General features: G+C 73.0%; 56 protein-coding genes, 1 tRNA gene, 1 pseudogene and 2 riboswitches (1 of these 60 only partly in view). Of the genes and pseudogenes, 35 read left to right on the top strand and 23 right to left on the bottom strand.

Annotated elements, in window-relative coordinates; all coding sequences use genetic code 11:
- The 4 genes in view from HLB15_RS00290 to HLB15_RS00275 are tightly spaced (at most 10 nt apart) and all read right to left on the bottom strand, a layout consistent with a single transcriptional unit that may run on beyond the window.
- Positions 1 to 168, bottom strand: the beginning of a protein-coding gene (locus HLB15_RS00290; protein WP_171102537.1) for an FtsW/RodA/SpoVE family cell cycle protein. The gene continues 1,320 nt to the left of window position 1, outside the view; 168 of the gene's 1,488 nt are visible here — the first part of the coding sequence; the start codon lies at positions 166 to 168; the stop codon falls past the left edge of the window.
- Complete coding sequence (locus HLB15_RS00285; protein WP_171102535.1) at positions 165 to 1,694, bottom strand: PP2C family protein-serine/threonine phosphatase; 1,530 nt, start codon at positions 1,692 to 1,694, stop codon at positions 165 to 167. The genes HLB15_RS00290 and HLB15_RS00285 overlap by 4 nt, the downstream gene beginning before the upstream one ends.
- A gap of 7 nt (positions 1,695 to 1,701) precedes the next feature.
- Entirely contained in the window at positions 1,702 to 2,193 is a 492-nt protein-coding gene (locus HLB15_RS00280; RefSeq protein WP_171102533.1) for an FHA domain-containing protein FhaB/FipA, read from the bottom strand.
- 10 nt (positions 2,194 to 2,203) lie between these two features.
- Positions 2,204 to 2,920: an FHA domain-containing protein gene (locus tag HLB15_RS00275; protein ID WP_020017306.1), complete on the bottom strand. Its 717-nt coding sequence runs from the start codon at positions 2,918 to 2,920 to the stop codon at positions 2,204 to 2,206.
- 239 nt (positions 2,921 to 3,159) lie between these two features.
- Here HLB15_RS00275 and HLB15_RS00270 point away from each other — a divergent pair.
- Positions 3,160 to 3,243: transfer RNA gene (locus HLB15_RS00270), tRNA-Leu, on the top strand.
- Between the two features lie 91 nt (positions 3,244 to 3,334).
- Here the strand turns inward: HLB15_RS00270 and HLB15_RS00265 are convergent.
- Positions 3,335 to 4,528, bottom strand: a complete 1,194-nt coding sequence (locus tag HLB15_RS00265; protein WP_268240985.1) for an anhydro-N-acetylmuramic acid kinase — start codon at positions 4,526 to 4,528, stop codon at positions 3,335 to 3,337.
- Positions 4,529 to 4,648: 120 nt separating this feature from the next.
- Between HLB15_RS00265 and HLB15_RS00260 the strand changes: the two genes are divergently transcribed.
- Positions 4,649 to 5,497 (top strand): class I SAM-dependent methyltransferase, encoded by an 849-nt coding sequence (locus HLB15_RS00260; protein WP_171102531.1) that lies wholly within the window; start codon positions 4,649 to 4,651, stop codon positions 5,495 to 5,497.
- Here the strand turns inward: HLB15_RS00260 and HLB15_RS00255 are convergent.
- A complete protein-coding gene (locus tag HLB15_RS00255) occupies positions 5,475 to 6,308 on the bottom strand; it encodes an alpha/beta fold hydrolase (RefSeq protein ID WP_171102529.1) in 834 nt (277 codons plus the stop codon). The two genes, HLB15_RS00260 and HLB15_RS00255, sit on opposite strands and share 23 nt — an antisense overlap.
- A 376-nt stretch (positions 6,309 to 6,684) precedes the next feature.
- Here HLB15_RS00255 and HLB15_RS00250 point away from each other — a divergent pair, with 376 nt between their 5' ends.
- From HLB15_RS00250 to HLB15_RS00235, 4 genes are all read left to right on the top strand, one after another.
- Complete coding sequence (locus tag HLB15_RS00250) at positions 6,685 to 7,230, top strand: low molecular weight protein-tyrosine-phosphatase (RefSeq protein ID WP_171102526.1); 546 nt, start codon at positions 6,685 to 6,687, stop codon at positions 7,228 to 7,230.
- Entirely contained in the window at positions 7,227 to 8,183 is a 957-nt protein-coding gene (locus tag HLB15_RS00245; protein ID WP_171102524.1) for an NmrA family NAD(P)-binding protein, read from the top strand. Before HLB15_RS00250 ends, HLB15_RS00245 begins: the two co-directional genes overlap by 4 nt.
- Positions 8,180 to 9,322, top strand: a complete 1,143-nt coding sequence (locus HLB15_RS00240; protein WP_171102522.1) for an alpha/beta hydrolase — start codon at positions 8,180 to 8,182, stop codon at positions 9,320 to 9,322. The genes HLB15_RS00245 and HLB15_RS00240 overlap by 4 nt, the downstream gene beginning before the upstream one ends.
- Before the next feature lie 97 nt (positions 9,323 to 9,419).
- Entirely contained in the window at positions 9,420 to 9,713 is a 294-nt protein-coding gene (locus HLB15_RS00235) for a hypothetical protein (protein WP_171102521.1), read from the top strand.
- A gap of 6 nt (positions 9,714 to 9,719) precedes the next feature.
- On the opposite strand, the gene HLB15_RS00230 is transcribed toward HLB15_RS00235, so the two are convergent.
- The 3 genes from HLB15_RS00230 to HLB15_RS00220 form a co-directional block, all read right to left on the bottom strand.
- The gene (locus HLB15_RS00230; protein ID WP_171102519.1) at positions 9,720 to 10,358 is read right to left on the bottom strand and encodes a DnaJ family domain-containing protein; all 639 of its coding nucleotides are present in this window, start codon (positions 10,356 to 10,358) and stop codon (positions 9,720 to 9,722) included.
- 60 nt (positions 10,359 to 10,418) lie between these two features.
- Positions 10,419 to 10,742, bottom strand: coding sequence for a hypothetical protein (locus tag HLB15_RS00225; RefSeq protein ID WP_171102516.1), 324 nt, complete (start codon positions 10,740 to 10,742; stop codon positions 10,419 to 10,421).
- Between the two features lie 86 nt (positions 10,743 to 10,828).
- Positions 10,829 to 11,371 (bottom strand): nucleotidyltransferase domain-containing protein, encoded by a 543-nt coding sequence (locus tag HLB15_RS00220; protein WP_171102514.1) that lies wholly within the window; start codon positions 11,369 to 11,371, stop codon positions 10,829 to 10,831.
- A gap of 189 nt (positions 11,372 to 11,560) precedes the next feature.
- Between HLB15_RS00220 and HLB15_RS00215 the strand changes: the two genes are divergently transcribed.
- Entirely contained in the window at positions 11,561 to 12,730 is a 1,170-nt protein-coding gene (locus tag HLB15_RS00215) for a pyridoxal phosphate-dependent aminotransferase (RefSeq protein ID WP_171102512.1), read from the top strand.
- On the opposite strand, the gene HLB15_RS00210 is transcribed toward HLB15_RS00215, so the two are convergent.
- Entirely contained in the window at positions 12,731 to 13,195 is a 465-nt protein-coding gene (locus HLB15_RS00210) for a DUF6328 family protein (RefSeq protein ID WP_171102510.1), read from the bottom strand.
- A 153-nt stretch (positions 13,196 to 13,348) separates the two neighbouring features.
- On the opposite strand from HLB15_RS00210, the gene HLB15_RS00205 reads away from it, so the two are divergent.
- On the top strand, positions 13,349 to 14,929 hold the full coding sequence (locus HLB15_RS00205) for a hypothetical protein (RefSeq protein ID WP_171102508.1): 1,581 nt from the start codon (positions 13,349 to 13,351) through the stop codon (positions 14,927 to 14,929).
- Positions 14,930 to 15,029: 100 nt separating this feature from the next.
- Here HLB15_RS00205 and HLB15_RS00200 read toward each other — a convergent pair whose 3' ends face one another.
- Positions 15,030 to 15,890 (bottom strand): SDR family oxidoreductase, encoded by an 861-nt coding sequence (locus tag HLB15_RS00200; protein ID WP_171102506.1) that lies wholly within the window; start codon positions 15,888 to 15,890, stop codon positions 15,030 to 15,032.
- Between the two features lie 134 nt (positions 15,891 to 16,024).
- Between HLB15_RS00200 and HLB15_RS00195 the strand changes: the two genes are divergently transcribed.
- From HLB15_RS00195 to HLB15_RS00185, 3 genes are all read left to right on the top strand, one after another.
- A complete protein-coding gene (locus tag HLB15_RS00195; protein ID WP_171102503.1) occupies positions 16,025 to 16,711 on the top strand; it encodes a PAS and ANTAR domain-containing protein in 687 nt (228 codons plus the stop codon).
- A gap of 99 nt (positions 16,712 to 16,810) precedes the next feature.
- Positions 16,811 to 17,212, top strand: coding sequence for a DUF6766 family protein (locus HLB15_RS00190; RefSeq protein ID WP_171102501.1), 402 nt, complete (start codon positions 16,811 to 16,813; stop codon positions 17,210 to 17,212).
- Positions 17,209 to 18,060: an endonuclease/exonuclease/phosphatase family protein gene (locus tag HLB15_RS00185; protein ID WP_229784918.1), complete on the top strand. Its 852-nt coding sequence runs from the start codon at positions 17,209 to 17,211 to the stop codon at positions 18,058 to 18,060. Before HLB15_RS00190 ends, HLB15_RS00185 begins: the two co-directional genes overlap by 4 nt.
- Positions 18,061 to 18,077: 17 nt before the next feature.
- On the opposite strand, the gene HLB15_RS00180 is transcribed toward HLB15_RS00185, so the two are convergent.
- Together HLB15_RS00180 and HLB15_RS00175 are read right to left on the bottom strand one after the other, a co-directional pair.
- Positions 18,078 to 18,380, bottom strand: coding sequence for a VOC family protein (locus tag HLB15_RS00180; RefSeq protein WP_171102499.1), 303 nt, complete (start codon positions 18,378 to 18,380; stop codon positions 18,078 to 18,080).
- 42 nt (positions 18,381 to 18,422) lie between these two features.
- Complete coding sequence (locus HLB15_RS00175) at positions 18,423 to 18,788, bottom strand: CBU_0592 family membrane protein (protein WP_189086872.1); 366 nt, start codon at positions 18,786 to 18,788, stop codon at positions 18,423 to 18,425.
- Between the two features lie 192 nt (positions 18,789 to 18,980).
- On the opposite strand from HLB15_RS00175, the gene HLB15_RS00170 reads away from it, so the two are divergent.
- The 6 genes from HLB15_RS00170 (at position 18,981) to HLB15_RS00145 (ending at position 25,803) form a co-directional block, all read left to right on the top strand.
- Positions 18,981 to 19,886: a LysR family transcriptional regulator gene (locus HLB15_RS00170; RefSeq protein WP_171102496.1), complete on the top strand. Its 906-nt coding sequence runs from the start codon at positions 18,981 to 18,983 to the stop codon at positions 19,884 to 19,886.
- Positions 19,887 to 19,991: 105 nt separating this feature from the next.
- A riboswitch (glycine riboswitch) is annotated at positions 19,992 to 20,109 on the top strand.
- A gap of 123 nt (positions 20,110 to 20,232) precedes the next feature.
- Positions 20,233 to 23,202: an aminomethyl-transferring glycine dehydrogenase gene (gcvP, locus tag HLB15_RS00165; RefSeq protein ID WP_212759319.1), complete on the top strand. Its 2,970-nt coding sequence runs from the start codon at positions 20,233 to 20,235 to the stop codon at positions 23,200 to 23,202.
- On the top strand, positions 23,202 to 24,380 hold the full coding sequence (gene gcvT / locus HLB15_RS00160; protein ID WP_171102628.1) for a glycine cleavage system aminomethyltransferase GcvT: 1,179 nt from the start codon (positions 23,202 to 23,204) through the stop codon (positions 24,378 to 24,380). Before gcvP ends, gcvT begins: the two co-directional genes overlap by 1 nt.
- Before the next feature lie 48 nt (positions 24,381 to 24,428).
- The gene (gcvH, locus tag HLB15_RS00155; protein ID WP_171102492.1) at positions 24,429 to 24,800 is read left to right on the top strand and encodes a glycine cleavage system protein GcvH; all 372 of its coding nucleotides are present in this window, start codon (positions 24,429 to 24,431) and stop codon (positions 24,798 to 24,800) included.
- A 226-nt stretch (positions 24,801 to 25,026) separates the two neighbouring features.
- Entirely contained in the window at positions 25,027 to 25,251 is a 225-nt protein-coding gene (locus HLB15_RS00150) for a helix-turn-helix domain-containing protein (protein ID WP_171102489.1), read from the top strand.
- 111 nt (positions 25,252 to 25,362) lie between these two features.
- On the top strand, positions 25,363 to 25,803 hold the full coding sequence (locus HLB15_RS00145) for a (deoxy)nucleoside triphosphate pyrophosphohydrolase (protein ID WP_171102487.1): 441 nt from the start codon (positions 25,363 to 25,365) through the stop codon (positions 25,801 to 25,803).
- Here HLB15_RS00145 and HLB15_RS00140 read toward each other — a convergent pair.
- The gene (locus HLB15_RS00140) at positions 25,800 to 26,615 is read right to left on the bottom strand and encodes a 2-phosphosulfolactate phosphatase (RefSeq protein ID WP_171102485.1); all 816 of its coding nucleotides are present in this window, start codon (positions 26,613 to 26,615) and stop codon (positions 25,800 to 25,802) included. The two genes, HLB15_RS00145 and HLB15_RS00140, sit on opposite strands and share 4 nt — an antisense overlap.
- Before the next feature lie 204 nt (positions 26,616 to 26,819).
- Here HLB15_RS00140 and HLB15_RS00135 point away from each other — a divergent pair, with 204 nt between their 5' ends.
- From HLB15_RS00135 to HLB15_RS00110, 6 genes are all read left to right on the top strand, one after another.
- The gene (locus tag HLB15_RS00135; RefSeq protein WP_171102483.1) at positions 26,820 to 27,038 is read left to right on the top strand and encodes a hypothetical protein; all 219 of its coding nucleotides are present in this window, start codon (positions 26,820 to 26,822) and stop codon (positions 27,036 to 27,038) included.
- 155 nt (positions 27,039 to 27,193) lie between these two features.
- Positions 27,194 to 28,039: a hypothetical protein gene (locus tag HLB15_RS00130; protein WP_171102482.1), complete on the top strand. Its 846-nt coding sequence runs from the start codon at positions 27,194 to 27,196 to the stop codon at positions 28,037 to 28,039.
- A gap of 189 nt (positions 28,040 to 28,228) precedes the next feature.
- On the top strand, positions 28,229 to 29,473 hold the full coding sequence (locus HLB15_RS00125) for an extracellular solute-binding protein (protein WP_171102479.1): 1,245 nt from the start codon (positions 28,229 to 28,231) through the stop codon (positions 29,471 to 29,473).
- Positions 29,474 to 29,486: 13 nt separating this feature from the next.
- Entirely contained in the window at positions 29,487 to 30,362 is an 876-nt protein-coding gene (locus HLB15_RS00120) for a carbohydrate ABC transporter permease (RefSeq protein WP_171102477.1), read from the top strand.
- Positions 30,362 to 31,285 carry a carbohydrate ABC transporter permease gene (locus HLB15_RS00115; RefSeq protein ID WP_229784917.1) on the top strand — a complete coding sequence of 308 codons (924 nt, stop codon included), beginning with the start codon at positions 30,362 to 30,364 and terminating at the stop codon, positions 31,283 to 31,285. The genes HLB15_RS00120 and HLB15_RS00115 overlap by 1 nt, the downstream gene beginning before the upstream one ends.
- Positions 31,286 to 31,427: 142 nt before the next feature.
- A riboswitch (SAM riboswitch) is annotated at positions 31,428 to 31,526 on the top strand.
- A gap of 4 nt (positions 31,527 to 31,530) precedes the next feature.
- Entirely contained in the window at positions 31,531 to 32,475 is a 945-nt protein-coding gene (locus tag HLB15_RS00110; RefSeq protein WP_171102475.1) for a methylenetetrahydrofolate reductase, read from the top strand.
- A 16-nt stretch (positions 32,476 to 32,491) separates the two neighbouring features.
- Here the strand turns inward: HLB15_RS00110 and HLB15_RS00105 are convergent, their stop codons facing one another.
- The 4 genes from HLB15_RS00105 to HLB15_RS00090 form a co-directional block, all read right to left on the bottom strand.
- Entirely contained in the window at positions 32,492 to 33,694 is a 1,203-nt protein-coding gene (locus HLB15_RS00105; RefSeq protein ID WP_171102473.1) for a golvesin C-terminal-like domain-containing protein, read from the bottom strand.
- Between the two features lie 121 nt (positions 33,695 to 33,815).
- Positions 33,816 to 34,460: a lysophospholipid acyltransferase family protein gene (locus tag HLB15_RS00100; RefSeq protein ID WP_171102471.1), complete on the bottom strand. Its 645-nt coding sequence runs from the start codon at positions 34,458 to 34,460 to the stop codon at positions 33,816 to 33,818.
- Positions 34,461 to 34,597: 137 nt separating this feature from the next.
- Positions 34,598 to 36,463, bottom strand: a complete 1,866-nt coding sequence (locus HLB15_RS00095; protein WP_229784916.1) for a glycoside hydrolase family 2 protein — start codon at positions 36,461 to 36,463, stop codon at positions 34,598 to 34,600.
- A gap of 116 nt (positions 36,464 to 36,579) precedes the next feature.
- Positions 36,580 to 37,617 carry a LacI family DNA-binding transcriptional regulator gene (locus HLB15_RS00090; protein WP_171102467.1) on the bottom strand — a complete coding sequence of 346 codons (1,038 nt, stop codon included), beginning with the start codon at positions 37,615 to 37,617 and terminating at the stop codon, positions 36,580 to 36,582.
- Between the two features lie 191 nt (positions 37,618 to 37,808).
- Here HLB15_RS00090 and HLB15_RS00085 point away from each other — a divergent pair, with 191 nt between their 5' ends.
- Genes HLB15_RS00085 through HLB15_RS00070 form a run of 4 tightly spaced genes read left to right on the top strand, consistent with a single transcriptional unit; the run spans position 37,809 to position 42,087 of the window.
- A complete protein-coding gene (locus HLB15_RS00085) occupies positions 37,809 to 39,122 on the top strand; it encodes an extracellular solute-binding protein (RefSeq protein WP_229784914.1) in 1,314 nt (437 codons plus the stop codon).
- A 14-nt stretch (positions 39,123 to 39,136) separates the two neighbouring features.
- Positions 39,137 to 40,093: a carbohydrate ABC transporter permease gene (locus HLB15_RS00080; RefSeq protein ID WP_171102465.1), complete on the top strand. Its 957-nt coding sequence runs from the start codon at positions 39,137 to 39,139 to the stop codon at positions 40,091 to 40,093.
- Position 40,094: 1 nt separating this feature from the next.
- A complete protein-coding gene (locus HLB15_RS00075) occupies positions 40,095 to 41,006 on the top strand; it encodes a carbohydrate ABC transporter permease (RefSeq protein WP_171102463.1) in 912 nt (303 codons plus the stop codon).
- Between the two features lie 16 nt (positions 41,007 to 41,022).
- Positions 41,023 to 42,087 carry an App1 family protein phosphatidate phosphatase gene (locus HLB15_RS00070; protein WP_171102462.1) on the top strand — a complete coding sequence of 355 codons (1,065 nt, stop codon included), beginning with the start codon at positions 41,023 to 41,025 and terminating at the stop codon, positions 42,085 to 42,087.
- A 42-nt stretch (positions 42,088 to 42,129) separates the two neighbouring features.
- On the opposite strand, the gene HLB15_RS00065 is transcribed toward HLB15_RS00070, so the two are convergent.
- Positions 42,130 to 43,380: a PIN domain-containing protein gene (locus HLB15_RS00065; protein WP_171102460.1), complete on the bottom strand. Its 1,251-nt coding sequence runs from the start codon at positions 43,378 to 43,380 to the stop codon at positions 42,130 to 42,132.
- Positions 43,381 to 43,540: 160 nt separating this feature from the next.
- On the opposite strand from HLB15_RS00065, the gene HLB15_RS00060 reads away from it, so the two are divergent.
- A complete protein-coding gene (locus HLB15_RS00060) occupies positions 43,541 to 44,146 on the top strand; it encodes a TetR/AcrR family transcriptional regulator (RefSeq protein ID WP_171102458.1) in 606 nt (201 codons plus the stop codon).
- Between the two features lie 72 nt (positions 44,147 to 44,218).
- Complete coding sequence (locus tag HLB15_RS00055; RefSeq protein WP_171102456.1) at positions 44,219 to 45,091, top strand: LLM class F420-dependent oxidoreductase; 873 nt, start codon at positions 44,219 to 44,221, stop codon at positions 45,089 to 45,091.
- Positions 45,092 to 45,107: 16 nt separating this feature from the next.
- Here the strand turns inward: HLB15_RS00055 and HLB15_RS00050 are convergent, their stop codons facing one another.
- Together HLB15_RS00050 and HLB15_RS00045 are read right to left on the bottom strand one after the other, a co-directional pair.
- On the bottom strand, positions 45,108 to 45,755 hold the full coding sequence (locus HLB15_RS00050; protein WP_171102454.1) for a DNA-3-methyladenine glycosylase I: 648 nt from the start codon (positions 45,753 to 45,755) through the stop codon (positions 45,108 to 45,110).
- A 125-nt stretch (positions 45,756 to 45,880) separates the two neighbouring features.
- Entirely contained in the window at positions 45,881 to 46,711 is an 831-nt protein-coding gene (locus tag HLB15_RS00045; RefSeq protein ID WP_229784913.1) for a TetR/AcrR family transcriptional regulator, read from the bottom strand.
- A gap of 120 nt (positions 46,712 to 46,831) precedes the next feature.
- Here HLB15_RS00045 and HLB15_RS00040 point away from each other — a divergent pair, with 120 nt between their 5' ends.
- The 6 genes from HLB15_RS00040 (at position 46,832) to rlmC (ending at position 52,527) form a co-directional block, all read left to right on the top strand.
- Positions 46,832 to 47,800 carry an efflux ABC transporter ATPase subunit, DrrA-related gene (locus HLB15_RS00040; protein ID WP_171102450.1) on the top strand — a complete coding sequence of 323 codons (969 nt, stop codon included), beginning with the start codon at positions 46,832 to 46,834 and terminating at the stop codon, positions 47,798 to 47,800.
- Positions 47,797 to 48,552 carry an ABC transporter permease gene (locus tag HLB15_RS00035; protein ID WP_171102448.1) on the top strand — a complete coding sequence of 252 codons (756 nt, stop codon included), beginning with the start codon at positions 47,797 to 47,799 and terminating at the stop codon, positions 48,550 to 48,552. Before HLB15_RS00040 ends, HLB15_RS00035 begins: the two co-directional genes overlap by 4 nt.
- Positions 48,549 to 49,274 (top strand): DUF2306 domain-containing protein, encoded by a 726-nt coding sequence (locus HLB15_RS00030; RefSeq protein WP_171102622.1) that lies wholly within the window; start codon positions 48,549 to 48,551, stop codon positions 49,272 to 49,274. The genes HLB15_RS00035 and HLB15_RS00030 overlap by 4 nt, the downstream gene beginning before the upstream one ends.
- A gap of 63 nt (positions 49,275 to 49,337) precedes the next feature.
- A complete protein-coding gene (locus HLB15_RS00025; RefSeq protein WP_171102446.1) occupies positions 49,338 to 49,958 on the top strand; it encodes a DinB family protein in 621 nt (206 codons plus the stop codon).
- A gap of 45 nt (positions 49,959 to 50,003) precedes the next feature.
- Positions 50,004 to 51,329 carry a M15 family metallopeptidase gene (locus HLB15_RS00020; RefSeq protein ID WP_171102444.1) on the top strand — a complete coding sequence of 442 codons (1,326 nt, stop codon included), beginning with the start codon at positions 50,004 to 50,006 and terminating at the stop codon, positions 51,327 to 51,329.
- Between the two features lie 25 nt (positions 51,330 to 51,354).
- Positions 51,355 to 52,527, top strand: a complete 1,173-nt coding sequence (gene rlmC, locus HLB15_RS00015; RefSeq protein ID WP_171102442.1) for a 23S rRNA (uracil(747)-C(5))-methyltransferase RlmC — start codon at positions 51,355 to 51,357, stop codon at positions 52,525 to 52,527.
- Here rlmC and HLB15_RS00010 read toward each other — a convergent pair.
- Together HLB15_RS00010 and HLB15_RS00005 are read right to left on the bottom strand one after the other, a co-directional pair.
- Entirely contained in the window at positions 52,494 to 54,158 is a 1,665-nt protein-coding gene (locus tag HLB15_RS00010; protein ID WP_171102440.1) for a collagen-like domain-containing protein, read from the bottom strand. The genes rlmC and HLB15_RS00010 overlap by 34 nt on opposite strands.
- Before the next feature lie 181 nt (positions 54,159 to 54,339).
- Positions 54,340 to 54,762, bottom strand: a pseudogene (locus HLB15_RS00005) (hypothetical protein); the annotation flags it as partial.

Raw genomic sequence — 54,762 nt, 5'->3', positions numbered from 1 at the left:
CAGCGCGGCGAGCACGATCGAGTAGGTCCAGAACCCCTCGGGGAGCGCGTCGTCGAGCGAGTAGCCCACCATCCACATGCCGCCCATGCCGAGCGCCAGCGCGACGACGAGCAGGACCGCCTCGGCGACGCGGGCGGGTGCGCCCTCCTCGGGCCGGAGCATGCTCATCCGTTCTTCTCCCCGGCCGAGTCGTCCGAGGCCTTCTTCGACTGCGTGGGCGTCGGGGTCGAGGACGGCGTGGACGTGGGCGTCGAGGACGGCGTGGCGGACGGGGTCGGCGACGGTGTCGCGCCCGCCTCCTCCGCGGCGTCGGCGATGAGGCGGTCGGCGCGCCCGCGCGCGTCCTCGAGCGAGGTGGCGCGGATCGTCTCGTGCACCCGGTCGGCGACGAACGGCGGCAGCTCGTCGACGCGCGTGCCGGTGAGCTCGACCGCCGTCGAGAAGGTCAGCGGGCCCGCCGTCGCGGGGATCCCGCGGAACACGGCGACCTGGCCGTCCGACTCGCCCACGTAGTACTGGGTCTGTGTCCACCGGTAGCCGGCCCAGCCGGCGAGGCCCAGGCCGACGACGAGCAGCAGCGCACCGAGCACGGTGAGCCACGCACGCTTGCCGCGCGCGGGCCGGGCGTCCTCGTCGTTCTCCTCGTCCTCGTCGTCGGGGCGGACGTCGGGCTGGTACTGCTCGTCCTCGGAGCCGCTCGCGATGACGGCCTGCTCGAGGGTGTCGGCGAGACCGTCCTGCGTGACGGTGCCCGCCAGCACGCTGACCGCGGCCGGGGCGGTCCCGCCCTGGTCGTCGGCCGCGGGGCCGCGGACGAAGCCGGTCACGGTGTCGCCGTCGACACCGGGCGACGGCACGGGGAGGTGGGTCGGGGTCTGTGCGTCGTCGCCCGCCGCGGTGACGCCGGCGAGGGCCGCGGAGCCCACGATCTCCGGCACGACCGTGGCCGCCGTACCGGCGGCCGCGCCCTCGTCGAGCACGTCGGCGACGACGACGGTGATGTTGTCGGTGCTGCCCGCGCGCATGGACAGGGAGACCAGGCGCTCGACGGCGTCCTCCGGGTCGGCCACCGAGACGAGCACCTCGGCGATCTGGTCCTCGGGGACGAAGCCGGACAGGCCGTCCGAGCACAGCATCCAGCGGTCGCCCGGGATCGCCTCGCGGATGGAGAGGTCGGGCGTGAGGTCGAGGTCGAAGTCGCCGAGCACCCGCATGACGACGTTCCGCTGCGGGTGGGTCTCGGCCTCGTCGGGCGTGATGCGGCCCGTGTCGACGAGGTGCTGCACGAAGGTGTGGTCGACCGTGACCTGCGCGAGCACGCCGTCGCGCAGCAGGTAGGCACGCGAGTCGCCCAGGTGGGCCATGGCGAGGGTGTTGCCGGACTTGAGCAGCGCCGTGACGGTCGTGCCCATGCCTGCCAGGTCCGGGTCGGCGGCCGTCGCGTCGACGAGGTCTTGCCTGGCCTGGTCGATGGTCCGCTCCAGCGCGGACATCGACTGCTCGGAGCTGTGGTCCGGCCGGTCGAGGCCGACGAGCGCCGCGATGGTCAGCGCGGACGCGACGTCGCCACCGGCGTGCCCGCCCATGCCGTCGGCCACGACGAGGAGGTTGGGCCCCGCGTACGCGGAGTCCTGGTTGTTGGAGCGGACGAGGCCGACGTCGGAACGCGCGGCATACCGCAAGGTCACGGTCACGTGATGGTCATCCCTGGAGCTCGACGACGGACTGTCCGATCTGCACGCCGACACCGGGGGCGAGCGGGACGATGCCCTGCACCCGCTCCTCGCCGATGTACGTGCCGTTCGTGGAGCCCAGATCCTCCACGAACCACTGACCGCCCTGGGGGAAGATCCGCGCGTGACGCGACGACGAGTAGTCGTCGTCCAGCACGAGGGTGCAGCTGGGTGCGCGCCCGATGAGCACACCGGACGAGGTGAGGGGGATGGTGGTCCCCGTGAGCGGGCCTGCCACCACGACGAGCCGCGACGGGCCACCCCGCTGGGGCGCGCGCGGCGCGCCGCCGCCCGGGGCCGGCGTCGCGGCGGGCCCCGGGAGCTCCGACCGGCGCCGGCGGCCGCTCGTGGTGCGCGGCCCGGCGAGGTCGCGCCGGAGCACGGCCACGGCGGAGAGCACGAACACCCACAGCAGCACGAGGTAGCCCAGCCGGAGCAGGGTGAACGTCAGCTCGCTCATGTCGGGTCAGTCACCAGTCCTCGTTGTCCGCACCGGACGCGCTCCCGGTCCAGAACATGATCCGGGTGCGGCCGATGGTCATCGTGTTGCCGTCGAGCAGCGTCGCGGCAGGGACCTGGTGGCCCTCCACGTAGAGACCGTTCGTCGAGCCCATGTCGGTCGCGACGACGCCGTCCGGCGTGACGCGGATCTCGAGGTGGCGCCGGGACACGCCCGGGTCGTCCACGACGATGTCCGCCTCGGCGTCCCGCCCGATGACGGTGACGGGGCCGGTCAGCAGGTACCGCTGGCCGTCGATGTCGATCAGCGGGTGCCGGCCGGTCGGCGCGCCGGACGTCGCGGGCGCGACGCTCCCCTGCACGCTGCGCGACCGGACCGTGAAGCGGCCGGGCACCAGCTCGTACTGCTCGTCGAACGTGACGCTCACCGGGCCGACGAACGCGTAGTGCTGGGTCGCGGCGTACGCCGTGATGTTGGACGCGAGCTCGTCGGCGAGGGTCTGCGCGCCCCACGCCTCGATCTGGGCGAAGTCGTCGGGGGCGAGCTCGATGGTGAACTCGTTCGGCGCGACGGTACGGTCGCGCCCGACGACCGCGGCACGGTCGTCCAGCTCGCGCCGCAGCCTGCTCGCCAGTTCGACAGGCTTCACCTCGCCACGTCCCACCTTGGCGAACGCGTTGTTCATCATGCGCTCCACGCTCTTCTCGAAGCGGTCCAGGGCGCCCATGCCACCTCCTTCCAGGGTCTGCGCCGGGCAGACTACCTAGATCGTATAGACCGGTAGGTGCCCGCAGACTCCAATACTGTGGATGTCCTGCGGATCTTCTCCGATCTTCCCTCAGGTGGCGCGATGAGGAGAGGCGTGGGCGGATCCGCACGCTACTAGACCTGCGGCAGCACGTGAACCACCTCACCGGATTTGGATTCGGAGCAGGGGTCAGGGACGTGCTAGCCTCATCCAGCAGCGCGCGAGTGGCGGAATAGGCAGACGCGCACGGTTCAGGTCCGTGTGCCCGAAAGGGCGTGGGGGTTCAACTCCCCCCTCGCGCACGTTGACAAGAAGGCCCCGGCTCCCCGAGTCGGGGCCTTCGTCGTGCTCCGGGGGCTGCGATCCGACGGGTACCTCTCCCCTCCGGCCGCGTCACGCCCGCGGCGACACCACGAGGCGCACGGGCGGCGCGACGCCCGCGGCCCGCCCCGGCGGGAACGTCCCGTCCGCGCCGGGCGTCACCGACCCGAGGACGACCGGGTGCCGCGCACCCGTCGCCCCGGGAAGCACCCCGGGCAGGCCGAACCAGGTGTGCCAGCCCAGCACCGCGAACGCCAGCGCCTCCTTGGCCTGGCCCGGCACGCCCAGCTCGTCGGAGGTCCGCACGGGCACGCCGGGCAGCTCCGCCCGCAGCGCCGCCACGAGGGTGGGGTTGCGCGTCCCTCCGCCCGAGGCGACGACCTCCGTCGCGGTGCCGCGGACGGCGTCGGCCACCGTGCGGGCGGTGAGGGCGACGAGCGTGGCGAGCAGGTCCTCCGCCGGGATCTCCACGGGGCCGACACGGTCCAGCAGGTAGGAGAGGTGGAACAGCTCCTTGCCGGTCGTCTTGGGCGCGGGGCGCGCGTAGTACGGCTCGTCGAGCAGCCGGGCCAGCAGGTCGGGGCGCACCCGGCCGCGGGCGGCGAGCGCGCCCTCGGCGTCGTAGGCGAGGCGGCCGCCGGTGACGTGCCGCGTCGCGGCGTCGAGCAGCGCGCAGGCGGGGCCCGTGTCGAAGGCGAGCGGGGCGCCGTCGTGCCGCGGGACGGTGACGTTCGCGATGCCGCCCAGGTTGAGCGCGACCACCGTGCCGGGGCGGCCGGCGAGCCAGAGCGCGTCGAACAGCCCGACCAGCGGCGCGCCCTGCCCGCCGGCGGCGACGTCGCGCGTGCGCAGGCCCGAGACCACCGGCGAACCCGTCGCCTCGGCGATCCAGGCGGGCTCGCCGACCTGCAGCGTGCCCCGGGCGGCGCCGTCGGCCACCCAGTGGAAGAGCGTCTGGCCGTGCGACACGACCAGGTCGGCCCGGCCGCCGCACAGCTCGCCGACCGCGCGGGCGGCCACGGCGGCGAACGCCTGCCCGACGCCGGTGTCGAGCCGGCAGAGGGTCTCGGCCGTCGTGGTGGACGGCGGCAGCGCGTGCACCAGCTCGTCCCGCAGGGCCGCCGGGTACGGCACCGACAGGTGGCCGAGCGGCGTCAGCTCCAGGGCGTCGTCGTCGAGCCGGAGGTCGCACGCCGCGGCGTCGACCGCGTCGTGCGAGGTGCCGGACATGAGCCCCACGACCCGCAGCGAACCGTGCCCGGTCACAGGTTCCGTCGCAGGTGAGGCGCCCTCTCCGGGCAACGGTTGCCCCATCGTTCCCACTCCTCCGGTCGAGTTTGCGTCAGTGTTACCCCGTTCGTCCGAGTGTGCGCCACAATCTCCCCCATGCTTGACGTCTCGATCGCCCCAGCCCCGGCGCCGGACGCGCCGTTCGAGGACCACGTCGAATGGGCTCGCGCCGTTCCGGCGGCGCCGTCGTCCCCCGCGGCGCTGTTCACCGGAGGCCTCGACGACACCCCCGTCGACGACCGTCTCACGGTCGACACCCCCGAGTGGGACTACCCCGCCCGTGCCCAGGAGGTCGTGCAGCGGTCGCGCGGCGCCGTGCTCGACATCGGTACCGGTGACGGCGACTTCTTCGCGGGCCTCGGCCCCCTGCCCAAGGGCTCCGCCGCCACGGAGACCGGACCGGCGTTCCTCACGGCGCGCCGCCGCCTCGAGCCGCTCGGCGTCGACGTGCGCCGCGCCGAGCCGTCCTGGACCGGCGACGTGCTGCTGCCCTTCTTCGACGGGCAGTTCAGCACCGTGCTCAGCCGGTTCGGCCCGGTCGACCCCGCGGAGGTCGGCCGCGTGCTCGAACCGGGCGGCACCTTCCTCACCGAGCAGGTCGACACGCGCGACGGGATCGCCCTCAACAGGGCCCTCGGCGTGCCGCTCGGCTGGGACCCGGACGCCGTCACGGTCGACGTCATCGCGGACGGGCTCGTCGCGGCGGGCCTGGAGATCGTCGAGGCGACGGAGCACGTCGGCACCCGCACGTTCCGGGACCTGTCGTCGGTGCTCTGGTACCTGCGCAGGGCGGCATGGCAGGTGCCGGAGCTCGCCGAGCTCGGTCCGGGCGCCGTCGCCCGGCACGAGGCGGGCCTGCGCGCGCTGCACATGTACTTCGCCACGGGCAACGAGCTCGTCGACGAGGCGCCGCGCATCCTCGTCACGGCACGCCGGCCCTTCTGAGCAGGCCGGCCACCGCGTCGGCCATCGCGGCGGGCGGCACGTCGGCACCGTGGCCCGGCAGGGTCGTGCGGCGTGCCGCCGGGAGCACGGCGGCCAGCGAGTCGGCCGCCGTCCGGACGGTCGCCGCGCTCGCCGTGCCGTCGGCGACGAGGGCGGGCTGCACGATCTGGTCCCAGCGGCACATGAGCGCCCGGCGGCCGAGCGCGACCGCGGCGAGCACCCGGCCGTCGTAGGCGATGGTCGGGGCGATCGCCTCGAGGTCCGCCCACGACGCCGACGCCCGCATGCGCGGTACCAGACCGCAGGGCATACCCACGACGTCGAGGAAGAGCTCGACGGCGCTGCCGGGGTCGCCCGCCGCGACGCACGCCTCGACACCCGCGATCATGCGGGGGTCGGCGGGTGCCTCGCCGCTCGCGACGTCGTACGTGGGCTCCCAGCACAGGACGGCCGTGACGCCGGGGCCGAGGTCGGCCGCCGCGCGCAGGGCGAGGAAGCCGCCCGTCGAGATGCCGACGAGCGCCGCGGGGCCCGTGACGTCCAGCAGGGCCGCGATGTCGTCCACCTCCCTGTCCACGCTGTACGGGGCCGTGTCACCGCTCGCGCCCCTGCCCCTGCGGTCGTAGCGCAGCGTCGTGACCTCCTGGCCCAGCTCCGTCGCCACCGCGTGCGTCACGGGCAGGCGGTGCGCCAGCACGCCGTCGACCACCACGACCGCGGGCGCCAGGCCGGGGGTGGGGCCGGTCAGGTCGTAGGCGATCCGGGTGCCGTCGGACGACGTCGTGTAGGCGTCGGCGGTGAGGGTCGTCATACAGGGACAGACGGGTCGGGGACCGGAAAGTCGTCGCACCGGTTTCGCCGCGAGAAAAAACCCTGGGCGCACCGCCGCGCGCGGCGTAGGTTCGTGGGCACATGAGAAGGGAGGTGATCCGAGCAGTGAATTCACATCGGACCCATGAGGTGGTCGCGCGCTAGTCGCGTGACGCGCAAGCGTTCTGCGCCGACACCGGTCCGGGGGCTCAGCACGGGGCCTTCCTGATCCGGTCGAGGCGGCACGGGACAAGGTGGCGACTCCAACGCGACCACCGGAGCCCGCGGGTGCCGTGCCCTCGTCCAGCACGGCCGGCCGACATCGGCCACCCCGCGGGCTTTCCCGTGCCCGCGCACGGGTCGGGGAGAATGCCAGCATGACCCCCTACCGCGTGATGACCGTCTGCACGGGAAACATCTGCCGGTCCCCCATGGCCGAGATCGTGCTCCGCGACCGCCTCGAGGCCGCGGGCCTCGGTCAGGCCGTCGTGGTCGACTCGTCCGGCGTGAGCGACGAGGAGCACGGCAACCCCGTCGACCCCCGTGCCCGCGCGGTCCTCGCCGAGCACGGCTACCCCACGGGCGACGGGCACAGGGCACGCCAGGTCACCTCTGCCGACGTCCGCGGTCACGACCTCGTGCTCGCCATGACCGCTCGGCACGCCCGCGCGCTGCGCGCCCTCGCACCCGCCGACGGGGACGGCGCCGTCGTGCGCATGTACCGCTCGTTCGACCCCGCGGCGGACGGCCTGCCCGAGCAGCGGCTCGACATCGCCGACCCCTGGTACGGCGGGCCCGAGGACTTCGAGGTGTGCCTCGCCGAGATCGAGGCGGCGGCGGACGGTGTGGTCGCGTTCGTCCGGGGCCGGCTCGGCCTGGCCGACCGGCCCGGCGGGCGCGGGCCGACTACCGTGGAGAGATGACGCGCGCGTCGTCCGACCGGCTCGTCGTCCTCATGGGCGCCGACGGCCGCCTCGGGTCCAGGCTCGCCTTCCGCGTGGCAGCGGCAGGCGGTCGCCAGCGCCTGCTCGTCACCGGCCGCGGCGCCACTCCCCGTCTGCCCGACGGCGCGCCCCTGCCGGAGACGGAGGTCGTCACCGTCCCGGCCGAGCTGACCGACGGCTCGCCCGAGACCACCTCGCGCGTCCTGGCCGGGGCGTTCGCCGGCGCGCACGCGGTCTTCCTCGTGCCGAGCGCGGTGCGGGCGAGCCGGCTCCCCCTCCAGCGCGCCGCCGTCGACGCCGCCGTGCTCGCCGGGGTGCGGCACGTGGTGCACGTGTCGTCCGTCGGTGCGGGACCGGACGCCGTCTCGGCCGTCGCGCGCGACGACTGGCTCACCGAGCAGTACCTGCGCGGCACCGACCTGTCCTGGACCGTGCTGCGCGCCTCGGTGTTCCACCGCACGCTGACCTTCGCCGTCCACACGGAGGCGTCCGGCGCCGACGGCGCGGGCGTGCTGCAGGCGCCGGCGGGCGACGGCCGGGTCGCGTCCGTGTCGCACGACGACGTCGCCGACGTCGCCACCGCCGTGCTCCTCGACGAGGACCAGGGCAGGCACACCCGCCGCACCTACCACCTCACGGGGCCGGAGGCTCTCGCGTTCGACGAGGTCGCCGCGGCGCTCGCCGAGGCGACGGGGCGCCCCATCCGGTACGTGCCGCAGACCGTCGAGCAGGCCCGCGCCCTGTTCTACCGCTCCACGTCCGCCGAGGTGGAGGACTGGATCACGCTGTGCCAGGCCATCGAGCGGGGCGACCTCGCCCGGGTCAGCCCCGACGTCGGGCACCTGGCGGGCCGCCGCGCCCGCTCGCTCGCCGACTGGCTCGACGACTACCCGGCGGAGTGGGCCCACCTGCGGTTACCGTCGGTCAGATGACGAGCCACTCCCCCGGACCCGAGCCGGCCTGGGAGCCCGACGTGCTGCCCGGCTTCGAGCGCCGCACCCTTCCGCTGGCGCCGGACGAGGACGAGCCGGAGGTGGTGGCGACCCTGGTGCGACGCGCCCGGCCGGAGCCGCCCCGGGAACCCGGCCCGGCCCACGGCGTCCACCCGGTCGGTGCGGGCAACCCGCAGGTCGCCCGGCTGTGGGAGGAGCTGTCCGAGCTCGGGCGGCGTCTGCGCCTGGGCGGCCGGCGCGACCTGCCCGGCGGCGAGCCGCCCGCCGAGGTGCCCGACGCCGGCGTGGACCTGCTCTACGTGCACGGCTGGCTCGACTACTTCTTCCAGGTCCACCTCGCCGACTTCTGGGAGGCGCAGGGCGTCCGGTTCCACGCCCTCGACCTGCGGCGGTACGGCCGCAGCCTGCGCGAGGGCCAGACGCCGGGCTACGTGCGCAGCCTCCGCACCTACGCCGAGGACATCGAGGCGGCGCTCGCCGTCATGGGGCACGGGCCCGACGACCGGCCGGAGCGTCGGCTCGTCCTCATGGGCCACTCGACGGGCGGCCTGACCGCGAGCCTGTGGACCGCGCGGAACCAGGACCGGGTGGCCGGTCTGGTGCTCAACTCGCCGTGGCTCGAGTTCCAGCCGCGCGAGGCGGTCCGCAAGCTCATGGAGCCGGGTATCCGCGTGCAGTCGGCCATCGCGCCGCGCCGTCCGCTCGTCAACCTGGACCGGGGTCTCTACGCGCGGTCGATCTCGGCGCGCTTCGACGGTGAGTGGGACTACGACGTCGCGTGGCGTCCCGACGCCGGGTGGCGTGCCCTGCCCGGGTGGCTCGCCGCGATCTTCCGGGGGCAGGAGACGGTGGCGCGCGGCCTCGGCATCCACGTGCCCGTGCTGGTGCTGCTCAGTGCGCGGAGCACCATCCCGACGCGATGGAGCGAGGACATGCGCAGCACCGACTCGGTGCTCGACGTGATCGGCATCGCCCGCCGGGTGCCGGACGTCGGGTCGCTCGTCACGCTGGTCCGGGTCGACGGCGCGCTGCACGACGTCACGCTCTCGGCCGCACCGGTGCGCGAGGAGGTCTGGCGGCAGACACGGCGCTGGTTCGACGGGTACGTACGCGGCTGACGCGCGGCCGTCCTGCGCGCCTGGCGACCCGCGCGCCCCGGTGCGATCCTGGAGGAGAGGTGCCCGCACCGACGCAGGGCACGAGGGGCGATGTGCCATGACGACGCACCAGCAGACCCACCACCGGGCTCGCCGCGGCGGCCCGTTCCTCGCACGGCGCGAGGTGGTCGTGGGGCTGGCGGCCGCCGTGTTCGGGATGCTCGTCTCGCCGGGTGCCGCGGAGGGCGTGACGATCACGGGCTGCCTCGCCATGGTAGTCGGCGCGACGGCCGCCCGGTTCGGGGCGTCGTGGGCCCGCATGGTGGTGGCGGCCGGGCTGGGCCTCGCCGCGGGATCGGTGCCCTACTGGCTGGCCACGGCCGTCGTCATCGTGACGACGTACGGGTTCTGAGCGCCCTCACCAGAACCGCCACCACGGGCGGGATCCGGAGCGGCGCTCCTCGCGGGGCGGTGTCTGCTCCGCCGCGCGAGCGGCGCGCCGGGCGTCGCGGCGCTCCCGCCACCTCCTGACCTCGTCGTCGACGTCGCGCGTCGGCGTCACGACCGGCGGGCCACCCTGCAGCTGACGCCGCGCGTCGACGACGCGGGCGTTGAAGTCGGTGAGGATCTCCCGGACCCGCTCCTCCGACAGCTCGAGGTCGAGCCGGCCCTCGAGCTCGGCGGACTCCTTGCGGAGCTGCGCCGACGGCAGCACGCCGGTGATGTTCTCCCGCTCGATGAGGCCCTTGATCCACCAGTCGGGGTCGTACGTGCCGGTCAGGCCGGGGATCGGCTTGCCCTGCAGCGGCAGGTCGTCGAACTCGCCGCGCCGCATCGCCTGGTCGACGACGACGTCGACGTACCGCGCGCGCTCCTCGGGGGTCATGCTGCCGGGGCGCTGGGCCTCCGCGCGGTCGCCGTCGTCCTGCGCACCGTCTGCTTCGGGCTCGGGCGCACCGTTCCCGTCCCGCTCCCTGGCCGTCTCGCGGTCCACGCGGTACTGCGCGGCGCGGCGGAGCGGGTCGTTCTCGGTGTCCTCGTGGGGTACCGGCGCCATCGGTTCATGTTACGACTTTCACAAGCGGCCTGGGAAGGGGGTTTGGCGGCTGGGCCACCTTCAGTCGACGTGGGCCTCGATGGCGTCGACGAGCGCACGGGAGCACCGGACCATGGTCAAGGTCTCCGACGTGGTCAGGTAGGTCGTGCCGTAGTGGGCGCTGGACTTCGCCGAGAGGACCCTTGCGAACTTCCGCGCAAGATCTTTCCCTCCCGGGTTCACCGTGGCGAGGAGGTCTTCGGCCTGCCCGTGGTCCTGACCGGTCGCACAGCGACCGAGCCGGGCACCGCAGATGGCGTCGGCCGCAGCGATGGCTGCGAGTGCGGCCAGGCCGCCCGCGACCTGACGCTCCTCCGGGTCCTCGCCGAGCACCATCTCGCCCACCTCCTGATACTTGCGCGCCGTCGCCGCGCGGACACGGACGTCACCTCGGGTCATGGCTCGGGTCCGGGGCATACGGCGTGGAGTCATCAGTGTTCCTGGAGGTACGTGCGGAGGTCCGGCCCGGAGACGGCCCGGGCGTCGGAGCGGAAGGACTCGACGATGGGGTCCTCCAGGCGCACGGCGTCGCGCAACCGGGCCGGCGTGGTCAGGTAGACCTGGATCTCCTGACCGGTTGCCGCGCCGAGGGTGCGGCGTAGGTCGTCGACCAAATGCTGTGCCCGCTCGTCCGCGTCGCGCACGACCACTGCCAGGTCGATGTCGGAGTCGAGTCGGGACTCTGCACGCGCGACGGACCCGAACAGCGCCACCGAGACAGATAGAGGATCGTCAGGAACATGGTGCATCACAACCCTGCGCGCGCGCGAGCGGAAGTCGTCCCACGGGTTGAGGGCGGAGAACGCCGCGTCGATCGCGGCGTACGCGAGGTGGTCGCGGTTGAGCTCGTGCGTCACGGATGAACCGACGGTGGCGGGCACGACCACGCCCTGGCGCGCGAGCCGTGACAGTCCCAACCGGATGCCGTTCGCGGAGCCCGTGCCCGCGACCCGGTGCACCTCGCTGCCGGTCATCGGCACCCCGGCCCGCCAGAGGACGCGGAGGATCACAGGTTCAAGGCCCGATCCAAAGGCGCGCTCGGGGTGGTTCCAGTCCATCGTCTGTTGCCTTTCGACGGGGCGGCACGCACTATTATGCGCACGTACACACTATTGTGGGCACGGTGGCAGCCACCGGGCGCACGGGTGGACCATCATGGCCCCATGAAGGTCTCGCGCCGGTCCCACGTGCCACCGTTCGCCGTCATGGAGGTGCTCGCCGCGGCGAACGCGCGCCGCGCCACGGGGGCCGACGTGCTCAACCTGTGCGCGGGGGAGCCGTCGACCGGCGCGTCCGACGTCGTGCGCGAGCGGGCGGTCGCCCTGCTGCGCGACGGCAACCTCGGCTACACGGAGGCGATGGGCGTTCCCGCGCTGCGCGAGCAGATCGCCGGGCACTACCGGCGGTGGTACGACGTCGACGTCGACCCGGCGCGCATCGCCGTGACCACGGGGTCGAGCGGCGGGTTCGTGCTCGCGTTCCTCGCGGCGTTCGACGTCGGGGACCGCGTCGCGCTCGCCCGGCCCGGCTACCCGGCCTACAAGAACATCCTCGCCGCGCTGGGCTGCGAGGTGGTCGAGCTCGACTGCGGCCCGGAGACGCGCTACCAGCCGACGGTGTCACAGCTCGAGGAGGCGTACTACGGCGGCGGGCTCGACGGCGTCATGGTCGCCTCGCCCGCGAACCCGACGGGCACGATGATCACGCCCGCGGAGCTCGCGGCGATCGCGGCCTGGTGCGAGGACCACGACGTGCGGCTGATCAGCGACGAGATCTACCACGGCATCGCCTACTCGGACGAGGTCGCGCAGGCGACGGCGGCGACGTACACCGAGCAGGGCGCCGTCGTGGTCAACTCCTTCTCCAAGTACTGGGCCATGACTGGCTGGCGGCTCGGCTGGCTCGTGCTGCCCGACGAGCTCGTCGCGCCGGTCGACGCGCTGGCGGGCAACGTCGCGCTCTCCCCGCCCGCGCTGGCGCAGCACGCGGGCATCGCGGCGTTCACTCCCGAGGGGTACGCGGCGGCCGCCGAGAACGTGGCGCGGTACGCGGCGTCGCGCACGTTGCTGCTGAACCGGCTCGACGAGCTGGGCTGGCGGCCCGTCGCACCCGCCGACGGCGCGTTCTACCTGTACGGGAACGTCTCGGCCTTCGGGCTGGACTCCGTCACCTACTGCGCGCGGCTGCTCGCGGAGGCCGACGTGGCGATCACGCCGGGCACCGACTTCGACGGCGTGCACGGCACGGACTGGGTGCGGTTGTCGTTCGCGTCGTCGCTGGACACCGTGACGCGCGCGGCCGACCGGATCGTCGCCTGGCAGAAGACGCTCTGATCAGCCGCGACGGCGCAGCAGCTCCGGCAGGAGCACCCATACGACCGCCAGGCCGACGAGCACGCCGGAGCCCGCGACGATGCCGGCCGTGCGCCCGACCACGACGTCGAACACGAGCAGCGCCGCGCCGGCCATGACCACGGCGAGCACGGCGAGCGCGATGCGGGTCAGGCGGTCGGCGAGCGTGACGATGGCGCGCTTCATCTGCTGCCGGAACAGCGACCGGTGCACGCTGACGGGCGCGACGATGAGGGCGGTGGCGAGCACGGAGGTCACCACGAGGGCCAGGTACACGGTGCGCTGGTAGTCGTCCAGGTCGGCGAAGCGTGACTGGAACGGCAGCGTCAGCAGGAAGCCGGTGAGGATCTGCACACCCGTCTGCATGACGCGCAGCTCCTGGAGCAGCTCGTTCCAGTTCCGGTCCGCGCGCTGGGCCGGTGACTCGCCTCGATCGTCGGTGTGCACCGTCTCATTGTCTCAACTTGTCTGGAAGGTCCGGGAGCCCCGCGAAATTCACCCGCGCTTATCACCCGCTCCCGTGGCCGTGCCCCGTGCCCCGGGTGACCATGCGCAGGGCGGGGACAGGTCAGAGGTCCCCGAGAACGAGGGGGCTGCAACGTGACGAGAGCAAGGATGCGGGTGTCGCTGGGCGTGGCGCTCGGGGCAGCACTGATGGTGGCGGGCGCCGCGGCGCCCGGGATGTCCGCGACGCCGCCGACGGCGGCGTCGCCCGACGTGGCGGTGGCACCCGCCCCGCCCGCGGGGTCGACGACGGCGAGCGTGAGCGCGCGCACGGCGGCCGCGGCGGTGACGGCGAAGATCTCGCTGCCGCCGGGCTCGTCCGTGAACGGCTCCATCACCGGGACCCTGACCATCACGCACGACGGCACGTCGTCGGAGATGAGGTCGGGCCGGATCACGATGGTCGACCCGGACGGTCGCGAGCTGCTGGGCGAGCAGTTCGTGGCGACCGGCACGCCCGACACCTGGACCTCGACGGTGCCCCTCCCGGAGGACGCCGCGCCGGGCCTCTACGACGTGAGCCTGAACGCGACCGTCGCCGTCACGACCGACGACGGCGTGACCGAGGTGCCGATCCGCACCCAGACGCCGATCACGGTGCCGTTCCGGGCGCAGCGGAACATCCCGCTGATCTGGACGTCGCCGTCGAGCGCCCCCGCAGGTGCGGACCTCCAGGTGCACGGTGCGGCCAACCAGCGCAGCCTCGGCACCGGGGAGTACGAGCCGGCGACGGGCCAGCAGGTCAAGCTGTACTTCGACCCGGACGGGTCGGCGCCGGAGGCGCTGCGCGCCACGCTCACCACCGACGCGCGCGGGTACTTCACGAGCCGCCAGAAGCCGGGCGCCTCGGGCAAGTGGCGTGCGGAGATGCCGCAGACGGACACGGGCGCGAAGACGGTGTGGACCATCACGTCGGCCGAGCGCGAGCGCACCACGACGCTGCGCCAGGGCCAGGTGCAGGCGTCGCAGGGCGGCTACACCGCGGGGGACCGGCTGGTCACGCACGACGTCGTCGTCGGGCTCGCGCCGGTGCACCGCCGGGTCGACGTCGGGAGCCTGAACTTCTCGATCGGTGGCCGGTCCGGCTGGGTCAGCGCCGAGAGCCGGCGCGCCGAGGGCAACTACCCGAACGGGTACCGCATGCAGCGCGAGCTCGTGCACGCGGGCATCGGTACGAGCCACGTGACGCTCACCTTCAACGCGACCCTGCCCGCCGGCGTCTACGACATCGGTGTCCGGGACGCGATGAAGGCGTGCGGAGCGCCCGTCTGGGACGGCCTCGAGGGCGGCACCAGCAGCTGCACGCACGACGTGCTGGTCGAGGACCCGACCGTGACGACGGTCGTGGTCAAGCGGGCGAGCAGCACGACCCTCACCGCGTCGAAGACGTCGCTGCCCGCTCCCGGCACGGTCAAGCTGTCCGGCGAGGTGCGCAAGGTGCAGCTCGTCAGCGGCGGCGGGGCGCAGGAGCGGCCCGCGCCGAACACGACGGTCGAGATCTGGTTCGACCCGGCGGGCTCCGCCGAGCCGGTCCTCAAGAAGACGATCAAGACGGGCTCGACCGGCACCTACTCGACCAACGTCACGGCGAGCGGGTCCGGGGCGTGGTCGGCGAAGTACCCGGGCACCAACCTCCAGGCGTCGTCGCAGGCGAAGGTGAACATCTCGGTGGGCTGACGCCCGTCCCCACCCACGAGGTCCGCCCCGACCAGGCGATCGGGCATGCTGCCGGCTGACGGAGCATGCCGGACCGCCCGGCCGGGGCGGACCTCTGTCGTCAGAACACCGGTTTGCCGCCCGTCACGCCCAGCACGGTGCCCGACACGTAGGACGCCGTGACCGGCGAGGCCAGGTAGACGAAGGCCGGGGCCACCTCGGCCGGCTGGCCCGCCCGGCCCAGCGGCGTGTCGGAGCCGAAGGACGGGATCTTCTCCTCCGGCTGCGTCGCGGGCTGCAGCGGCGTCCAGATCGGGCCCGGTGCGACGGCGTTCACGCGGATGCCGCGCGGGCCGAGCTCCGCCGCGAGGTTCACGGTGAGGTTGTTGATCGCCGCCTTGGTCGCCGCGTAGTCGAGCAGCGCGTTCGACGGCTGGTACGCCTGGATCGACGAGACGTTGATGACCGAGGCTCCCTCGCCGAGATGGCCGAGGGCCGACTGCGTCACCCAGAACAGCGCGTACAGGTTGGTCTTGAGCACCCGGTCGAGCTCGTCCGTCGTCAGGTCCTCGACGGAGTCCCGCCGTGCCATCTGGTAGCCCGCGTTGTTCACCAGGATGTCGAGACCCCCGAGCTCGCCCGCCGCACGGTGCGCGACGCCGCGCGCCGTCGCCTCGTCCCGGAGGTCACCGGGCAGCAGCGCGCAGCGCCGGCCGGCCCGCTCGACCCACTCCGCCGTCGTCCGCGCGTCCTGCTCCTCCTCGGGGAGGTAGGAGAGGGCGACGTCGGCCCCCTCGCGGGCGAACGCGATGGCGACCGCTCGCCCGATGCCCGAGTCGCCTCCTGTGATCAACGCCCTGTGGCCGACCAGCTTCTCGCTGCCGACGTAGCTCGCCTCACCGTGGTCGGGACTCGGTATCATGCGATCGGTCGTACCGGGCGCCTCCTGCTGCTGCGGGGGGAAAGGCTGGTCCTGGCTCATGAGGTCCTCCGTGGTGCATGTCGAGGTCCGTGGCCAGTTCTCGACCTGCCGCCCACGCTAGCCGTGCCGCTGTTCTGTCGCATGTCCCGTACTGTTCGGAACACCTGTACCGACGTGACCCCTGAAGGAGCCCCGTGAACTCCGGACACACCCCCGCCGAGCGGACGTTCGACGGTGCCCTGGAAGAGGTGTTCGCCGGGGGCATCCGCCCGCCCGTCGGCCGCTACCGGCTCGACCTGGCGACGGGGGAGTGGGCCTGGTCGGACGAGGTCTACGAGATGCACGGCTTCGAGCCGGGCCAGATCGTGCCCACCACCCCGCTCATGCTCTCCCACAAGCACCCGGACGATCGCGCCCGCGTCGGCGGCGTCCTGCGGCGTGCCGCCGAGACCGGCCGCCCGTTCAGCTCCGTGCACCGCATCCGCGACGCGCACGGCGCCACGCGCACCCTCGCCGTCACCGGCCAGGGTCGGCGCGACCCCGCGACCGGCCAGGTCGTCGAGCTCTTCGGGTACTTCATCGACGTGACGGACTCGCACCGCGAGGCGGCTGCACGGGAGGCCACGGCCTCGATCCAGGCGTCGGCCGAGAAGCGCGCGGTGATCGAGCAGGCCAAGGGCGTGCTCATGGTCGTCTACGGCGTGGAGGAGGCAGCAGCGTTCGACCTGCTGCGACAGGCCTCGAACGCGGCCAACATCGCCGTGCGGCACATCGCGCAGACCCTGGTCGAGCTGTTCTCGGGGCCCGGCGTCACCGTGTTCCCGACGCGCGAGGCGATCGACGAGTTCCTGCGCCACCCGAAGCCGCCGGCCGACGACTGAGCGCCCGCGTCGCCCGCCGGGCGACCGGCCGTCCGCCGTCCTAGGTTGGTGGTCAGGCGCCCCGGAGCGGGGGTGCCGGCCGAGTGCCCGGGAGGTGCGATGAGCGACGCGCAGACGGACGAGAAGCGCTCTCGTCCGGTGTTCTGGAAGGCTTACTCGTTCGGGCTCGTGACCGGGGCGTTCTTCCTCGTGTCCTGGGTCGGGCAGTTCGTCTTCCAGGCGATCGGCTTCGCCAACGAGGCGAGCGACCACGGCGGGACGTTCTCGTGGGCGGAGTACTGGCCCGACTTCCTCGCCTCGACCTTCGAGAACTGGCAGTCCGAGTTCCTCCAGCTCATCTGGCAGGCGGCCGGGCTCATGCTGTTCTACTTCTGGGGGTCGTCGCAGTCGCGTGAGGGGGACCAGCGCCTCGAGGCGAAGGTCGACGCGTTGCTGCGCGAGCGTGGCATCGACCCGGTGGGCATCGACCGGCAGACCCGCAAGCTCGCGGAGAGCGAGTGAGCCGGTCGGTGCGGATCGCGACGTTCAACATCCAGCACGGTCTGGGACCCGACGGCCGCGTGGACAACCACCGCCTGGCGGCGGCCGTCGCGGCGCTCGACGCCGACGTGGTCGCGCTGCAGGAGGTCGACCTGCGGCAGGCACGGTCGGGCGGCGCCGACCAGGCAGGCCTCTGCGCCGAGGCGATGGGGGCCGCCGGTCACCGGTTCCTCCACGCGCTGACCGGCCCGTTCGGCTCGCCGGGGGTCCGCCGCCGCGCGCGGAGCGCCGAGCCGCCCGGTACGCCCGGGTACGGTGTCGCCCTGCTCTCGCGGTTCCCGGTGCGCGCGTGGCGCGCGCTGCTCCTGCCCCCGGCGACACCGTGGGTGTGGGGGCGCGTCCAGCTCGGCACCGACGAGCCGCGGGTGGCGCTCGCGGCCCTGGTCGACGCACCGTCGGGGCCGCTCACCGTCGTCGGTACGCACCTGAGCGTGTACCGGTACCCGGCGGCGAGCCGGGTGCGCACGCTCGCCCGCCGGATGGCGGGGTACCGGAGCGGTCCGGCCGGCACGCCGCACGGGGTGCACCAGCTCGACCGCCTGCGGTACTGGGTCTCGACGCTCTCGCGGCCGCTGGTGCTGCTCGGTGACCTCAACCTGCGCGCGCCGCTGCCCGCCGAGGACACGGGGTGGCGCCCGCTCGCGACCGACGACACCTTTCCCCGGCACGCGCCGCGGTTCCAGATCGACCACATCCTGCTGGACGAGGGCGCGGGGCCGGCTCGGTTCGGCGCGGCGACGGGCCGTGCGGTCGACACGGGCGTCTCGGACCACCGCGCCCTGGTCGCGGACCTGCCGGTCGCGGGCTGACGCCCGGCCGCGCCGGCTCAGGCCACGAAGATGCAGAACGGGTGGCCGTCCGGGTCGGCGAGGACGTAGAGAGGCTCCTCCGGGTCGTCGAACCGGTCGTGGAGCTGGGTCGCGCCGAGCTCGAGCGCGCGGTCGCGGGCGGCGGTCAGCGCGGCGGCGTCGGGCACGGAGGTGTCGAGGGCTCGCCGTCGGGCGGCGGGGCGTCGCCCTCGCGGTACCCGAGGCCGAGGAGCCGGCGGTAGAACTCGGCGAGGGCGCGGGCGTCGGTGGTGTCGAGCACGACGGAGCGGAGGCGGGGAGTCATGCCTCCAGCGCAGCACATCCGCCCCGACTCGCAAGGGTCGGGGCGGATGCGGGACCCGTCAGGCGGCCTCGGCGTAGACCCGCTGCGGCACGACGGCGGTCTCGGCCACCGGGGTCGGCTCGGTCTCGGTCTCGGTCTCGACCACGGTGAGCGCGGCTGCCTCGTCCACGGCACGGCGCTTGCCGCGGACCACGGTGAAGAGCGCGTTCGCGCCGATCACGATGGCGGCGACGTTCGACGCGGCGGACGGCCAGATGCCGTTCACCGCGGCCACCGTGAGCAGGGTCCCCGCCGCCACCACGTTGGTGCACTGGAACGCCAGCGAGTCGGCGCTCCAGCGTCCACGGCTGACCATGGCATATGCCACGAGCCCGGCGAGCGCGCCGAACCAGCCGAGGACGGTGACGACCATCATGAGGGACATGGCAGGTACTCCTGAGAACGTAGGATCGAAACGATTCGAGGATGACCCGGAGGTCGAGGGCCGGGATCATCCGTGACAAGGGTGGGGGGCGTCGTGGTTTGGAGCGAGCTCCACCACCGACCCCTCAATGATGAGACAGATCTGCGTTCAGCACAATCGAATGTTCGTGACTCCGGGATGTAGCATCGCTTCATGGCCACCGACCCCCGACGACTCGCTTTTCTCCTTGCCGTCCACCGTGCGGGCGGCGTGCTCGCGGCCGCCGACCTGCTGCGGGTGACGCCCTCGGCGGTGTCGCAGCAGATCGCCCGGCTGGAGGCGGAGGAAGGGGTCGACGTGCTGGACCGCGGGCCGCGCGGCGTGACCCTCACCCCGGCCGGCCGGGTGCTGGCCGAGGCCGCCGAGCGCATCGAGGACGAGCTGGTCCAGGCGCGGCAGGCGGTCGCAGCGCTCGAGGGTGAGCTCACGGGCCGCGTCTCCGTCGGCTCCATCCAGACAGCGATCCGCACCGTCATCGCCCCGGTGCTCGTCTCGCTGGCCGAGCGCCACCCGCACATCGAGGTCGACGTGCAGGAGTACGACCCCGTGGACTCGGTGCGCAAGCTGCGTGCGGGCGACCTCGACGCGGTCGTGCTCGAGCGCGACGTCGAGGTCGACGCCCCGGCCCCGCGCGGCGCCCACGACGTCCCGCTGCTCGACGAGCCGTGGCGCATCGTCGTGCCGACCGGTCTGCCGGAGCCCGAGCGGCTCGACGACCTCGCCAACCTCGCGTGGGTCGGACCGCAGGCCGGCTCCGCGGCCGAGCGCGCGACCAACCGGCTCGCGGCCCAGCTCGGCACGACCTTCGAGATGCGGCACGCGTACAAGGACTTCGACACCGCGATCGCGCTCGTCGCCGCAGGCCAGGGCGTCGCGATGCTGCCGGCGCTCGCGCTCCAGCAGGACGTGCCCGACAGCGTCGCCGTCGTCTCGCTCGCCGGGCTCGGCTCGCGCCGGCTCGTGGTGCGGCACCGGCAGAACCGGCACGAGCCGGGACCCATCGTCCGTGCGGTGGTCGACGAGATGGTGACGGCGGCGCGCGAGATCGACCTGGGCTAGCCGTGCGGCCGCGCAGTCCGATCACGCCCGCCCGGCAGGGCCGCGGCCCGCGTCACAGTAGGCTGGGTCCCAGCACAGCACGACCCACAACCGAACACGCCGCCATCAGCCGCGACGGGAGAGTCCGGCCCGCGCCGCCGTCCGAGGACGACGCAGGGTCCGGCGCCGAAGGAGCAAACCCCTCCCCGGGAATCTCTCAGGCCCCAGGTACCGCCACGGTGAGGCAACTCTGGAAAGCGAGCCGCCCGCCGTCGGGCAGGGGGCTCCACCGACGGTGCAAGCCGGCGCGCCCCGTCCCGCGAGGGAAGGCGGACCGGCAAAACTCTCAGGTCGACGTCCGCGTCCGATGACAGAGCGGGGAGGGACCGCAGTCGTCCCCACGCCCTCGGACAGCCAGGAGCACGCCGTGAGCACGCCCCACAACCCCGACGTCTTCGCCGACCGGCACCTCGGTCCGCGCGGCCGTGAGGTCCGCACCATGCTGGACCAGCTCGGCATCGACACCATGGACACCCTGGTGGACCGCGCGGTCCCCAAGGCGATCCGCACCCAGGCTCCGCTGGACCTGCCGGCCGCCCGCACCGAGCCGGAGGTGCTCGCCCACCTGCGCGAGCTCGCGGCGCGGAACCAGGTCAAGACGCAGATGATCGGCCAGGGCTTCTACGGCACGCACACGCCGGCCGTCATCCGCCGCAACGTGCTGGAGTCGCCCGCCTGGTACACGGCCTACACGCCGTACCAGCCCGAGATCAGCCAGGGCCGGCTCGAGGCGCTCCTCAACTTCCAGACCGCGGTCGAGGACCTCACGGGCCTCGAGATCGCGAACGCGTCGCTGCTCGACGAGGCCAGCGCCGTCGCCGAGGCCGTGGCCCTCATGTGGCGCGCGTCGCGGGCCACGGAGGGTTACGTCGTCCTCGACGCCGACCTGTTCGGCCAGTCGCTCGCCGTCGCGCGCGGGCGCGCCGAGGCCATCGGGCTGCCCGTCGTCGTCGCCGACCTCACCGACGGCCTCCAGGCAGGTCTCGACGCCGCGGTCGACGGCGGCACGGAGCTGCCCGCGGGCCCCCTCGTCGGCGTCGTGATCCAGCAGGCCGGCGCGTCCGGCCGGGTCCTCGACGCGCGCGGCGTGGTCGCGGAGGCCAAGGAGGCCGGGGCGCTCGTCACCGTCGCGACCGATTTGCTCGCGCTCACGCTCCTGGTCAGCCCGGGCGAGCTCGGCGCCGACATCTCCGTGGGCTCGGCCCAGCGTTTCGGCGTCCCGCTGTTCTTCGGTGGCCCGCACGCCGCCTACATGGCGGTGCGCAAGGGACTGGAGCGCCAGCTCCCCGGCCGTCTCGTCGGCGTCTCCATCGACGTCGACGGCGCCGCCGGGTACCGCCTCGCGCTCGCGACCCGTGAGCAGCACATCCGCCGCGAGAAGGCGACCAGCAACATCTGCACCGCCCAGGCGCTGCTGGCGATCGTGGCGAGCATGTACGCCGTCTACCACGGGCCCGAGGGCCTGCGGGCGATCGCCGAGCGCGTGCGCACCCGCGCCGTGACCCTCGCGGCGGCCCTGCGGACCGCGGGCGTCACGGTCGAGCACGACACCTTCTTCGACACCGTGCGGCTCGCCGTGCCCGGCCGGGCGCAGGAGATCGCCCGCGCCGCCGCCGACGCCGGCTACAACCTCTACGTGCCCGACGCCGACCACGTGCAGGTCAGCACCGACGAGACCACCACGCCCGCCGACGTCGAGACGGTCGCGGCCACCGTGCTCCGCGTGCTCGGCCTCGACGCCGCGCCCACCGTCGACGGCGCGGCGGCGGAGCTGCCCGCCGAGCTCGTCCGCACGACCGGGTACCTCACCCACCCGATCTTCCACAGCCACCGCTCCGAGACGAGCATGCTGCGCTACCTGCGCAGGCTCTCCGACAAGGACCTCGCGCTCGACCGCACGATGATCCCCCTCGGCTCGTGCACCATGAAGCTCAACGCGACCGCCGAGATGGAGGCCATCTCCTGGCCCGGCTTCGCGGACATCCACCCCTACGCCCCCGCCGACCAGACGCAGGGTTACGCCGAGCTCGTCTCCGCCCTGGAGGCCCAGCTCGCCGAGATCACCGGCTACGCCGCGGTCTCGCTCCAGCCGAACGCGGGCAGCCAGGGCGAGTTCGCCGGCCTGCTCGCGATCAAGGGCTACCACGCCTCGCGCGGCGAGCAGCACCGCGACATCGTGCTCATCCCCGCCTCGGCGCACGGCACCAACGCGGCGTCGGCGGCGCTCGCGGGCCTGCGCGTCGTCGTGGTGGCGACGGCCGACGACGGCGCGATCCTGCTCGACGACCTGCGCGCCAAGCTGGCCGAGCACGGTGCCCAGGTCGCGGGGATCATGATCACCTACCCCTCGACGCACGGCGTCTACGAGGAGCACGTGCGCGAGGTGTGCGACCTCGTGCACGAGGCGGGCGGCCAGGTGTACATCGACGGTGCGAACCTCAACGCCCTGGTCGGCCTCGCCCGGCCCGGCGAGTTCGGCGGTGACGTCTCGCACCTCAACCTGCACAAGACGTTCTGCATCCCGCACGGCGGCGGCGGTCCCGGCGTCGGGCCGGTCGCGGTGGCCGAGCACCTGGTGCCGTTCCTGCCCGGCGACCCGACGCCCGGCCTCACGGGGGCGGGCGCGGGTGCAGCGGGCGCCCCGGTGTCGGCGACGCGGCACGGCTCGGCCGGCATCCTGCCGATCTCGTACGCCTACGTGGCGCTCATGGGGCCGGACGGGCTGACCGAGGCCACCAAGGCCGCCGTCCTGACCGCCAACTACGTGGCCAGCCGCCTCGACCCGCACTTCCCCGTGCTCTACACCGGGCCGAACGGCCTGGTGGCGCACGAGTGCATCCTCGACCTGCGCCAGATCACCGCCGAGACCGGTGTGACGGCGGAGGACGTCTCCAAGCGGCTCATGGACTACGGCTTCCACGCCCCGACGCTGGCCTTCCCCGTGCCGGGCACGCTCATGGTGGAGCCCACCGAGTCGGAGGACCTGGCGGAGCTCGACCGGTTCATCGACGCGATGATCGCGATCCGTGGCGAGATCGACGCCGTGGGCGCCGGTACGTGGCCGCGGGACGACAACCCGCTGCGCAACGCCCCCCACACGGCGGCGTCGCTGCTGGGCGACGAGTGGGACAAGCCCTACTCGCGCGAGCTGGCCGCGTTCCCCGTGGCGAGCCTGCGCGCCACCAAGTACTGGCCCCCGGTGCGCCGCATCGACGGGGCCAAGGGCGACCGCAACCTGGTGTGCGCCTGCCCGCCGATCGAAGCCTTCGCCGAGTGATGGGACCTGCCGTGACCGACAAGACGACCCCCCTCCACGACGAGCACGTGGCGCTCGGCGCCTCGATGACGCCGTTCGGCGGCTGGCTGATGCCGCTGCGGTACACGTCGGACCTGGCAGAGCACCGCGCCGTGCGCGAGGCCGCCGGTCTGTTCGACCTCTCCCACATGGGCAACATCGAGGTGACGGGGCCGGACGCCGCGGCGTTCCTCGACCACGCCCTCGTCGGCTGGATCTCGAAGGTGCGCCTCAGGGGCGCCCGCTACTCGATGATCTGTGCCGAGGACGGCAGCGTGCTGGACGACCTGATCGTCTACCACAAGGCGCCCGGCGTGTACTCGGTGATCGCCAACGCCGCCAACGCGGCCGTCGTGCTCGCCGCGTTCCAGGAGCGCACCACCGGTTTCGACGTGAAGCTCGAGGACATCCAGCCCGGCCAGGCGCTGATCGCCGTGCAGGGCCCGCGGGCTGCCGAGATCCTCCGTGCGACGCCGGGCCTGGCCGAGGACGCCGAGCTCGCCGGCGGCACCGCGTTCGACGAGCTGAAGTACTACGCGTGCCTGGGCATGCGGTTCGACGGCGACCCGGTACTCGTCGGCCGCACCGGGTACACGGGCGAGGACGGGTTCGAGATCTGGGTGCCCGCCGAGCACGCCGTGTCCCTGTGGCGCGCGCTGCTGGCGGCGGGCGAGCCGTTCGGCCTCGTGCCCGCGGGCCTCTCGGCGCGCGACTCGCTGCGCCTCGAGGCCGGCATGCCGCTGTACGGCCACGAGCTGGACACCACCACGACGCCCTACGAGGCGGGCCTCGGCCGCGTCGTGCGCCTCGACAAGGTCACCGATGACGGCGAGCCCGTCGACTTCGTCGGCCGTGAGGCCCTCGCGGCGCGCAAGGCGTCGCCGCCCGCACGCGTGCTCGTCGCGCTGCGCGGGGAGGGCAGGCGCCCGGCCCGCGCGGGCTACGACGTCGTGCAGCGGACCGCGGACGGCGGGCCCGGCGCGGCCGTCGGCACGGTCACCTCGGGCGCGCCGTCCCCGACGCTCGGTCACCCGATCGCCCTGGCGTACGTGACGCCGGAGGTCTCGGCGGAGGGCACGCAGCTCGCCGTCGACGTGCGCGGGCGGGCCGAACCGTTCGTCGTCGTGCCCGTGCCGTTCTACCGTCGTCCCCAGAGCTGAACCCGTCCTTCCCCCTTCGCACCACCACCTGAACCACGAGGAGCCGAGATGGCCGACTTCCCCGCGAACCTGAAGTACACGACCGAGCACGAGTGGCTGGACGGCTCGACGCCCGCCGTCGTCGGCGTCACCGACGTCGCCGCCGAGGCGCTGGGTGACGTGGTCTACCTGGAGCTGCCCGAGGTCGGCGCGCAGATCGAGGCCGGCTCGGTGGTGGGCGAGATCGAGTCCACCAAGTCGGTGTCCGAGCTCTACTCGCCGGTCAGCGGCACCGTGGCCGAGGTCAACACCGAGGCCGTCGACAACCCCGAGATCGTCAACCAGGACCCGTACGGCAAGGGCTGGCTGTTCAAGGTCGAGGTGACCGGTGCGGGCGAGCTGCTCACGGCCGAGGAGTACGCCGCGCACGCCGGGAGCTGATCCGCCGTGGGCTCCGGCGTTCGTCGCCGGAGCTCGCGGGAACGGCGAAAAGTAACGCCACTCCGCGTCACTCGCTCGCGCTCTCGGGCCTCTTTCGGTCTCGAAACGATAACGGTCACGTTTTCTGTCGAGAACCGCGTCATGAACTCCATGCAGTGCGCTCTACCCCATAGCAGCAACCGTAGGCCGGAACCCCAGAACCGGCCGCTGTGTGGAGGAAACGATCATGACCGCGATGACCCTAGACCACCGTGTGCCGACCCTCACCCGCCGTGAGCGGGTGATCCTGGCGAACCTCAGTGAGGACGCCACCCTCGAGCAGATCGCTCGTCGCCTGTACGTCACTCGCAACACCGTGAAGACCCAGGTCCGCAGTGTCTACCGCAAGCTCGGGGTGTCCTCGCGCGCGGAGGCCATCGCGAAGGCCCAGGAGTACCAGCTCGCCGACTGAGCCCGGTGAGCCCCGCCCCGGCGGGACAGTCCCACGACGACGGCGCCCTCCCCAGAGGTGCCGTCGTCGTGCTGTGTCCGGGGGATCCCGCCGGGTGCGAGACTGCTCGGCATGCAGACGCGCACCGTCGACGTGGTCGCCGCGGCGATCGTCGACCATCTCGACCGGCCCACCCGGCTCCTGGCCGCCCGTCGCTCGGCCCCTGCGGCGCTCGCGGGTCGCTGGGAGCTGCCCGGCGGCAAGGTGGAGCCGGGTGAGGAGCGGCACGCCGCGCTGCACCGCGAGCTCGCGGAGGAGCTGGGGGTGACCGTCGCCCTCGGCGCGGAGCTCATCGCACCCGAGGGGGCGGCGTGGCCGATCACGGCGACGCACCGCATGCGCGTGTGGTTCGCGAGCCTGGTCGACGGGACGCCCGCGCCGCTCGAGGACCACGACGAGCTGCGCTGGCTCGCCGCGGACGAGCTCGACGACGTGCCGTGGCTGGACGGCGACGTGCCGATCGTGGCGGCCCTGGCCCGGCACCTCGCCGGCGGCCGGGCGGTGACCGGTTAGCGGGAGCCCGCCGAGAGCCGGTTGCGGGCCGCCGCGGCCCGCCGGCCGAGCGGCACGAAGGCGCCGTCCATGAGGACGGGCACCACGTCGGTGGCGTCGAGATCGGTGGCGATCGTGACGTCGTCGGCGAACCCGGAGTCCAGCAGCTCACGTCCGCTCGCGGAGCCGCCCACGTGGTCGGCGACGTCCTTCGTGCCCTTCCACAGGGTCGCGGCCGCCGCGGTCTCGGGCGAGATGCTCATGCCCGGCAGCATGGCCATGAGGCGGGCCGCGATGGCGCCGACCGCCAGGTGGTCCTCGAGCGCGGGGCGCAGCGTGTCGTCCGGCCAGTGCTCGCCCACGGGGACCAGCACGACGTCGTGCCGCTCGTTCGCGTCGAGGTGCGCGGCGGCGAGGCCGGCCACGGCCTTGGCGTTGCGCAGGCTGCCCGCGACGATGAGCGCGCCGCGGCTGGCGATGGTGTGGCAGATCTGGGCCGCGCCGGGCGAGGGGAGCACGAGCCGCTCGGCGTCCAGGTCCTGCAACGAGGCGGGGGAGATGCTGATGCCGTCCTCCCACCGCGGGCCGGCGAGGGCCGCGCGCATCGTGCGGGCCAGCCGGGCCGCGCCGGCCGGGTCGTGGTACGGGAACGGGTAGACCCCGGCCCCCTGTTCGCAGGCCACGGTCACCGTGGTCGAGAAGGAGAGCACGTCCACGATGACCACCAGCGACGAGCGTGCGTCGGCGGCAGTGAGGGCGAGCGCGCCGGAGATGCCCCAGTCCGTGCGCACACGGGCAGGACGCTGGTCGAAGGCGGGGGACGTGTTTGCCACGCAGGCATCGTAGTGTCACCCGGACGCGCCCCTGTTTCGCGCTCAGCGAACAAGATTGCGGAACTCGTCAGGTGTGCTCCACCTATCCGCGCGTCTGTGCAGTTCGGGGGTGTCCCGTGCCTGGTCGGGGACTGTCCGGGCCGGTGGGAAGTCACCCGGAGATCGCCCCCCGCCTCGCCGCGGATCGCCCGGTAGATTGGGCTCATGAGCAACTTCGAGGTGGCCCGCAGGCAGAAGCAGGAGCCCACGGCGACTCTGCTGGTTCGCGCGATCCTGTGCCTGGTGCTGTTCCTGGCCGGGATCGTCCTGATCGGTGCAGGGGGGTCCGACGCCGGCGCGGCGTCGCCGTACCTGTTCGTGGGCGGCATCCTCGTGGTCGGCCTGTCGTTCGGCCTGCCGATGATCGGCGCCACGGAGCGCTGACCCGCGGGGACGAGAGGGCCGTGGCACCGAGGTGCCGCGGCCCTCTTTCTTCACCCACAACGATCGCCGGCACCCGTCCGTACTGATGCGTGAAGGCCCACGGCGAGCGACGCGCTCGCGCCGGGCAGGCATCTCACACAGACGGGAACACCGCGATGTCTCAGCACAGCACCACGCGTACCTCCTCCTCCCTCCGTCGCGGGCTGGTGGCGCTGGCCACCTCGGCGGCCCTCCTGGCCGGCGGCCTGGTCGTGGCGCCGTCGGCGCAGGCCACCCCGGTGGTCGACGTCCAAAGGTCCCAGGGCACCACCGTGCGGACGTCGTTGTCCGCGTCGGGCGCGACCATCACCGGCGACGTGAAGCGGCAGAAGCTCGACCCCGCCCGGTTCGGGTACACCGTGATCCTCGAGGCCTCCGGCGGCACGATGCTGGGTTCCGAGGTCCAGGTCACGCTCCAGAAGATCGACCGCACGCCGGTGCGCAAGCGCACGGTGGTGCTCGATCGCACCAGCAGCACGCGGATGGCGCGGCACGGCGCCATCAACTTCACCGGGACCATCGCGCCGGGCACGTACCGGGTCGGCGTCGAGGTGTTCACCGTGATCCGCAAGGCGGACGGCACGCGGGTGCGGCACGTGATCGACGTCGACGAGGCCCAGCGGGTCCAGTTCAAGCGCGCCGTCTCCGTCGACGCCACGATCTCGACGGACGCGAAGGACGGGCGACCCGCGCGGATCACCGCCAGGGCGCGGGTGCTCCGCGTAGCGGACGACGGCTCGATCTCGTGGCTGACCATCCGCTCGGGACGGGCCATCCTCTCCGCCGACCCGGACGGCCCGTGGGGTGACAAGCCCGCGAAGTTCGTCCGGGACCTCACCATCCGGGACGGCCGGATCTCGACCGACGTCACCACGCGCCCGGGGTACTGGAAGGTCACCTACCCGGGCACGGCGCGGTACGCGAGGTCGACGGGCTGGCTGCCCGAGCTCTGCGGCTGCTGACCGGCGCCCGGAAGGGCCGCGGCTGCGTACCGCGGCCCTTCCTGCTACCCCGGAGGCGGCCCAGGAGCGCCCCCGAGGGGCTGGATGACCGGCGTGTCACCCGGAGGTCACAGGTTTGTTAGAACCATTGACAGATTGCGCGGCCCGATGAAAACGTGACCAGCACCACCACGAAGGAGAGGCACGGTCATGGCCCAGTACAAGAGGCTCGGCGGGATCATGGCGATCACGCTGGCGACGGCAACGGGACTCACAGCCTGCGGTTTCGGCGGGTCGTCCGGTGAGGAGAGCGGCGGGGGCACGACCCTCGACCTGCTCGTCCCCAGCTACTCCGACGCCACGCAGGGCCTGTGGAACGACGTGATCGCCGGGTTCGAGGAGGAGAACCCGGACATCGACGTCAACCTCCAGGTCGAGTCCTGGGACAACCTCGAGTCGGTCATCGCGACCAAGATCCAGGGCGGCGACGCACCGGACATCTACAACGGCGGCCCCTTCGCGGGCTTTGCCGAGGACGAGCTCCTGTACCCGGCCGAGGAGGTCGTGTCCGAGGACACCCTCGCGGACTTCCAGCCCACGTTCCTCGAGAACGCCCAGGTCGGCGACACCGTCTACGGCCTGCCGTTCATCGCGTCCGCCCGTGCGCTGTTCGTCAACGACGCGCTGCTCGAGGAGGCCGGCGCCGACGTGCCGACCACGTGGGACGAGCTGCTCGAGTCCGCCAAGAAGGTCTCGGAGCTCGGTGGCGGCGTGGCCGGCTACGGCATGCCGCTCGGCTCGGAGGAGGCCCAGGCCGAGGCGGCCGTCTGGCTGTGGGGCGGTGGCGGCTCCTTCGGCGACGCCGACGCGATCACCGTGGACGCACCGGAAAACCTTCCGGGCGCCGAGTTCATCAAGACCATGATCGACGAGGGCGCGACGCAGGCGGACGCCGGCGCGACGGACCGCAGCCCGCTCATGGACATCTTCGTCCAGGGCAAGATCGGCATGCAGGTCGGCCTCCCGCCGACCGTCGGCCAGATCGAGTCCGACAACCCCGACCTCGAGTACTCCGTCCACCCCATCCCCACCGAGGACGGCTCGCCGTTCACGCTCGGCGTGGCGGACCACCTCATGGCGTTCCAGAACGACGGCGACAAGCAGGAGGCGATCACCGCCTTCCTCGACTACTTCTACTCGCCCGAGGTGTACGTGCCGTGGGTCCAGGCCGAGGGCTTCCTGCCCACCACCCTGTCCGGCTCCGAGGAGCTGGCCGACGAGGAGGCGCTCGCGCCGTTCCTCGAGGTGCTGCCGGACGCGCAGTTCTACCCGACGACCAACCCGGACTGGCAGGCCACGGACTCCGCGTTCAAGGCGCTCTTCGGCCAGCTCGACAGCGACAAGTCGGCTGAGGACGTCCTGGCGGACATCCAGGCGCAGGTCGACGCGGGCTGATCGGACGACAGCCGTGAAGGACCTGCTCAAGGCCCTGCCGTGGATCGGGCCCGCGGTCGCGCTCATCGCGACCGTGGTCCTGTTCCCGGTGGGCCTGATGTTCTGGAACTCGACCCGCGACATCAGCCAGAGCGGTGTGGACAAGGGTGGCGTCGGGCTCGACAACTTCGCGGCGGTCGTGGGGTTCGACGCGTTCTGGCCGATCCTCGGCCGCACCGTCGTCTGGGTGGTCGTCGTCGTCGCGTGCACGCTGGTGATCTCGCTCGCCCTGGCGGCGCTGCTGAACAAGGCGTTCCCCGGCCGCCGCCTGGTGCGCATGGCCGTCATCGTGCCGTGGGCCTCCAGCGTCGTGATGACCACCCTCGTGGTGCACTACGGGCTGGAGCCGTACTTCGGCATCATCAACTCGTTCCTCGTGGACGTCGGCCTCATCGACACGCCGGAGGGCTACGGCTGGACGAGGCACGCAGGCACCGCGTTCGCGTGGGCCATGGTGGTGGCCGTGTTCGTGTCGTTGCCGTTCACCACGTACACGATCCTCGCGGGGCTCCAGACGGTGCCCGGCGAGACGGTCGAGGCGGCGCGCCTCGACGGCGCGAACGGGGTCCGCACCTATCTCAGCGTGGTGCTGCCGCAGCTTCGGGGCGCCGTCTCCGTCGCGGTGCTGATCAACATCATCAACGTGTTCAACTCGCTGCCCATCCTGCGCGTGATGACCGGCTCCATCCCCGGGTACGACGCCGACACCGTGATGACGATGATCTTCAAGTACATGCAGAACCAGCGGCAGATCGACCTGGCGAGCGCGCTGTCCGTCATCGCGTTCCTCGTGGTCGTCGCGATCGTCGCCGTCTACGTGCGGTTCGTCCGCCCGCTGGAGGAGGTCTGATGGCCGTGCTGACGCAAGAGCAGACGACGACGGGCACCGCCGGCTCGCCCCCGCCCGGCGGCGTGCGGCGCCCGCGGCGGTACACGACCGACCAGGTGCCCCTCGGCTCGCTCCTGCTGCGCCTCCTGGGCGGGCTGGTCGTGCTGGTGGTCTTCCTGCTGCCGTACCTGATCATGTTCTTCGGCTCGGTGAAGACGAAGGCCGAGATCCGGTCGGTCGATCCCACGTACTTCCCGCGGGAGTGGCACTGGGACAACTACCTCACCATGTGGTCGACGCCGGAGACGCCGCTGCTGCAGAACCTGGTCTCCACCCTGGTGATCTCGTTGTGCGCCACGCTGCTGGTGCTCGCCGTCGCCCTGCCCGCCGCGTACTACACGGCGCGGTTCCGGTTCCGCGGGCGACTGGTGTTCCTGTTCCTCGTCATCGTGACGCAGATGGTGCAGCCCGCCGTGCTCACCTCGGGCCTGTTCCGCGAGTTCATCGCGGTGGGCATCCTCGACACCTGGCTCGCGATGATCCTGGTGAACGCGGCGTTCAACCTGTCGTTCGCCGTCTGGATCATGCACAGCTTCTTCGCGGGCATCCCCAAGGAGGTCGACGAGGCGGCGCAGCTCGACGGCGCGGGCACGTTCGCCGTGCTGACCAGGATCAACCTGCCGCTGGTGTGGCCGGGCATCGTGACGGCCGTGGTGTTCACGTTCGTCGCGTCCTGGAACGAGTTCGCGGCCTCCCTCGTGCTGCTCACGACGGCGGGCAACCAGCCGCTGTCGGTCGCCCTGACGAAGTTCGTCGGGCAGTACGAGACGTCGTGGCACTACGTGTTCGGGGTGTCGATCGTGGCCATCGTGCCCGTCGTGCTCCTCTTCATGGCCATCGAGAAGCGCCTCGTGGGCGGGCTGGTGGCCGGCTCGGTCAAGTGACCCGTGGCGAGGGGGCCGGCGCGACGTCCCGCGCCGGCCCCCTCGTCGTCCTGCGGCCCGTCCCGCGGCCCGTCTCGGCGCTCGTCTCGGCGCTCGGACAAAATCTGTCCCCGTGCTGGACGGTCGCTTAGCATGGTGGAGAACCCCATCCAGAGCGGTCGAGAGTCCTGGCTCCATGACACCGCAGCAACCTGCCGACCGGCCGAGGGACGCAAGGTGCTCACGCCAGGTTCGATGGAGCTGACATGGTCGCCGAGGTACACCCGCACCGCCCGACGATCTCGTTCGAGCTGATGCCCCCGCGGCGGCCGGAGGTCGCCCCCCGCTTCTGGGAGACGGCCGAGCAGCTCGTGGCGGCCGGCCCGGACTTCGTCTCCGTCACCTACGGCGCGGGCGGCGGTGACCGGGCGACGTCGCGCGACGTCCTCGCGCGACTCCTGCGCGGTACCCCTGTGCTGCCCGTCGCCCACCTGACGTGCGTGGGGGCGTCGCGCGAGGACGTGTCCGAGGTGATCGACGAGTTTCTCGAGGCCGGTGTGCGCTCGTTCCTGGCGCTGCGCGGCGACCCGCCGCGGGACGAGCCGGACTGGGCGCCGCCGGAGGACGGGGTGCGCTCCAGCGTCGACCTCGTGCGGCTGCTGCGCCAGGTCGACGAGCGCCGGTGCGCCGCCGACGCCAGCGCGGCGCTGCGGTCGGCCGCCCACCCGCTCGCGGTCGCCGTCGCGACGTTCCCCGACGGCAACCCGGGCGCGGGCACCACGCGCGAGCAGGAGGTGCACCGGCTGCTCGAGAAGCAGGAGGCCGGCGCGAGCTTCGCGATCACGCAGTTCTTCTACCGCGCGGACTCGTACACGGGGTTCGTCGACGCCGCCCGGGCCGCCGGCGTCACGATCCCGATCCTGGCGGGGATCCTGCCCACCACGGAGGCCCGCCGCCTGCGCCGCGTCGAGGAGCTCACGGGCGTCGCGGCGCCGTCGGGCCTGCTGCGCGACCTCGATCGGCTCACCGGGCCGGACGGCTCCGTCGACGCCGAGGCGCAGCACGCGCACGGCGTCGAGTACTCCGCGGCACTGGCCCGCGAGGTCCTCGACGCCGGTGCGCCCGGACTGCACGTCTACACGTTCAACAAGCACCGCCCGGCCCTCGACCTCCTGGCCCGGACGGGCCTGACGGGCCGGGCGGCCGCCTGAGCCGCCGCTCCGCCGGTCAGAGCCGCGTGATGCGGATCGCGTCCGCGACCACGTACGCCGAACCCTGGGTCCAGCGGCTGACGGCGACGACGGTGCGCGTGCCCGCCGTCATCGCGTAGGTGCCCAGCGAGAGCCAGGCGCCGCCGCCCGTCGACTGGTCGACCCGGACGGTCGACGAGCCGGTGCCGGTGTACACGATGAACGGCGTCGCGGTGTTGTAGCCGGCGACGCCGGGGAACCACGCCTCGACCCGGTAGGAGCCCGTCGACGGGATCGTCGCCGTGTACGTCGCCAGGTCGCTCACCTCGGCAGGCGTCGCGTAGCGGTAGCTCGCGCCGTACCGCTCGCCCGAGTACGACGACGTCTGCCAGGAGGACCCGGCGGAGAAGCCGCCGGACGTGTTGTCGACGACCACCGACCAGCTCGTGCCGGACAGTGCGGCGGCGACCTCCGAGCGGAGCTGCGGCAGCATGGCGTACAGGACGTCGCCGGGGCACGCCGTCGCCGTGTAGTCGCGGTGGCCGTAGATCTGCGTGGGCGCGATGCCGTACCGGTCGCAGATGTAGGCGCACAGCTCGACGAGGCTGCTCCAGAGCTGGGCCGGGGGCGTCGCGCTCGTGTAGGTGCCCTGGTTCTCGATGCCGATCGCCTGGCTGTTCTGTCCCGGCGCGTGCGCCCCCACGACCATGCCGCTGCCGTTCTGCAGGCGGGAGAGCGAGCCGCGCCGCCCCTCCATGACGTACCCGCCGCGGCTCACCGTGAGGTGCTGGCCCGAGTCCACCCAGCCGTTGGCGAAGTGCCACTGCTGGATGTCGCGTGCGATCTGGTACCCGGCCGCGCGCGAGACGTCGCTGACGTTCGCCGAGGCGGTGTGGTGGATGAGGATCTTGTTCGGGTTGGTCGAGACCGAGTCGATGGTCCCGCGCGGCGCCTCGGCGCCCCACGTCGAGCAGCTCGCGATGGTCGGTGCCGCGATCTCGACCCCGGCGAGGGCGCCGGACGGCGCGTCCGCCGGCGCCTCCGGGGAGGGCGCGAGGGACGGTTCGCCGGGCCGAGCGGCGACGCTGCCGCCGGTCGCGGCGGCCGCGGGTGCGGCGGCGACCGTCGCGCCCGCGGCGCCGATGCCGAGGACGACGGCCCCGCGCAGCAGCGCGCGGCGGTCGAGCGAGGTGTGGTCGCAGGAGTCGTGGTCGGTGGAGCTGGGGACGTGTTCGTGCACGGGTGCCTCCACGGTCGGTCGTACGGGGACGTGCCGATTTCACCCGTAGTATCACCGTGCGCGCAGAGCGCCGATACATCACATCCAGCCCATATCCGGATGGGATGTCCCGGCGTGCGCCTCAGGTGTCGACCCGCTCCTGGCCGCTCATCGCCTGGATGGACTGCATGACCTGCTCCGTGAGCTCGCGCCGTGCCTGTGCGGGCTTGGTGCCCGCCGCGATCTGGCGCGAGGGATCGATGGGCGCGCCGAAGTGCACCTCGACGCGGGCCAGCCGCGGCATCTTGCCGATCGGCTTGACCTTGTCCGTGCCGAGCAGCGCCACGGGCACGACCGGCGCCTTGCCGGTCAGCGCCAGCCACGCGACGCCCGTGTGGCCCTTGTGCAGCTTGCCGTCGCGCGAGCGCGTCCCCTCGGGGTAGATACCGAACGCGCCGCCGCGCTGGAGCACCGCCAGCGCGTCCTCCAGCGAACGCTGCCCCGCCCGGGGGTCGTCGCGCTGCACCGGGATGTCGCCCATCTTCGTGAAGAACCAGCGTGACAGCCGGCCCTTGAGCCCCGTGCCCGTCCAGTACTCGGCCTTCGCCAGGAACGCCACGTGCCGCGGCGCCATGATCGGGATGAGCAGCGAGTCGATGAACGACAGGTGGTTGCTCGCCAGGATCACCGCACCCTGCTTCGGGATGTTGTGCAGGCCGGTGACGCGCGGGCGCAGGAGCACGAGCACGAGCAGCGAGAGGATCAGCTTGAGGAACCGGTACGTCACCGGCCTATTGTGCACCCCTCAAGCGGCTGTGCGGACGGGCACTTATGTGGCGAAAGAGACTAAAGAGACCTGCAAGAGAACGTGCCGGACGCACCACCCACCCTCGTGAGCAGCGCGTCCGGCACGGGACGACGGTGTCAGTCCGTCGGCTTCTCGAAGGCCGCGGGGCGCACCTGGACGGCACGCACGCGGTCGACGTCGAGCTTCACGCTCCTGTCGAACCGGTAGATGCCGTTCTCCTCCTGGAACACGTCGGTGAGCTGCGTGTAGCAGTAGCCGAACATGAGGGGGTCGTCCAGCAGCGCGTCCGTGAGGCCCGCGAAGCGCTCGTGGAACTCCTCCTCGTCGCGCACCCGCTGGCCGTAGCCCCACGAGTCGGGTGAGTTCCCGCTCGCGGACGCGGCCGTCTCCGGGTTCCACCAGATGCCGCCGTACTCGCTGACGAAGTAGGGCTGGCCGTTGTACGGCTGCGAGATCGGGCGGCCGTCGTCCCGGCGGTTGCCGTACGGCGCGCCGTCCGCGAGGCCACCCACGAGCTCGGAGAACGTCGCGGGGTCCTGCTCGTAGAGGTGCGAGTCCCAGACGTCGGTCTCCGGCACGCGGTGCGCGTAGCCGCTCGCGTCCAGCACGGGGCGCGTCGGGTCGGCGGCCTTCGTGGCGAGCCACATGCTGCGGGTCACGTCGTCGAGCTGGGTGATCCGGTCGTGCAGGTCCTGGTGGGTCTCGTTGAGCGGGCACCAGCCGATGACCGACGGGTGCGAGTAGTCGCGCTGCAGCGCCTCCAGCCACTCGGCCACGAACGACGTCGTCGGCCGCTGGTGGTCGGCCGGCGTGCCGTAGCCGCCCACGCCCCAGTCGCCGAACTCGCCCCACACGAGGTAGCCGAGGCGGTCGGCGTGGAACAGGTACCGCTCCTCGAACACCTTCTGGTGCAGGCGGGCGCCGTTGAAGCCGGCCGCCAGCCCCAGCTCGATGTCGCGGGCGAGCGCCTCGTCCGACGGCGCCGTCATGAGCGACTCGGGCCAGTAGCCCTGGTCGAGCACCAGGCGCTGGAAGACGTGCTCGCCGTTGATCCGGATCGCCGTGCCGTCGACCGACACCGAGCGCAGCCCGCCGTACGAGCGCACGGAGTCGACGACGGTGCCCGACGCGTCACGCAGCTCGACGTCGATGCCGTACAGGTGCGGGTCCTCGGGACCCCACGTGCGGACCCGGTCGGCCGGGACGACGACGCGCAGCGCCGGCGCCAGGTCGAGGTCGGCCCGCGCGGTGGCGCTCGCGACCTCGCCGTCGGCGTCGGTCACCGTCACCGTCACGGTGTGGCCGCGCCGGTTCGCCGAGAGCGGCACCACGACGTCGAACGCCGAGCTCGACAGGTCGGGCGTGATCCGCGGACGGCGCAGGTGCGTGGCGGGCACCGGCTCCAGCCACACCGTCTGCCAGATGCCGGTGGTGCGGGTGTAGTTGCACTCGTAGTTCGCGTAGCGGGTGCTCTGCTTGCCACGGGCCTGCGGTCCGTGCCGCGTGTCCCGGGCCCGCACGACGACGGTGACCGTGTCGCCGGGCGCCGCGACGCCGTGCAGGTCGGCCGTGAACGGCGTGAAGCCGCCGCGGTGCCGCACGACCTCCGTGCCCTCGACCCACACGGTGGTGTCGTGGTCGACGGCGCCGAAGTGCAGCAGCACGTGCGGGTCGTCACCCACCTCGGCCCAGTCGGCGGGGATCGTCACCTCGCGGCGGTACCAGACCGCCTCGAGGAAGTCGGTGTTCTCGACCCCGGAGAGCTCCGACTCCGGGGCGAACGGCACGGTGATCTCGTCACGGAGAGGCCGCTCGACCAGCCCGCGCTCGAGCCCGGTGTCGCCCGGGTCGATCTCGAACTGCCAGGTGCCGTTGAGGTTGAGCCAGCGGTCGCGGGCCATCTGCGGCCGGGGGTACTCCGGACGCGGGACGGCCGTGGCCGTCGGCGCGCCCGCGGGCGAGAAGCGGTCGAGGAAGGTCATCAGCTGCTCCATTGCGTCTACGACAGGTGCGCGGCGATTCAACACGGCTCCGCGCAGAAATGCAACGTTGTATCACCGTCGGTGCCCGCGAGCGGGCTTCCGGCGGGCGCCAGCAGTCAGGCGCGGCTGCTCTCCCGGACGAGCAAGCGGTGCGGCACGACGGCGTCGACCGGGTCCACCGCCCGGTTCGCGAGCTGCGTGAGCACCCTGTCGACCGCCGTCTCGGCGATCGCCCGCAGGTCGGGCGCCACCGTGGTGAGCGACGGGTTCGCGAACCGGCCGTCCTCCGTGTTGTCCCAGCCCGTGACCGCGAGGTCCTCCGGCACGCGCACGCCGTTGCGCCGCAGGGCGTGCAGCGCGCCGAGGGCGAGCTCGTCGTTCGCGCACATGAGGCCGTCGATCTGGTCGATCCGGGGCAGGGCCGCCTCGACCGACTCGGCTCCGGCCGAGCGGGAGAACTCGGCGGCCCCGAGAATCCAGCGCTCGTCGACCTCGACGCCGGCCGCCGCGTGCGCCTCGCGGAACCCCTGGACGCGCTGCGCGCCGGTGCGGGCGACGCCGCGCGGCTCGTCGCCGAGGAACGCGAGGCGCCGGCGACCGGACTCCAGCAGGTGCTGGGCGACCTCGGTGGCCGCACGCACGTTGTCGATGCTGACGTGGTCCGTCCGGCGCTCCCGCGCCGGGTCCTGGTCCGCGCGCTCACCGAGCAGGACCAGGGGGACCGGGCCGCGGACCTCGTCGATCTCCGCCGGGAACAGCTCCAGCGGCGAGAAGATGATCCCGTCGATCGACTGCACGTCGAACCCGCGCGCGACCTCGAGCTCCGTCTCCCGCGTGGACCGGGTCTCCTCGATGAGGACGCGATAGCCGCGGGAGTTGCCGACGTCGATCATCTCGTGCGCGAGCGCGGAGAAGTACGGGGAGTGCACCCACGGCACAGCGAGAGCGAGCGTGTTGGTGCGCCCGCGGCGCAGCTGCCTGCCCGCGAGGTTCGGGCGGTAGTCCAGCTCCGCGATCACCGCCTCCACGCGCGCCCGCGTCGCGGCGCCGACGCGCCCGGTGTCGTTGACCACGTTGGACACGGTCTTCCAGGAGACACCCGCAGCGGCGGCGACCTCCTTGATGCCTACCCGACGGCTCGCTCGTTCCGACAACCCTTCACTTCCTTCCGCCCCTTCGCCCCTTGACGGGACGCGCAGCCTAGTCCATCGTGATCCAACGTTGGAGCGCAACGTTGCACCATGGGAGGTCGATGATGACCGTGTTTCGAGGACGCGGTATCGCAGGGCAAGGACGCCCCGCGGCCGGGTCAGGAGCCCGCATGCGCGCGGGCGGCAGTCCAGGAGTGAGCAGGCGCGATGTGCTGCGGGCCGCTCTCGTGGGAGCAGGCGGCATCGCGCTCGGCGGCTCGCTCGCCGCGTGCGCGACGCCCAGCGCGGCGGGCGCAGGCCGACCGGCCGTCATGATCTGGGACCTCTTCTCCGGCGGCGACGGCGCGCTGATGCAGGAGATGGTCGCGGCGGTCGCGGCGGAGAACCCTGACATCCGGCTCGACTCCACCACGCTCGCCTGGGGCTCGCCGTACTACACCAAGCTGGCGATGGCCTCGTCCGGCGGGCGGCCGCCCGAGGCCGCCGTCATGCACATGTCGCGCCTGGCGGGGTACGCGCCCGGCGGCCTGCTCGAGCCGTTCGACCTCGACGCGCTCGCCGCGCTCGGCGTCCGGCAGGAGCACTTCGCGCCTGCCGTGTGGGAGAAGGCCCAGTACGACGGGCAGCTCTACGCCCTGCCGCTGGACACCCACCCGTACATCCTGTTCAACAACCCCGAGCTCGTGGGCCAGGCCGGCCTCACCGGGGCGGACGGCAAGCTCGACTACGACGCGATCTCCGGCACCGACGGGTTCCTCGCGGCCGGCCGCGCCGTCGCCGAGGTCACGGGGGAGACAGGCGTCGGCTGGGGCTACCTGCGCGACCCGGCCGGCTGCTGGCGCATGTTCTGGGGCCTCTACACCCAGAACGGTGGCGGCTACGACCTGGTGCCCGGCCGCAAGGCCGAGCTCGACGTCGATGCCGCCGTCGAGGTCTTCGAGTTCCTCCAGGAGATGGTCGACGGCACGGTCGCGGCGCGGAACCAGGACGGCGGTGCGGCGTCGGGCCGCTTCATGTCCGGCCGTGCGGGCATGATGTTCAGCGGCGAGTGGGACCTGCCGATGTTCCGCGACGCGCTGCCCGAGGTCGGGGCCACACCGTTCCCCACCATCTTCGACCAGCCGGCCAACTACGCCGACTCCCACGCGTTCGTGCTGCCGCGGCAGGCGCACGCCGACCCGGCCGCCCGCGAGGCGACCTACCGGGTCCTCGCCGGGCTGCTCAAGCAGAGCATGACGTGGGCCTCGGCCGGCCACATCCCGGCGTACCAGCCCGTCGTCGAGCAGGACGCCTACCAGGAGCTCACGCCGCAGCGCGACTACGCCCGGGCGGCCGAGATCGCCGTGTTCGACCCCGACGTGTGGTTCTCGGGCGGCGGCAGCGACTTCCAGAACCGGATGGGCGACGCGATGACCGACACGCTGTCCGGCGAGGCGCCTCCGCGCACCGCCGTCGACCGCATCCTCCGTGAGATGGACCGGCTCCTCTCCCAGCCCAACCCCGCCTGATCGAGAGGACGACGATGACCGTCTCGAACCCCAGCATCACCGCCCCCGCCGGGAAGGCGCCGGTACGGCAGCCCGCCGGCGCCGGCGCGGCGGGAGGTACCCGCAAGTCCCTGCGCGAGCGTGACAGGTCCGGGTACCTCTTCGTGGCCCCCTTCGCCGTGGCCGTCGGCTTCTTCCTCGTCTGGCCGACGCTCTACGGCCTGTGGATGAGCTTCACCGACCAGAGCCTCACGGGCACCGGCAGCGAGTTCATCGGCTTCGACAACTACGCGGAGGCGTTCAGCGACCCGCAGGTGTGGGAGACGCTCCTGCACACGCTGTGGTTCACCGTGCTGAGCACGGTGCCCCTCGTGCTCGTGGCGCTGATCATGGCGCTGCTCGTGCACACGGGCCTGCCCGGCCAGTGGGTCTGGCGCATGTCCTTCTTCGCGCCCTACCTGCTGACCAGCGCCGTCGTGTCCGCGCTGAGCGCGTGGCTGTTCCAGCCCGACATCGGCCTGCTGGACACGTGGATGACCCAGCTCGGCCTCCAGCCGATCGGGTGGCTCACCGACGAGGACGTCGCGATGTTCTCCATCGCCCTGGTCACCGTGTGGTGGACCGTCGGCTTCAACTTCCTGCTCTACCTGGCGGCTCTGCAGGGCATCCCGCAGCAGCAGTACGAGGCGGCGACCATCGACGGCGCGGGCGGCTGGCGCCGGCTGTTCTCCATCACGCTGCCCCAGCTGCGCACCATCACCGGCGTCATCGTCGTGCTGCAGCTCCTGGCGTCCCTCAAGGTCTTCGACCAGATCTACCTGCTCACCGGTGGTGGGCCGAACGGCAGCACGCGGCCGATCCTCGAGTACATCTACGACACGGGCTTCACCAACTACCGGCTCGGGTACGCCTCGGCGATCTCCTACGTGTTCTTCGCCCTGATCCTCGTGTTCACGCTGGTGCGGCTCATGCCCGCCAGGAAGGAGGCCTGACATGTCCGTCGCCGACCTGGTCGCCGTCCGTCGGGCGAGCGCAGCGCAGCAGCGTGCCGAGAACCGGACCCTCACCAAGCTGACCATCGGACCGTCTCCGTGGGCCCGTGCGGGGGCGCTCGCCGCCCTGATCGTGCTCGCGGCGCTGTGGCTCGTGCCGCTGGCGTGGGGCACCGTGACGAGCTTCAAGCACGAGGCCGAGGCAGCGCTGCCCGCGTCGTGGTGGCCCGCGCAGGGCTGGACGCTCGAGGCCTACCAGCAGGTGCTGAGCAACAGCGACCTGCTGGTCTGGATGTGGAACAGTCTCGTCGTGGCCACGCTCGTCACGTTCCTCACCGTGCTCATCTCCGCGATGGCGGCGTTCGCGTTCTCGCAGACGATCTTCAAGGGGCGCGGCCTGCTGCAGTGGCTGACCATCGCCTCGATCATGATGCCCGGTCAGATCCTCATCGTGCCGCTGTTCCGGCAGATGCAGGCCCTCGGCCTCGTCGACACGTTCTGGGGCATCGTGCTGCCGCAGGTGGTGGCGCCGGTCATGGTGTTCATCCTGAAGCGGTTCTTCGACGCGATCCCGAGCGAGCTGCTCGACGCGGCCCGCATCGACGGCGCCGGGCCGTGGCGGCTGTTCTGGACCATCGTGCTGCCGCTGTCGCGGTCGATCCTCGTGGCCGTCGCGATCTTCGTGTTCATCGGCGCGTGGAACAACTTCCTCTGGCCGTTCATCGTCACGACCGACCCGCAGTTCATGACGCTGCCGGTCGGCCTCTCGACGGTGAAGAACGCCTACGGCGTGCAGTACGCGCAGAACATGGCGTCCGCGATGATCGCGGCGCTCCCGCTGCTCGTCGTGTTCATGCTGTTCCAGCGGCGCATCGTGCAGGGCGTCGCGACGACGGGCATGGGAGGGCAGTAGTCCGTCAGAATGAGGGATGGCGACCCCGACCCCGCATCCCTCGCAGCGTCCGCACCTCGCCGCGGTGGTGGAGGACCACCTCTACGCCGCGGCGGGGTGGACGCTGTCCCGCCTCGGCTGGCGCCCTCGCCTGGAGGCGTACACCGGCTACGGCACGCCCGAGCGCGTCCGCGTGCTCGCCCGGGTGCTGCTCGCCCCGCGCGGGCACACGGGCCCCGACCGGGACCTGCTGCGTGCCGGGCGGCGCGGCTTCCGGCACTACCTCACCGTCCCGGCGCCGCACCAGCGCGTGCGGGTCCAGGTCGGCGCCACGACGTCGGACGTCGCCAGCGACCGGGCGGGGTACGTCGACGTCGAGGTGCCGACGGACGAGCCGTTGGCCGCCGGCGCGCACCGGGTGACGCTCACCTGCCCCGACGTCGCCGAGCCCGTGGTCGGTGAGGCGACGGTCGTGGTGCTCGACGAGAGCACCCGGTTCGGCGTCATCAGCGACATGGACGACACGACCATGGTGACGGCGGTGCCGAGGCCCCTGCTCGCGGCGTGGAACACCTTCGTGCGTCACTCCAGCTCGCGGCGTGCCGTGCCCGGGATGGCCGAGCTCTACCGCACGCTGGGCGAGGCCCACCCGGACGCCGCCTTCTTCTATCTGTCCACCGGTGCGTGGAACACCGCGGGCACGCTGCGCGCGTTCCTCGAGCGCAACGGCTACCCGGCCGGGCCGCTGCTGCTCACCGACTGGGGGCCGACCCTGACCGGCTGGTTCCGCAGCGGCCCCGCGCACAAGGATGCGAGCCTCGAGCTGCTCATGTCGTGGTTCCCGCACGTGCGGTGGCTGCTCGTGGGCGACGACGGCCAGCACGACCCGGAGATCTACGACCGGGCCGCGCGCCGTCGCCCGGGGCGGGTGCGGGCCGTGGCGATCCGCGAGCTCACCGGCGGGCAGCAGGTGCTCGCGGGCAACGCGCCGACCGGCGGCGGCGACCCGGAGCGGGACGCCGACGCGCCGGTGCCGACGGTCACCGGTCGCGACGGTGCCGAGCTCGCCCGCCGCCTCGCCGAGGTACCGGGCCTGCTGTGACGCGAGGGGCCGGGAGCCCAGGTCGCGGGGGCCGCGGCCGGCTCAGGCGGTGACGAGGTAGTCGTCGGCGTCGTCGTCCCAGGCGAGGGCGACCGAGCCCGCTGCCTCCGCCGCCTTGGCGAACTGGAGGAACCCGCGGAAGCCGAGGGCCTTCTCGGAGAAGTCGGGACGCTTCTTGCGGATCGCGTTCTTCAGTCCCGACAGGGCGGCCGAGCCGTTCTGCTCCTGCACCACTGCGCGCAGCAGCGTGAACGCGGCGTCGGTGTCGCCCTGCTCGGGCAGCGAGACCTCGGGGTCTCCGGCCGACGGGCCCGTGGCGAGCTCGACGAAGCCGCGGTCCGCGAGGAACCGCAGGAACTCGCCGAACGTGCGGAAGCCGTAGTCGGACTCGCTGAACGTCGGGTCCTTGCGCAGCAGCGTGCGCTTGAGCGCGGAGGCCGTAACGGCGCCGCTGGTGGACGACTGCAGGTCGGCCAGGGTCTGCGCCACGCGCACCTCCATGGGCACGTCGTCGTCGGCCTCGTCCGGCGTCTCGTCCGCGCCGGTCCCGACGACGTCGGCCTCGGCCTCGGGCACCAGGTCGACGGGCGCCGGAGCGGGCTCGGCCTTCTTCCGGCGGCGGCCGCCCGACCGGGCGGGTGCGGTCTCGGTCGTCTCGGCAGGCTCCGCGGTCTCGGTGGGTTCCGTGGCAGCGGGCGTCTCGGGCTCCGCGGTCGTCTCGGGCTCCGCGGGCTTCCGCCGCGCCGGGGTCCTCGCCGGGGTGCTCTTGCGCGTCCGGGACGTGCGCTTCGGGGCGCCCTGGTCCTCCTCGGGCACCTCGACGCCCTCGAGGCGGTCGTAGAACAGGAACTCGTCGCACGCGGCGGGCAGCAGGCGGGACGTCGACTTCTCGACGCCGACGCCGATCACGCGCTTGTTGAGCTCGCGCAGCTTGTGGACGAGGGGGGAGAAGTCGCTGTCGCCCGTGCACATGACGAACGTCGAGATGTAGTCGCGCTCGAAGGCCATCTCGATGGCGTCGACCACCATCTTGATGTCGGCGGCGTTCTTACGGGAGGCGCCCATGCGCTGCGTCATCTCGATGAGCTCGACCTGGTGCCGGGTGAGCATGCGCCGGTCCTCGTCGAAGTACGACCAGTCCGCGTAGGCGCGGCGCGCCACGACGCGGCCGCGGACGGCGAGCGCGTCGGCGATCGGACCGAAGTCGAACTGCATCCCGCCCAGGTGCTCCCTGGCGCCCAGCGCCAGGTTCTCGTAGTCGATGAAGACTGCCAGGCGTTCCTCGAGGTCCATGCCAGCCACTCTAGGGGGTCTCGTCCCGTGGCATCGGACGAACAGGACGGGCCGGCAGCGCACGAGCGCTCCGCATGCAGAAAACGGCGAGCGGGTGAAACGGTGTCGGCAGGGGCCGTTTCGCCCGGACTTCTGACGGCTCGTTCCTTACTATCAGGGCATGGCCGAGGTCAACGGGGGGCCTGAGGACCCGATCTCCAGCCGCAGCCGGATCATCGCGGCCGCGGTGCGCCTGACGTGCGCGCACGGCTGGTCGAAGGTCACGATGGGCCGCCTCGCGGCCGAGGCAGGGGTGAGCAGGCAGACGGTCTACAACGCCGTCGGCAGCCGCGAGGACCTCGCGGAGGCGATGGTGCTCACGGAGTCGGCCGGGTTCGTGTTCTCGATCGTCGAGGGCTTCGACGCGCACCCCGACGATCTGCTGGCCGGGATCCGCGCGGCCCTCGAGCGCACGCTCGAGATCGCGCAGGACAACGCCCTGCTGCGGGCGATCGTCTCGGCGACGCACGGGGCGGACACCGAGCTGCTGCCGCTGCTCACGACGCACGCGGAGTCGCTGCTCGGCACGGTCAAGGTGGTCATCGCGGACCGGGTGGACCGGTACGGGCTCGACCTGGAGCCGGACCGGGTGGCTGCCGTGATCGACGTCGTGGTGCGGACCGCCCTGAGCCACGTCATGCAGCCGTCGGCGACGCCGCGCGAGACCGCCGACGAGATCACGTGGATCGTGTCCCGGGTGCTAGGGCGTACTCTCACGAGCTCCTGATCTCGTCCGCCGCACCGTCCACCGGCGCGCCGCTGCGGTTGACGCCGGGCCAGGGCGGAGGAGGATCGAGTCATGCGGATCGGTACCCACCTCATGCGTTTCGACTCGATGGACCCCGCCGACATGCGCACCGGGCTGGCCGACGCCGCGCGGTACGCCGACGAGGGCGGCGTCGCCTGGATCTCCGTGATGGACCACTACTTCCAGATGGTGCACCAGGGGTTCCCTGCCTCCGACCCGATGCTCGAGGCCTACACCACGCTCGGCTACCTCGCGGGTGTGACCGAGAAGGTGCAGCTCGGCGCGCTGGTCACGGGCGTGACCTACCGGTACCCGGGGCTGCTCGCGAAGATCGTCGCGTCCCTCGACGTGCTCTCCGGCGGCCGCGCCACCTACGGCATCGGCGCCGCCTGGTACGACAGGGAGCACGCTGCGCTCGGCGTCCCCTTCCCGCCGCTCAAGGAACGCTTCGAGATGCTCGAGGAGAGCGTCCTCATCGCGCGGCAGATGTACGACCCGGAGAACGACGGCCCCTTCGAGGGCACGCACTTCCGGCTCGCCGAGACGCTCTGCTCGCCGCTGCCGCTGTCCAGGCCGGAGATCATGATCGGTGGCTCGGGCGAGAAGCGGACCCTGCGCCTCGTGGCGCAGTACGCCGACGCGTGCAACCTGTTCGCCGAGAACCCTGACCACCTGCGCCACCTCCTGGACGTGCTGCGCCGGCACTGTGACGACGTCGGCAGGGACTTCTCCGAGATCCGCGTGACGATGCTGCACCGGGGCACCCCGATCGGCCCCGGCGACACCGCCGCCTTCGTCGACGAGATGCGCGGCTTCTCGGGTCAGGGCGTCGACACCGTGATCCTGCGGCCGCCCGCCACCTCGCCGGCCGCGTGGGTGCGTGACGCCGTGCTGCCGGTCGTGGAGCCGTGCGCGGAACTGTGACGACCCGCCCCGCCGCCTACCCTGCCGACCGACCCGCCGACCGACCCGTGGGCTCGCCCGCCACGGCGCGGCCCAGCACGACGGGGCAGCCGGCCAGGTGGTCGTCCACCAGCCCGCAGGCCTGCATCGCCGCGTACGCCGTGGTGGGGCCGACGAACCGGAACCCCTCCTTCTTGAGGGCCTTGCTCAGCGCCGTCGACTCGATGGTGGTGGCGGGCACCTCGGTGAACGTGGTGGCCCGTGCGCGTCCCGCCGGGTCGGGCGCGAACGACCAGAACAGCTCGTCGAGCGTGCGTCCCGCGTCGTGCAGCGCCACGACGGCACGCGCGTTGGCGATCGTCGCCTCGATCTTCATGCGGTTGCGGATGATGCGGCTGTCGGTGAGCAGCCGCTCGACGTCGTCGGGCCCGAACGCGGCGACCCTCTCGGGCTCGAACCCAGCGAAGACCTCACGGAACGCGGGCCGTTTGCGCAGCACGGTGATCCAGGACAGGCCCGACTGGAAGCCCTCGAGCGCGATCCGCTCGAGCAGGGCGGACTCGCCGTGCACGGGCACGCCCCACTCGGTGTCGTGGTACGTCTCGTAGAGCGGGTCGCCGTCGCCGAAGCAGCGCGCGGCCGCGGCAGGCCGCGGCGAAGGAACGGTGTGTGGTTCGTTGGTCACGGGACCACTCTGACGCACGCCACCGACACCCCGGCGCGTGCCGGTCGGCGGGCTGTGTACGACGTCCGGAATCCGCGACCTGTGGTCACGGTCCCGGGCACCCGGGACGCGACCCGGGGGCCGCGTCAGCCCTCGTCCGGCAGCGCCCCGCGTCGCCGGAGGTAGGCCTCGACGCCGTCGAGGAGGATCTCGATGCCGAAGCCGACCTCGTCGTCGGGGGCGGTCGGGGCCGCGGCGTCCCAGGTCGAGAAAGCGGCGAACAGGTGCGGGTAGCCGCCCGGGCCCGCGTACCGCACGAGCAGCGCCTCGAGGGCGGCCCAGGGGTTGGCGGCCTCGACGGCCGCCGGGTCGAGCTCCGCCTCCGGTGTGGAGGCGGGCAGGCCGGAGTCACGCAGCACCTGCTGCACCGCCGCGCGCCGGGACTCGACCTGCACGCGCGCCTCCCCGAGCACGTGCTGCGCGAGCAGGCCGATCACGGCCAGCTTCTCGTCGGCCGGCAGGTCGAGCGTGCGCATGGCCTTGAACGCCTGCTCCATCCAGCGCACCCGGTGCGGACCGGGCGGCGCCGACGACAGCGGCAGCTCCAGCATCCAGGGCCGCCGGATCCCCATGTCGATCTGGGCCCGCGTCCACAGCTGGAGCCCCTCGCGCCAGCCGGCCCCGTCGGGGATCTCGGGTGCGTCGGCGGCGACGGCGTCGACCATGAGGAGCAGCAGCTCCTCCTTGTTGGCCACGTGGCGGTACAGGGCCATGGGGGTGTAGCCCAGGGTCTCGGCGACCCGGGCCATCGAGACGGCGGGCAGGCCCTCGGCATCGGCCAGCTCCATCGCCGCGCGCACGATCTGCGTCGTCGACAGCGCAGGCTTCGGCCCACGGCGCCGGGGCGTGTCGATGCCCCACAGGCGCCGCACGGCGGGGGGCAGCTCCGGCTGCTCTGGCGTCGTGTCGGTGCTCATCGGTCCCATCCTGCCCGAGTCGAGGCCGGCCGCACGGCCGAAACTCTCTTGACCATAAACTGTTTACGCTCCACACTAATGCGTGTACGCCATAAACTAAGACCTGCGAAGGGATCTCCGATGACCGCGATCGTCACGGCGGAAGGGCTGCGCAAGTCCTTCGCCCGGCGGGGCGCACCGCCCACGCCCGTGCTGGACGGGCTCGACCTGGAGGTCGACGAGGGCACCGTCCTCGCGCTGCTCGGGCCCAACGGCGCGGGCAAGACCACCACCGTCCGCATCCTGTCCACGCTCCTGCGGCCCGACGCCGGCCGGGCGACCGTCGCGGGTCTCGACGTCGTCGCCGACGCCCGCCGCGTCCGCGAGCTGATCAGCCTCACCGGACAGCAGGTCGCCGTCGACGACAAGCTCACCGGTGCCGAGAACCTCGCGATGATGGGCCACCTCGCGCACCTGCCGCGGCGCGCGATCCGTGACCGCGTGGAGGAGCTGCTCGCCGCCTTCGACCTCACCGCCGCCGCGGGCCGCCGCGTCGGCACCTGGTCGGGAGGCATGCGACGGCGCCTCGACCTCGCGGCGGGCCTGCTCACGCGCCCGCGCGTCATGTACCTCGACGAGCCGACCACCGGTCTCGACCCCCGCTCACGGCAGGCGCTCTGGGACGTCGTCCGCGACGTCGTCGCGGGCGGCACGAGCGTCCTGCTCACCACCCAGTACCTCGAGGAGGCCGACCGGCTCGCCCAGCGCGTCGCGCTCGTCGACGGCGGGCGCGTGGTCGCAGAGGGCGCACCCGCGCGGCTCAAGCGCGAGGTGGGCGAGGCGGGCGTCGAGCTCGACCTCGCCTCGGCCGCCGACGCCGCGCGCGTCGCCCGTGCGCTCGGACCGGTCTCCGTCGACGGCACCCGCGTCCGCGTGCCGACCGACGGGTCCGTCGCGCACGTGCGGTCCGTGCTCACCACGGTCGAGGACACCGGCGTCGTGCCGGAGCACTGGGCCGTGCGGGCGCCCACGCTCGACGACGTGTTCCTCGCGCTCACGGGTGAGTCCGGCGCCGCGGAGCGGCCGGCGAGGGCGGAGGTGGCGGCATGACCGCGGTGCTCCGGGACGTGACCACCCTGTCCGTGCGCGGCCTGCGCCTCGTCCGGCGCGACCTCGACGCGATGATCACGGCGGTCGTGCTGCCCGTCGTCATCCTGCTCCTGTTCGTGCTCGTGTTCGGCGGTGCCCTCGACACCGGCACGGGGTACATCACCTACGTGACGCCGGGCGTCATCCTGCTGGCCGCGGGGTTCGGCGCCGCCAACACGGCGCTCGCGGTCGAGCGCGACATGTCCGGCGGCATGGTGGAGCGGCTCCGGTCGATGCCCGTCGCCGCCTGGACGGTGCTCACCGGGCACGTGGTCGCGAGCCTGGTGAAGAACCTCGTCTCGACCGCGATCGTGTTCGGTGTGTCGATCCTCATGGGCTTCCGTCCCGAGGCGACCGCGCTCGAGTGGCTCGCCGCGGTCGGGGTGATCCTCCTGTTCGTCGGCTGGATCACCTGGCTCGCGGCGCTGGTGGGCGTGCTCGTCCGGTCGCCCGACGCCGCAGGCGGGTTCACGTTCGGCGTGATGTTCCTGCCGTACGTGTCCAGCGCGTTCGTCCCGGTGGAGACGCTGCCGACCTGGTTGCGCGGGTTCGCGGAGCACCAGCCCGTGACCCCCGTGATCGAGACCGTGCGGGCGCTGCTCGCGGGCGGGACCGTGCCGGGCGACGTCGTCGCCCTCGCGCTCGCGTGGTGTCTCGGGCTCGGTGTCGCGTCCGCCGTGGCGGCGGGCCTGGCCTTCCGGGCGTGCCGATGACGGCCGCGGGCACCGCACCGTCGCCCACCGCCCCGGCGCCCGCGGCCCGTGCCGCCCGGCCGGTGCGCTGGTGGCGCCGTCCCTGGATCGCGCCGCTCGCGCTGGTCACCGCGGTGTTCCTCGTGACGGCGCTGCCCCGGTACGTCGGACTCGATCCGGCGCTGTCCCTCGTGCCGACGGACCGTGGCCCGGCGTTCTACCCCGCGCTCGTGACGCACATCTTCGCAGGCTCGGTCATGCTCACGGCCGGGGTGCTGCAGCTGTGGCCGTGGTTGCGGGCCCGCCACCCCCGCGTGCACCGGTGGAGCGGGCGGACCTACGTGGCGGCGGCGCTGGTGACCGGGGTCGCCGCGCTGGTCACTGCCCAGTTCCCCAGCGGGGGAGCGGGCCAGCAGGTGGCGAACACGTTCCTCGCGGTCCTGCTGCTCGCCTGCACGCTGCTCGGGTTCCGGGCGGTGCGGCAGCGGCGCTTCGCGGACCATCGCGAGTGGATGGTCCGCAGCGCCGCCCTGGCCTTCTCGATCGTGACCAACCGGTTCTGGGGGCCGGTGCTCATCCTCGTCTACGTGCCCGGCGCGCTGACCGACGGAGACGTGGCGTTCGGCGACCCCCGGATCGAAGGGGCTGCCGTGGCCTCGGCCTGGGTGTCGTGGGTCGTGAACCTGCTCCTCGCGGAGTGGTGGCTGCACCGCAGGAAGCCGGGGCCCGCCCACCGGCGCTGACGAGCCCCGCGGCCTGTGGAAAACCCGTGGGGGATGTCAGTGGCCCAGGACACACTGGTCCGCATGACATCGACGACGAACGACGCCGCGCCCACCGCAGAGGCTGAGCAGAAGCAGATCCTCAAGCAGTACCTCCAGGAGACCCGTGAGGCCCTCGTGTGGAAGGTCGAGGGCCTCACGGAGAAGCAGGCACGATGGCCGCTCGTGCCGTCGGGCACCAACCTGCTCGGCATCGTGAAGCACTGCGCGAACATCGAGATCGGCTACTTCGGGGCCTGCTTCGGGCGGGAGTGGCCCCACCCGGACCAGCTCGTGTCGGAGGATCTCTGGCGCGAGGACCCGCAGGCCGACTGGTACGCGACCGCCGAGGAGTCGGTCGCGTCGGTCGTCGACCTCTACCGTCGGGCCTGGGCCTTCTGCGACGAGACGATCGATACGCTCCCGCTGACCGCCGTCGGCCGCGTGCCGTGGTGGCGCTCGCGCGAGGTCACGCTGTTCCGCATCCTCGTGCACGTCAACGACGAGGTGGCACGGCACGCCGGCCACGCCGACATCCTGCGCGAGCTCACCGACGAGTCGGTGGGGCTGTACGCCGACAACACCAACATCCCCGACCTCGGGGACGGCGGGCAGGCCGCGTACGTCGAGAAGCTCAAGGCGCTCGCCGAGCGGGCCGGGGACTGACGCCTGCGGGTAGCGCGCGATCGGGGTATTCGCCACACTGCGCCCATGGCCATCGACCACGAGCCGAGCGCACCGTCCGGACCGACCGACGCACCGCCCTCCGGGCACGAACGGGACATGTCGCCGCAGGTCGCGGTGGCGTCGAGCACGATTCCCCGGCCCGCTGAGGGCGGGAGCATGCGGCCGCTCCTCGTGTTCCTGGTCGTCGCCGCCGTCGCGCTCGTCGGCAGCATCGTGTTCGCCCTGGTCCGACTCGGTGACGGCAGGGAGCTCGACCGGCTCGCCGCGGCGCGGGCCGAGGTCGTGCAGGTCGTCGACGAGGGGCGCGCCGCCCAGGAGGGCCTGGCCGACGAGGTCGCCGCGGCGGAGGAGGTGCTCGGGGCCACGCAGGGCAAGGTGGTCGACGACGCGCTCCGGACGGCGCTCGCTCGCCATGTCGACGAGGCCGAGCAGCTCGGCGCGCAGCAGCCGCCGACCGTCCCGGAACCCGGGACGGCGGGACTCGAGGCGCCGGAGGACGCCGAGGTCCTCCGGGCGCGGGCGACCGAGTGGGCGGAGGGGGTGCGCTCCGCCGCCGCAGGCCTGGCCGCCGCGCGGGAGGACGTCGAGGCCTCCCACCGGGCGTGGCAGGACGAGCGTCGGGCCGAGCAGGCACGGGCCGAGCAGGCCGCCGACCGTGCCGCCGACCTCGAGACCGCGCGGAAGCGCCTCACCACGGTCACCGACCAGCTCGCCATCTCGGTGCGTGACTCCGCGTACACCCTCGACTGGTCGCAGGGCCTCGGCGCGCCCGAGGAGGTGCGCGGGGCTCTGGCGACGTGGCGCAAGCACGGTCAGGCGGCGCTCGACGCGCAGGCCGACCCGGACGACCTCGCGGCCGTGAACGCGCTGGTCGACCGGAGGGAACAGGCCCGCCGCACCATCGAGGCGCGGGCCTGGGACGTGCGGGCGACCGTGGCGGACGGCTCCAACGGGCGGATCGCGATCGACTCGCTGTGCAAGGTCGGGGTCGGGCCAGAGGGTCAGGACCAGTACCTGCGCTGCGACGCGGCCGAGGCCTGGAAGACGCTGGACCAGGCGTTCGCGAAGGAGTTCGGCAAGCCGCTGCGCGTCGAGTACGGCTACCGGCCCTTCGACTGGCAGCTCCAGGCGCTCGACGAGTTCGGCGCGGGCCAGGTCGCGGCACCGGGCACCTCGAACCACGGCCTGGCGGTCGCCGTCGACGTCCCGGTGGACGACGGCTTCCGGTTCGGGCAGCCCGAGTTCGCGTGGCTCGCCGCGCACGGCCCGGCGCAGGGCTGGGTGCACCCGGAGTGGGCACGCGCGGGCGGCGGTCGTGAGGAGCCCTGGCACTTCGAGTTCGTCGGCTGACCGCGGCGCACGGGATAATGGGTCGGTGCAGTGCCCTCACTACGACGCCGGCCGCTGCCACTCCTGCACCCTCCTGGAGATCGACTACCCCACCCAGGTGCTCGACAAGGAGCGGCACGTCGCAGCGCTCCTCGAACCCGTCTCGACAGGCCTGACCTGGCTGCCCGCCGTGACCGGGGCGGAGAGCGGCTTCCGGAACAAGGCCAAGATGGTGGTCAGCGGCACGGTCGCGGCACCGGTGCTCGGCATCCTCGACGGGGCCGGGCGCGGTGTCGACCTCACCGACTGCGGCCTCTACCCCACGGCGCTCGAGGCGTCGTTCGGCCCGCTGGCCGCGTTCGTCACCCGCGCGAACCTGGAGCCCTACCAGGTCTCCGGCCGCGGCAGACGCGCCCAGCAGCGTGGCGAGCTCAAGTACCTGCTCGTCACCCTCTCGCCCGACGGTGAGCTCATGGTGCGGTTCGTGCTGCGTTCCCAGGAGGCCGTCACGCGCATCCGCAAGCACCTGCCCTGGCTGCAGGCCGAGCTGCCTGCCCTCGCCGTCGCGTCCGTGAACATCCAGCCTGCGCACGCGGCCGTCCTGGAGGGTGACCTCGAGATCCCTCTCACGGAGCGGACGACGCTCCCGATGCGCATCGACGACATCACGCTCGACCTGCGGCCGCAGAGCTTCTTCCAGACCAACACCGCCGTCGCGACCGAGCTGTACCGGCAGGCGAGGGCCTGGGTCGACGAGGTGGGGCCGACGAGCCTCTGGGACCTGTACTGCGGTGTCGGCGGGTTCGCGCTGCACTGCGCGGCACCCGGGCGCGCGGTCACCGGCATCGAGATCAGCGCCGAGGCCGTGGTGGCGGCCTCGGGCACGGCCGAGCGGCTCCGTGCGGGGGCCGACGGCGACCGGTTCCGTGACGTCGAGTTCGCGGCCGGTGACGCCACGGCGTTCGCCGTCGGACCGGACGCGCGCGAGCTGCCTGAGATGGTGATCGTGAACCCGCCGCGTCGCGGCATCGGCGCGGAGCTCGCCGGCTGGCTCGAGTCGTCCGGGATCGAGCACGTGCTGTACTCGAGCTGCAACGCGACGACGCTCGCCCGGGACCTCGCCGCCATGCCCACCCTCCGGCCGGTGCGCGGCCGTCTGCTCGACATGTTCCCGCAGACCTCGCACTACGAGGTGCTGGTCCTCCTCGCTCGGTCGTGACCGTCGGGACGGCCCTGGTGGTCGTGCCCTGGCCAGGTGCGGCCGTCCGTGCGGTGGTCGCGGCGCGGGTCGTGCGACCCGGACCGGTCCTTCGCCGCCTGTCCGGGCGGGCTGTCCTTGGCGCTGTGCCCCGGCGAGGTGTCCTTCTTCGCTTGTCCGGGCGGGGTCTTGTCCGTGGTGCCCTGCCCTGGGGGTGTGTCCTTCTTCGCTTGTCCGGGCGGGGTCTTGTCCGTGGTGCCCTGCCCTGGGGGCGTGTCCTTCTTCGCCTGTCCGGGCGGGGTCCTGTCCGCCGCGCCCTGACCCGGGTCGTCCTTCTTCGCCTGACCGGGGGGAGCGGCCTCCTTCGTGGCCTGTCCCGGCGGCACCCCGTCCTTCTTCGCCAGCCCGGGCGGCACCCCGTCCTTCTTCGCCAGCCCGGGAGGCACCCCGTCCTTCTTCGCCAGCCCGGGAGGCACGGCGCCGCCGTCCTGGCCCGCGTCGTCCCGCCCCTCGTCCTTCGCCTGTCCCGGCGGCACCCCGTCCGTGGCGGTGAGGCCCGGCGGCACACCGTCGGTGGCGGTCAGGCCGGGCGGCACACCGCCGGACGTGTCCGAGCGGCGCGCCGTGAGTCCCGCCTTCGCCAGGCCGGGCGGGACGAACGCCGTCTGCCCGGGCAGGTCGGCCGGGCCGGCACCCGCCGGGCGCGGCGCGGCGCCCTGACGCGCGTCGGGCGTGCGGCCCGCCGTCCGGTGGTCCGCTGCCTCGACGCTCACCGTGCCCGGCTCCCACGAGGGCACGCCGACCGTCCCCGCGATGGTCCCTGTGCCCACGGCGGTCGACACGACGAGCCCGCCGGCCACGGTCGCGGCGAGCGTCGTGGGGTCGGTGAACGCACTCCGCAGCACGACCGCCGCACGCGTCCCGAGCGAGGCGAGCCAGCCTGCGACCCCTCCTGCGGCGCCCGCGCCCGCCGCGACGCCGGCGCCGCTCGGTGCGGTGGCGGCCCCGAGCAGCAGCACCGGCGCGACGGCCCGCAGCATCCAGTACGACTCCCGGACGTCGACGAAGGCCCGGGTACAGCCCGCGCACCGGACCATGTGGTCCTCGACCGCCTGCCGACGGTGGGGCAGGAGCCGGTTGCGGACGAAGTCGTGCAACGAGGCCCGGGTGCGTCGGCACTCCGCGCCTTCGGCGGCGTCGGCGTGCGTCTCGGCCACGCTGCTCGCGAGGCGGTTCTCCGCGCGGCGCAGCCGACGCCGCGCGGCGTAGGGCAGGAGACCGATGTCGTCGGCGATCGCGTCGACCGGCCGGGACGAGACGTGGTGGTCCCAGAGGAGCTGCCGCTCGGTGGTCGAGAGCCGGTCGAGCGCCGAGCCCAGCACCTCGAGGTCGACCGTCCGCACGGGTGGCTCGTCCGTCGTCGCCGGGAGAGCCGTGTCGTCGTGCGCCATGGCCTCCGCGACGTCGAGCGCGGAGGTGGTCCAGAACGCGACGGGGTCGTCGACGCAGCCCGCGCGGAGCAGCTCCGCGCACAACATCTCGAGGCCGCGGCTCGCCGCGAGCTCGGGGTCGACGCCCGGGACCCTCCGGGCGACCGTCGCGACGACGGCACGGCGGTGCGCGGCCCACTGTGCCAGGTCGGTGCTGGTCACGGCCACGTCGCCCCCTTCCGACCCGAGGCCGTCCGCGCCGCGCGCGCAGCTCCCCGGGCGTGCATGCTCGCAGAGACGGGACGCCAGGGGAAGAGCCACGTGCGGTCCGCCGCGCACGAGGCGGGGTGATCCGTGCGCGCGCACGACGACGAGCGGGACCGGTCAGAGGCCCGCGCGTCCATCAGCCACCGGCCGGGGGCTGAACGGTCGGCGGAGGTGTGACCGTGCCGAAGAGCAGCGCCCAGAGCTGGTCCAGGGTCATGCCGACCAGGTCGATGCCCGGCAGCCCCGAGAGGCCGAGGCTCGCCAGCAGGCCGGTCAGTGCCGTGCCCACGCCGGGGGTCTGCGGGGGCGCGGGCTCCTCCGGCTCGGACGGGGGTGTCGGAGCGGGGGGTTCCGGCGTCTGCGGCGGCTCGGGCACCTCGGGCTCGGCGACGACCGGCGGCTCGTCGCTCCCGGGGTCGGCGTCGCCTCCGGGCGCGGGGCGACCCGGCTCCGGCGCCTCGTCCTCACCGTCGGGCCCCGGTGCGGGGCGCGTCGCCGGCTCGGGCTCGGCGTCGACAGGGGCAGGCACGGCCGACCCGGTCGTCGGCGCGCCGCCGCC

It is taken from the genome of Promicromonospora citrea (genome assembly GCF_013004695.1).
Taxonomy (GTDB): Bacteria; Actinomycetota; Actinomycetes; order Actinomycetales; family Cellulomonadaceae; genus Promicromonospora; species Promicromonospora citrea.
Note: the sequence above shows the minus strand (reverse complement) of the source record. Positions and strands in the feature narration are given on the sequence as shown.

What these genes read in the sequence shown, in the direction of transcription:
- HLB15_RS00280 (WP_171102533.1), bottom strand. Translation starts at nt 2,193, where the DNA reads ATGAGCGAGCTGACGTTCACCCTGCTCCGGCTGGGCTACCTCGTGCTG.
- HLB15_RS00275 (WP_020017306.1), bottom strand. Translation starts at nt 2,920, where the DNA reads ATGGGCGCCCTGGACCGCTTCGAGAAGAGCGTGGAGCGCATGATGAAC.
- HLB15_RS00260 (WP_171102531.1), top strand. Translation starts at nt 4,649, where the DNA reads ATGCTTGACGTCTCGATCGCCCCAGCCCCGGCGCCGGACGCGCCGTTC.
- HLB15_RS00255 (WP_171102529.1), bottom strand. Translation starts at nt 6,308, where the DNA reads ATGACGACCCTCACCGCCGACGCCTACACGACGTCGTCCGACGGCACC.
- HLB15_RS00250 (WP_171102526.1), top strand. Translation starts at nt 6,685, where the DNA reads ATGACCCCCTACCGCGTGATGACCGTCTGCACGGGAAACATCTGCCGG.
- HLB15_RS00245 (WP_171102524.1), top strand. Translation starts at nt 7,227, where the DNA reads ATGACGCGCGCGTCGTCCGACCGGCTCGTCGTCCTCATGGGCGCCGAC.
- HLB15_RS00240 (WP_171102522.1), top strand. Translation starts at nt 8,180, where the DNA reads ATGACGAGCCACTCCCCCGGACCCGAGCCGGCCTGGGAGCCCGACGTG.
- HLB15_RS00235 (WP_171102521.1), top strand. Translation starts at nt 9,420, where the DNA reads ATGACGACGCACCAGCAGACCCACCACCGGGCTCGCCGCGGCGGCCCG.
- HLB15_RS00230 (WP_171102519.1), bottom strand. Translation starts at nt 10,358, where the DNA reads ATGGCGCCGGTACCCCACGAGGACACCGAGAACGACCCGCTCCGCCGC.
- HLB15_RS00220 (WP_171102514.1), bottom strand. Translation starts at nt 11,371, where the DNA reads ATGACCGGCAGCGAGGTGCACCGGGTCGCGGGCACGGGCTCCGCGAAC.
- HLB15_RS00215 (WP_171102512.1), top strand. Translation starts at nt 11,561, where the DNA reads ATGAAGGTCTCGCGCCGGTCCCACGTGCCACCGTTCGCCGTCATGGAG.
- HLB15_RS00200 (WP_171102506.1), bottom strand. Translation starts at nt 15,890, where the DNA reads ATGAGCCAGGACCAGCCTTTCCCCCCGCAGCAGCAGGAGGCGCCCGGT.
- HLB15_RS00190 (WP_171102501.1), top strand. Translation starts at nt 16,811, where the DNA reads ATGAGCGACGCGCAGACGGACGAGAAGCGCTCTCGTCCGGTGTTCTGG.
- HLB15_RS00175 (WP_189086872.1), bottom strand. Translation starts at nt 18,788, where the DNA reads ATGTCCCTCATGATGGTCGTCACCGTCCTCGGCTGGTTCGGCGCGCTC.
- HLB15_RS00170 (WP_171102496.1), top strand. Translation starts at nt 18,981, where the DNA reads ATGGCCACCGACCCCCGACGACTCGCTTTTCTCCTTGCCGTCCACCGT.
- gcvP (WP_212759319.1), top strand. Translation starts at nt 20,233, where the DNA reads ATGACAGAGCGGGGAGGGACCGCAGTCGTCCCCACGCCCTCGGACAGC.
- gcvT (WP_171102628.1), top strand. Translation starts at nt 23,202, where the DNA reads ATGGGACCTGCCGTGACCGACAAGACGACCCCCCTCCACGACGAGCAC.
- gcvH (WP_171102492.1), top strand. Translation starts at nt 24,429, where the DNA reads ATGGCCGACTTCCCCGCGAACCTGAAGTACACGACCGAGCACGAGTGG.
- HLB15_RS00150 (WP_171102489.1), top strand. Translation starts at nt 25,027, where the DNA reads ATGACCGCGATGACCCTAGACCACCGTGTGCCGACCCTCACCCGCCGT.
- HLB15_RS00145 (WP_171102487.1), top strand. Translation starts at nt 25,363, where the DNA reads ATGCAGACGCGCACCGTCGACGTGGTCGCCGCGGCGATCGTCGACCAT.
- HLB15_RS00135 (WP_171102483.1), top strand. Translation starts at nt 26,820, where the DNA reads ATGAGCAACTTCGAGGTGGCCCGCAGGCAGAAGCAGGAGCCCACGGCG.
- HLB15_RS00130 (WP_171102482.1), top strand. Translation starts at nt 27,194, where the DNA reads ATGTCTCAGCACAGCACCACGCGTACCTCCTCCTCCCTCCGTCGCGGG.
- HLB15_RS00125 (WP_171102479.1), top strand. Translation starts at nt 28,229, where the DNA reads ATGGCCCAGTACAAGAGGCTCGGCGGGATCATGGCGATCACGCTGGCG.
- HLB15_RS00115 (WP_229784917.1), top strand. Translation starts at nt 30,362, where the DNA reads ATGGCCGTGCTGACGCAAGAGCAGACGACGACGGGCACCGCCGGCTCG.
- HLB15_RS00110 (WP_171102475.1), top strand. Translation starts at nt 31,531, where the DNA reads ATGGTCGCCGAGGTACACCCGCACCGCCCGACGATCTCGTTCGAGCTG.
- HLB15_RS00095 (WP_229784916.1), bottom strand. Translation starts at nt 36,463, where the DNA reads ATGACCTTCCTCGACCGCTTCTCGCCCGCGGGCGCGCCGACGGCCACG.
- HLB15_RS00080 (WP_171102465.1), top strand. Translation starts at nt 39,137, where the DNA reads ATGACCGTCTCGAACCCCAGCATCACCGCCCCCGCCGGGAAGGCGCCG.
- HLB15_RS00075 (WP_171102463.1), top strand. Translation starts at nt 40,095, where the DNA reads ATGTCCGTCGCCGACCTGGTCGCCGTCCGTCGGGCGAGCGCAGCGCAG.
- HLB15_RS00070 (WP_171102462.1), top strand. Translation starts at nt 41,023, where the DNA reads ATGGCGACCCCGACCCCGCATCCCTCGCAGCGTCCGCACCTCGCCGCG.
- HLB15_RS00065 (WP_171102460.1), bottom strand. Translation starts at nt 43,380, where the DNA reads ATGGACCTCGAGGAACGCCTGGCAGTCTTCATCGACTACGAGAACCTG.
- HLB15_RS00060 (WP_171102458.1), top strand. Translation starts at nt 43,541, where the DNA reads ATGGCCGAGGTCAACGGGGGGCCTGAGGACCCGATCTCCAGCCGCAGC.
- HLB15_RS00055 (WP_171102456.1), top strand. Translation starts at nt 44,219, where the DNA reads ATGCGGATCGGTACCCACCTCATGCGTTTCGACTCGATGGACCCCGCC.
- HLB15_RS00045 (WP_229784913.1), bottom strand. Translation starts at nt 46,711, where the DNA reads ATGAGCACCGACACGACGCCAGAGCAGCCGGAGCTGCCCCCCGCCGTG.
- HLB15_RS00040 (WP_171102450.1), top strand. Translation starts at nt 46,832, where the DNA reads ATGACCGCGATCGTCACGGCGGAAGGGCTGCGCAAGTCCTTCGCCCGG.
- HLB15_RS00035 (WP_171102448.1), top strand. Translation starts at nt 47,797, where the DNA reads ATGACCGCGGTGCTCCGGGACGTGACCACCCTGTCCGTGCGCGGCCTG.
- HLB15_RS00030 (WP_171102622.1), top strand. Translation starts at nt 48,549, where the DNA reads ATGACGGCCGCGGGCACCGCACCGTCGCCCACCGCCCCGGCGCCCGCG.
- HLB15_RS00025 (WP_171102446.1), top strand. Translation starts at nt 49,338, where the DNA reads ATGACATCGACGACGAACGACGCCGCGCCCACCGCAGAGGCTGAGCAG.
- HLB15_RS00020 (WP_171102444.1), top strand. Translation starts at nt 50,004, where the DNA reads ATGGCCATCGACCACGAGCCGAGCGCACCGTCCGGACCGACCGACGCA.